Below are 54,888 nucleotides of genomic sequence, written 5' to 3'. Positions count from 1 at the left end.
CTCGCGGAAGATGACGGCCTCGGTGATGCCGTCGATCGCGGCCTGCCGCTCCATGGGCCGCCCCGTGACCCGCTCGAACGCCATCGCGGAGAGCTCGCGGCCCACGCCGCGCGTGTCGATCAGCGTGTGGTCGATGTCCCACAACACGATTCGGCTGGGCCCCATATGGCTCCTCCCGCAGGATTCCGGCACTCATGGCCGGACCTACCCCGCGCGCCGGTCTCGATTTACGCTGACGTCCCGGACCCATCGGCTGAGGCAGGCAGCATGAGCACCGCACAGCACGTCGGCACGCGCATCCGTGAGCTCCGCAAGATCCGGAAGATGACGGTCAGGCAGCTCGCGGCCAAGGCGGCGGTCAGTGCGAGCACGTTGCAGAAGTACGAGAGCGGTGATCGCAACCCTCCGGCCGGGGCCATCGCGCAGCTCGCCCAAGCCCTGCACGTCGGGCCCGACAAGATCACCGGGCAGCCGTACATGAACGGTGCGGAGTCCGAGGACCAGGTACAGGCCGTCATCCCGGAACTCCGGCGCATTCTCCTGACCTTCGACAATCCGGACGGCCTCGGTGCCGCGCCCAGACCGCTGCGTGTGCTGGCCGCCGAGATGGAGCACGTGGCGCGGCTGCGGCAGGACGGCCGCTACGTACCGATGGGGCCGCTGTTGCCGAGGCTCCTGTCCGAGCTCACGCATGTCGCGCTCGACTCGCGGGGCCGTGAGCAGCAGCAGGCGTTCTGGTGGCTGGCCCGCGGCTACCGCGCGACCAACAGTCTTGCCCACAAGCTCGGTTACCACGACCTCTCCCTGACCGCGATCGAGCGCGTCCGCTGGGCGGCCGACCGGTCCGGCGACAGTCTCATGCAAGTGACCGCCGCCTACCTCAAGGCCGGTGCGATGGTGCGCCTCGGCACCTTCGCGTCCGCCCGGCGGGTGCTGGAGGGACTGGCCGACGAGGTCGAGCGGCTCGGCTCCGAAGGGTCCATGTCCGACGCCCAGTTGGCGATCCAAGGAGCCGTTTACCTCAAGCTGGCCATCCTCGAAGCGCGCGACGGCCGCCCTGCTCGGGCGCAGCAACGACTGGCCGAGGCGCGGGCGTGCTCGGCGTTGCTGCGGAGCGACACCGAGCACTACGAGATGTCGTTCGGGCCGACGAACGTGCGGATCCACGAGGTGGCCATGCTCATCGACTCCGGCGACAACGGGCGGGCCCTCGCGAAGCTGCGGGAGTGGGGCGCCGAGCAGGGGCGCGACGAGTGGGGCCTGCCGGACGGCATCGCCGCGGAGCGGGTGTCGCATCACCACATCGACGTCGCGGCGGCGCGGGTCGCCGAAGGGGACCGCGCGGGGGCGCACCAGGATTTGCTGAAGGCTCGGCGGATCGCCCCGAACCATTCCCGGTTCCACCCGACGCTGCGGTCGACGGCCGCGACGTTGGTGCGGTTGGACCGGGGCCAGGACGATGCCGTCGCCGGGTTCGCCCGCTGGGCGGGCGTATGACCTCCGGTCAAGCGGAACAGCGGAAAATCATCCCCACTTTTTGTGGGTAACCACCCCCTTGCCCTCGGCACGATGACCTTGCCAAGGCCACCCACCACCGAACGGCGAGGAACCCCCATGCCCGACCTCATCGACGCCGGCCACATCAACCGCACCATCGACCGAGCCGTCACAACTGACGTACTGCCGACGCACGCAGAGCTCAACGCGCTCGAAGCGGAGCTTCGGCAGCACATCCGCGACCTGATGCCCGTCGTCGACGCGCAGACCACTGCCATGAGCCCCACGACCAAGGACTGGGCCATGCGACGCTTCACGCTCGCTTGCGCCCGCGCCGTGCTCCTCGACGGGCCCGGCGCCGGGCTGCGGTCCGCCGCCGAGCACGTGGACAGCCTCGCCCACGTCTGCCGGGCCCTGCTCGACCACCGTGGGTGAGCGCCCTTCCGGAGTGGCCTTCCGCGGGCGCCTACCGTTGGCTCGCGGCTTGCCTGCCCTCCACCGGAGAGGAAGCCTGGGTACGGGACGAGCCCGCGCTCGTCCTCACCGGCAGCCGCTTCGACGCCGTCCGGCTGCCCTTCGCCCAGGCCCATGCGCGGGCAGCCGTCGAGGTGTTCCGTGCGTACGGGATCCGGTCCGCCGTCATCGCGGACCCGCCGCACCACGCGTACTACGCCCTCGTCCCACCCGACGGCTCGGCGCCCCGCCACGTCCGCGTACCCGCTCCCCACCGAGCGGACCCGCCCGGCGCGTACTGGCTGCCGGCCCCACCGGACGGCGACGACGCGTTGTGCGACCCCGATAGCGTACGAAAGCTGACGGAAGTCAGTCGCTCGTGCCTGTGAGGGCCGTGGCGGGTGCCGTCTTCTCGCGGCGGTTCGCCGAGGTGCGGACCGCGGTCAGTTGGAGCAGCAGGCCGATCAGTGCCGCGCCCGCCGCCCACAGGGGGAGCGCCGAGCCGTCCCAGCCCAGAGAGAAGGCCACGCCGCCCAGGCCGGAGCCGACCGCGCTGCCCAGGTAGAGGGCGGATTCGTTGAGGGCGACGGCCACCGGGCCGCCCTTCTCCCCGCGGGCCTCCAACAGGTCGTTCTGCTGTGGCACTTGGAGGGCCCAGCCCACCGCGCCCCAGACGGCGATCGGGGCGAGTGCGACGAGCGGGTGGATCGACGCCGTGAAGCGGACGGCGAGCAGGGCCAGGACCAGCAGCGCCAGGATGCCGACGACGAGGGTGTAGGGGCAGCGGACCCGGTCCACGAGGGTGCCGATGAGGACGCTGCCCACCACGCCGCCGATGCCCCAGGCCCACAGGTACGGGGTGATGCCCTCCACCCCGCCCATGCTCTCGGACTCCATGACCGGCGCGAAATAGGTGTACAGGCCGAGGCTCGCGACCGCGGCGAAGAAGGAGACGCCGACGATGGAGGCGACCCTCGGGTCGGTGATGACCTGGGCGCGCTGCTTCAGCGACACCGACGCGGCGGCGGGCAGGGCCGGCAGCCACAGGGCCAGTCCGGCGAAGGAGACGAGGCCGATGGCGGTCACCAGCCACAGAGTGGTGCGCCAGCCGCTGTGGTCGGCGATGAAGACGCCGGCAGGCACGCCGAGGACCGTGCCCGAGCTCATGCCGCCCATGATCACGGCGAGGGCGCGGCCCCGCCGCTCCTTGTCCACCAGCGAGGCGGCGGCCGCCGCGGCGAGCGCCAGATAGAGACCGGCGCCGACGCCCGCGAAGGCGCGGGTGACGAGCAGCACCGGGAGCGAGCCGGCGAGCGCGCTGCCGGCGTTGGCGAGGGCGAAGACGGCGAGGGAGGCCAGGAGCCCGACGCGTACGCGGGACGCGGAGAGCAGGGTGGCGAAGACCGGGGACGCGATGGCGTAGGCCAGGGTGAACGTGGTGACCATCTGGCCCGTCGCGGAGACGGACGAGTCGAAGTCATCGGCGATCACCGGTAGCAGACCGGCCGTCACGTAGGCGTCGAGACCGAGCGCGAAGGCGCCGAGCCCGAGGAGGTAGACGAGTTTCACCGGGTCTCCAATGTACGGTGGTCGCGGTACATGGGTACATGATCAGTGAATGCGCCGTCATGGCAAGCCCGGGGAGGAAATCCAGCCGATCCGCGTGCGACCCGCCGTGCGATCCTTGAGAGGTGCGCCGCTACTTCCACCCAGAGCCCGGGAACATCCACCTGCCCGAGGTGCTGTTCGCATTGAGCGATGCCACCCGGCTCGGCATCGCCGTGGCTCTGTCGGACGGCGGCGAGCGCACAGCAGGGGAACTGGGCGGCGACATCGCCAAGTCGACGATGACCCACCACCTGAAGATCCTCAGGGAAGCGGGCGTGCTCCGCGTCCGCTCGGAGGGCACGCGCTGCTTCAACTCGCTGCGCTTGGAGGATCTGGAGACCCTCTACCCGGGCCTTCTCGGCCAGTTGCTCGGCACGGCTGTGAAGTGCGGCTATACGTCGGCGGATGCGCATCGGTGACGTCCGGCGGTTTTCCCACCCCGCCCCTTCCCGGCTGCATCCGATATGCGGCTTCGCCGCGTGAGGGGCTCCGCCCCAGACCCCGGACCGCGCTGGCGCGTGGTGTCCTCAAACTCCCCCAGCTACCGCTGGGAGGTGCCCCCACGGGCTGGATTTCGCGGACCGTAACCAGCGAATCCAGCCCGTCCGGCGTTTGAGGACGCGCCCGCAGGGCGCTCCCGCCGCAGGCGGCAACGCACCCGCACGATCAAGCCCGGCGCAACCCCCGCAGCACCAAGTCGCAGACCGCCTCGAACGCCGCGTCGATCCCAGGGCGGAACCACTCCGCCGCATACGCCGGGTCGTGGAAGCGGTTCGTCGCGTCCCAGATCGCGCGGGCCGTGGGCGCGGGGTCGACAGCGATGAACTCGCCGTCGCGCACGCCGCCTTCGACGATCCGCGCGAGCTGCTCGATCATCGTCTCGATGTGCCGGTCGACCACGGCGCTGTTCTCGCCTACGAGGACCATGTACGTGGCGAACAGCTCGGGGTCGTCGCCCGCCTTGTGCCGCTTCGCGGCGAAGAGCCCGGCGAGCCACTCGCGCAGGCGCGGCTCGGCGGGGCCCTCCGCGTCGGCGAAGGCGGACAGCGCGGTGTGCGACTGGTCGAGCCAGCGCTGGGTCACCGCCTCGCGGAGGGCGGCCTTGCTGCCGAAGTGGCGGTAGACGCTGCCGTGACTGACACCCAGGGCCCGCGCCACGTCGACCACGGTGGCCTTGGCCGGGCCGTAGCGGCGCAGCACGTCCTCGGTGGTTTCCAGGATGCGGGCGGGGGTCAGGGTCTCGGGCGGCATCGGGGCGTACGGCCTTTCCATGAGGGACGAGGGCGCGGGGAGCCCCCCGTAGTGACCGTACCTGCTCACTTCTCGCTGTCGAGGTGTGCCATCTGGTCCGTCGGGTAGCGGTCGCCCGCCGCCGCGCCGGCCGGGACGGCCCGCTCGATGGCGGCGAGGTCGGCCGCCTCCAGCTTGACGTCGAGTGCGCCCAGCGCCTCCGTGAGGCGGTCGCGGCGACGGGCGCCGACCAGGGGGACGATGTCCTCGCCGCGCGAGAGGACCCAGGCGATGGCGGTCTGGGCGACGGTCGCGCCCTTCGCCTCGGCGACCGCGCGGAGCGCGTCGACGAGGTCCAGGTTGTGCTGGAGGTTCTCGCCCTGGAAGCGCGGGCTCATGCCGCGGAAGTCGTTCGCGGCGAGCTGCCGGTCGCGGGTGAAGTGGCCGCTGATCAGGCCGCGCGAGAGCACGCCGTACGCGGTGACGCCGATGCCCAGCTCGCGCAGGGTGGGCAGGATGTCGTCCTCGATGCCGCGCGAGATCAGGGAGTACTCGATCTGGAGGTCGGAGATCGGGGCGACGGCGGCGGCCCGTCGGATGGTCTCGGAGTTCACTTCGGAGAGGCCGATGTGCCGGACGTGCCCGGCCTCGACCAGCTCCGCGATGGCGCCGACGGTCTCCTCGATCGGGACGTTCGGGTCGAGGCGGGCGAGGCGGTAGACGTCGATGTGGTCGGTGCCGAGGCGCTGGAGCGAGTAGGCGGCGAAGTTCTTCACGGCGTCGGGCCTGCCGTCGACTCCGGTGAAGCCGCCCTCGACGGTGCGCAGGGCGCCGAACTTGACGCTGGTGAGCGCCCGCTCGCGGGTGCCCGCGGGGGCGGTGCGCAGCGCCTCGTTGATGAGCAGTTCGTTGTGGCCCATGCCGTAGAAGTCGCCGGTGTCGATCAGGGTGACGCCCGCGTCGAGGGCGGCGTGGATCGTGGCGATCGACTCGGCGCGGTCGGCGTCGCCGTAGAGGGCGGACATGCCCATCGCGCCGAGACCGAGAGCGGATACCTGGGGGCCGGTGGTGCCGAGGGTGCGGTGCTGCACGGGGGACTCCTCTTACAGGGGTACGGGGGACATCAGAAGAGTGACACATGGACTGACAGATTTCAATATCTGTCAGTCCATGTGTCGGCTCCGCCCCTCGATCCCCGGCTTCGGAGACCCTCGGGGGCGATTTCAGGCCATCGTGCGCGGCAGTCGCAGGCTCAGCAGGACCGACACGGCCACCGCCACCAGTTGCACCGCCAACGTCACCGCCAGCGCGTCCCGCATCCCCATCGAGGGGGTCAGCGAGAGGAACAGCGACCCCAGCGTGGCCACCCCCAGCGCCATGAACGACTGCTGCGTGGTCACCATCACCCCGCCGCCGACCCCCGCCTGCGCCACCGGCACCTCGCTCAGCACGACCCGCAGCGTCAGCGGCAGCAGCAGCCCCTGGCCCAGCCCCTGCACGGCCAGCGCGGGCCCCGGGCCCCACGCGCCCAGGCCGTCCCAGCCCCAGTAGAAGGTCGCGGCCACGCCCAGCAGCCCCGCGGCCTGGATCAGCGTCCCGGCCGTCACCGCGCGCCGCCCGTACCGCGCCGCCAGCCGCGGACCGAGCAGCGAACCGGCGAAGAACGTCACGCACATCGGTACCAGCGCCAGCCCCGCGGCCATCGGACCCAGCCGCAGCCCCTCCTGGAGCGCCACCGCGAGGACGAACATGAAGCCGCCCCAGCCGAGCGAGAACGGCACGAGCAGCGCGAGACCGCTGTGCACCGAGCGGATCCGCAGCAGCGACGGCGGCACCAGCGGCGTCCGCCCGGCCCGCTCCTCACCCCGCTCGACCAGCAGGAACGACACCGCCGCCACCGGGAAGACGGCCAGCAGCGCCCACGACCACACCGGCCAGCCCGCCGCCCGGCCCTCCGTCAGCGGCAGCAGCAGCGACACCAGCGTCAGCGACAGCAGGACCGTGCCCCGCCCGTCCACCCGCGTCGGGTGCTCCGAGCGCGTCTCCGGCACCGTACGCACCGCCAGCAGCAGCGCGGCCACCGCGACCGGCGCGTTCACCAGGAAGATCGACCGCCAGCCGGTGCCCGCGATGTCGACGGAGACCAGCACACCGCCGAGCACCTGGCCGACCGCGCTGGCGATCCCGGCCGTGCCGCTGTACAGGCTCAGCGCCTTGGTACGGCGCGCGCCCCGCGTCGTCGCCTGGATCGTGGCCAGCACCTGGGGCAGCATCAGCGCGGACGCGGCGCCCTGCGCGACCCGGGCCGCGACCAGCGTCCAGGCGTCCGGGGCCAGCCCGCACGCCACGGAGGTCACCCCGAAGGCGGCCGTACCCCACAGGAACAGCCGCCGCCGGCCGACCATGTCGCCCAGCCGGCCGCCGAGCACGAGCAGGACGGCGTACGCGACGCCGTAGCCGCCCACCACCATCTCCAGCAGCGCCGGGCCCGCGTGCAGATCGTGGTCGATGGTGGGGAGGGCGACGTTGACGATGAAGAAGTCGACCATCGGCAGAGCGGCGCCGATGAGCACCGTGAAGAGTCCCAGGGGACGGAGGACAGGGCTCGGTTCGGTGGCGGCGACGGCCGCCGGGGCTATCGGGGGTATTCGGGTTTCGCTCACACAGGAGACGATGCCCACTCGCTCAGACAGGTACCAGAGTCTCCTTATCCTGGTACAAGAACTACCTGCCAACCGGCTGGAGATTCCGGCATCCTGGAGCCATGACCACGATGGTGCACGAGCGCGGACCCGCCGCCCCGGCGCGCACGGCGGACGACGTACGGCGCGGCGAGCTCGCCGCCTTCCTGCGCAGCCGCCGCGAGCGCATCACCCCCGAACAGGCGGGCCTCCCGCGCGGACCCCGCCGCCGCACCCCGGGCCTGCGCCGCGAGGAGGTCGCCCACCTCGCCGCCGTCGGCGTCACCTGGTACACCTGGCTGGAGCAGGCGCGCGACATCAAGGTCTCCGCGCAGGTGCTCGACGCCATCGCCCGCGCGCTCATGCTCGACCTGGGCGAGCGCAGCCACCTCTTCGCCCTCGCGAACTCGACCGATCCCCTGCCGGGCACGGAGTGCGCCGGGGTGCCGTCCTCGATCCGCCTGATGCTGGATCAGCTGGAGCCGTTCCCCGCCTGCGTGCAGAACGCGCGGTACGACATCCTCGCGTACAACCGCCCCTACGGGCAGCTGATGTGCGACCTCGACGCCCTCCCCCGCGAGGAGCGCAACTGCATGTGGCTCGCCTTCATGAACCCCGAGTGGCGCGCGAGCCTCGTCGACCGCGACGAGTCGGTCCGGGTCATGGCCGCCAAGTTCCGTGCGTCGATGGCCGAAAACCTCGCGGATCCGGCCTGGAAGTGCCTGCTCAAGCGGCTCCAGGACGAATCACCGGAGTTCCGCGAGATCTGGGACCGGCACGAGGTCCTCCGCTTCGCCGAACGGACGAAGGCGTTCCGTCAGTCGCGGGTGGGGTTGCTGCGCCTCGACTACACGAGCTTGTGGCTGGGGCCGAACGCGGGCGCGAAGCTTCTCGCTTATACGCCGGCGGATGAGGAGTCGCGGGGGCGGCTGGAGCGTTTGCGCGAGCTGTACGTGTAGGTCTGCGCGCGGTTGGGTGCGGGTCCGTTGCCGCCCGCAGGGCCGCACCCGAACTCGACCGGGGCCCGGGGCGGAGCCCCACCGCGGAGCCCCAGGTCAGAGCCCCTCGTCGGCGAGCCGCGCAGCGATCCGGTCCAGTACAGCGAGGTCATCCGGCGGCAGTGCCAGCAGTGCCGCCGGCGGCGTGCCCAGAATGCGATTCGCCCGCTCCGCCGCGGAGCGGCCCGTCTCCGTCACCGACACGATCTTCGACCGCCGGTCCGCCGGGTTCGCGGTGCGTTCCACCAGGCCGCGGCTCTCCAGGTCGTCCACGACCAGCGTCGCGTACGGGCGGTCGGTCAGCAGCTGGTCGGCCAGTTCCCGCAGGGTCACCGGTTCCCGGGCGATCCGGCGCAGCGCCTTGACGCGGAAGAAGCTCATGCCGAGCGCCTCGACGACGTCCTTGCGCCGTTCGTTGCCGCCGAGGACGATCTCCCGGAGGTTCGCCCAGGCGCGCTCGGCGGTCGCCGTGGTGGTGTCGTGCGTGCTCATGGTGGTGTCACCGGGATCCTGATCTCGTGGGGAGCGAGGCGGCGGCCGGTCGCGTGCTGCCCGGGCCGAGGCGGGCGGCGGCGCGTTCGGCGGTGCCGGTGGCCCAGCGGCCGGTGGTGATCGTACCGAGCAGCAGGACGGCCAGTCCGCACGCGGCGATGATCCACCAGCCCGTGAGCCGCAGCCCGGCGGCGACCGCCGCGCCGATCACGGCGACGCCGAGCGACTGGCCGACCTGGCGGCTGGTGGAGACGATCGCGGCGGCGACCCCGGCGCGGGAGCGCGGCATGCCGGAGACCGCGGTGTTGGTGATGGGGGCGTTGACCAGGCCGAAGCCGATGCCGAAGAGGACGTACGCCGTGAACAGCGCCGCGTCGGTCGACTGTGCGTCGAAGGCGGCGAACATCAGGCCGCTGGCCGTCATCGCCGTACCGCCCAGGACGAGCGGCAGCCGGGGCCCGCGCGCGCTGACCAGGCGTCCCGACAGCGGGCCGCAGACCAGGGTCATGGCGGCCATCGGCAGCATGAACAGCCCGGCGTGGAGGGCGGACAGACCGCGCCCGTTCTGGAGGTAGAGGGTGTTGAGGAAGAGGAAGCCGCCGAGCGCGGCGAAGGCGCTCACGCCGATCGCGGTGGCCCCGCTGAAGGGCACGCTGCGGAAGAAGCCCAGCTCGACGAGTGGTTCGTGCCGCCTCTTCTCGTACGTCAGCAGCCCGGCGAGCGAGCCGAGGGCGAGTGCGAAGCAGCCGAGGATCAGCGGTGAGGTCCAGCCCGCGGCGGAGCCCTCGATGATTCCGTAGGTCACCGAGCCGAGCAGCGCGATCACCAGCAGCTGGCCGACGGGGTCGGGCCTGCGGGGCTTCGGGGCGCGGGACTCGGGGACGAAGCGGGCGGTCATGACCAGGGCGAGCAGCCCGACCGGCAGGTTGATCCAGAAGATCGAGCGCCAGCCGACCGATTCGACGAGCGCGCCGCCGACGATGGGCCCGGCGGCCATGCTGATGCCGACGACACCGCCCCACACGCCGATCGCGCGGGCCCGTTCCCTCGGGTCGGTGAAGGTGTTGGTGATGATCGACATCGCGACCGGGTTGAGCATCGAGCCGCCGACCGCCTGGACCATCCGGAAGGCGATCAGCCAGCCGAGCCCGGGGGCCAGGCTGCACAGCAGGGATCCGGCGGTGAAGAGCGTCAGGCCGATCTGGAATATCCGTCTGCGGCCGATCCGGTCGGCGGTCGAGCCGCCCAGCATCAGCAGCGAGGCCAGCACGAGGGTGTAGGCGTCGATCGTCCACTGGAGGCCGGAGACCGAGGTGTGCAGCTCCTTCTGCATCGACGGCAGCGCCACGTTGAGGATCGTGTTGTCGAGACTGACGATCAGCAGACTCGTGCAGCAGATCGCCAGGACGAGCAGCCGTCGGCGGCGGGAGAGCTCTGGCATGCGGCAGCACCTCGGGTAGTTGTATTCGTCTAATGATTTAAAGAGTACAACTAAATGAGGTGGATGGGTACGCGACAATGGGTGGCATGACGAACGACGCCGCCACGCCCCTCCAGATCGGCCCGCACACCGTGTGGCCGCCGGTGGTGCTCGCCCCCATGGCGGGGATCACCAACGCGCCCTTCCGCACGCTGTGCCGGGAGTTCTCCGGCGGCAAGGGGCTCTTCGTCAGCGAGATGATCACCACCCGGGCCCTGGTCGAGCGGGACGCCAAGACCATGCGCCTGATCCACTTCGACGGCACCGAGAAGCCGCGCTCCATCCAGCTCTACGGGGTGGACCCGGAGACCGTCGGCAAGGCCGTCCGCATGATCGTGGACGAGGACCTCGCCGACCACGTCGACCTCAACTTCGGCTGCCCGGTCCCCAAGATCACCCGCAAGGGCGGCGGCTCGGCGCTCCCGTACAAGCGGAACCTGCTGCGCTCCATCCTGCGGGAGGCCGTCGGCAACGCCGGCTCGCTGCCCGTCACGATGAAGATGCGCAAGGGCATCGACGACGACCACATGACCTATCTCGACGCCGGGCGGATCGCCGTCGAGGAGGGCGTCACGGCCATCGCGCTGCACGGCCGCACGGCCGCCCAGCACTACGGCGGCACCGCCGACTGGGACGCCATCGCGCGGCTGAAGGAGACCGTCACCGAGATACCGGTCCTCGGGAACGGCGACATCTGGTCGGCGGAGGACGCCGTGCGCATGATGCGCGAGACCGGCTGCGACGGCGTCGTGGTCGGCCGCGGCTGCCTGGGCCGGCCCTGGCTCTTCGGCGACCTGGTGGCCGCCTTCGAGGGCGGCGGCGCGCCCGCGGCGCCGGTCTTCAAGGAGGTCGCCCGCGTCATGGTGCGCCACGCGGAGCTGCTGGGGGAGTGGCTGGAGAGCGAGGAGCGCGGCGTCATCGACTTCCGCAAGCACGTCGCCTGGTACACCAAGGGCTTCTCGGTCGGCTCCGACCTGCGCAAGAAGCTGGCCGTCTCCTCCTCCCTGGACGAGCTGTCCGCTCTTCTGAGCGAGGTCGACGGTGACCAGGCGTGGCCCATCGGCGCGGATGGGCCGCGCGGCCGTACGTCAGGGCGCAACCGGGTCGTTCTGCCGGACGGGTGGCTGGACGACCCGTACGACTGCGCGTCCGTGGGCGCGGACGCGGAGCTCGATACGTCGGGCGGCTGAGGGTCTCGCCGTTGCCGCCTGCGGCGGGGGCGGCCTTGGGGGTCCCCCCGTCCGGCGATTGAGGACAGCGCGCGAAGCGTGCTTCGGGGCCTGGGGCGGAGCCCCGGTTTCGGGGGGTCGGGTGGCGTGATTCTCGCCACCTCTGATCATGGTTGCGCTCAGATGAGCGGCTGGAAAGCGGCGGTACCTTTCTGAAGGGTGGCACTGGGTGCCACCCTTCTTGCGTTCATTACTTGACGACCCGCCTCTTGATCCATCGACGCTGCGTGACCTTGCGGATTCGGCTTGTCATCCTTGGTTCAAGTGTTGAATGAGCGGGATTCGGCCTCTTTCCCGGGCCTTGACTTTCGATCTGCTGGCAGACGGGTGGTTACGGCCCTATGACCGTGGAGTGGACCTCCTCAAAAGCCTTCGATCTGGGTACGCTCCCCGCCGTCAGCATCGTTTGAGCAGCCTTCCCCTCACCTGTGTACGGGGGGACCCCAGTGAGGAGTCGAGTCCCGTGCCGGAAACCCAAGATCGCCAGAAGTTCGTCTACGACTTCACCGAGGGCAACAAGGACCTCAAGGACCTGCTCGGCGGGAAGGGCGCCAACCTCGCCGAGATGACCAACCTCGGCCTGCCCGTCCCGCCCGGCTTCACCATCACCACCGAGGCGTGCAAGGTCTACCTCGCCAGCGGCCACGAGCCCGCGGCACTGCGTGACGAGGTATCCGCCCACCTCGAGGCCCTCGAGGCCGGGATGGGCAAGAAGCTCGGCCAGGCCGACGACCCGCTGCTGGTCTCCGTCCGCTCGGGCGCCAAGTTCTCCATGCCCGGCATGATGGACACCGTCCTCAACATCGGCCTCTCCGACGCCTCGGTCACCGGGCTCGCCGCCCAGGCCGGCGACGAGCGGTTCGCCTGGGACTCCTACCGCCGCCTCATCCAGATGTTCGGCAAGACCGTCCTGGGCGTCGACGGCGAGCTCTTCGAGGAGGCGCTCGACGAGGCCAAGCGGGCCAAGGGCGTCACCACCGACATCGACCTCGACGCCGCGGACCTCCGGCGGCTCGTGGCGGAGTTCAAGGACATCGTCTCCAAGGAGACCGGCCGGGACTTCCCGCAGGAGCCGCGCGAGCAGATGGACCTCGCCATAAGGGCCGTCTTCGAGTCGTGGAACACCGACCGCGCCAAGCTCTACCGCCGCCAGGAGCGCATCCCCGGCGACCTGGGCACCGCCGTCAACATCTGCTCGATGGTCTTCGGCAACCTCGGCCCCGACTCCGGCACCGGCGTCGCCTTCACCCGCGACCCCGCCAGCGGCCACCAGGGCGTCTACGGCGACTACCTCCAGAACGCCCAGGGCGAGGACGTCGTCGCGGGCATCCGCAACACCGTGCCGCTCGCCGACCTGGAGCGGATCGACAAGGCCTCGTACGACCAGCTGATCCAGATCATGGAGACGCTGGAGACGCACTACAAGGACCTCTGCGACATCGAGTTCACCATCGAGCGCGGCAAGCTCTGGATGCTCCAGACCCGCGTCGGCAAGCGCACCGCGGGCGCGGCCTTCCGCATCGCGACCCAGCTGGTGGACCAGGGCCTGATCGACGAGGCCGAGGCGCTCCAGCGGGTGACGGGCGCCCAGCTGGCGCAGCTGATGTTCCCCCGCTTCGACGAGAAGGCCAAGACCGACCTGCTGGGCCGGGGCATCGCCGCCTCCCCGGGCGCCGCGGTCGGCAAGGCCGTCTTCGACTCCTACACCGCCGTGAAGTGGTCCCGGTCCGGCGAGAAGGTCATCCTGATCCGCCGCGAGACCAACCCCGACGACCTCAACGGCATGATCGCCGCCGAGGGCATCCTCACCTCGCGCGGCGGCAAGACCTCGCACGCCGCCGTCGTCGCCCGCGGCATGGGCAAGACCTGTGTCTGCGGCGCCGAGGAGCTGGAGGTCGACACCAAGCGGCGCCGGATGACCGCGCCCGGCGGGGTGGTGATCGAGGAGGGCGACGTCGTCTCCATCGACGGCTCCACCGGCAAGGTCTACCTCGGAGAGGTCCCGGTCGTGCCGTCCCCGGTCGTCGAGTACTTCGAGGGCCGGATGCACGCGGGCGCCGACGACGCCGACGAGCTGGTCCAGGCCGTCCACCGGATGATGGCCTACGCCGACCGGATGCGCCGGCTGCGCGTACGGGCCAACGCCGACAACGCCGAGGACGCCGCCCGCGCCCGCCGCTTCGGCGCCCAGGGCATCGGCCTGTGCCGCACTGAGCACATGTTCCTCGGCGAGCGGCGCGAGATGGTCGAGCGGCTCATCCTCGCCGACACCGACGGCGAGCGCGAAGAGGCGCTCGGCGCCCTGCTGCCGCTCCAGAAGGCCGACTTCGTCGAGCTCTTCGAGGCCATGGACGGCCTGCCGGTCACCGTCCGCCTGCTCGACCCGCCGCTGCACGAGTTCCTCCCCGACATCACCGAGCTGTCGGTGCGCGTCGCGCTCGCCGAGGCCCGCGAGGACGCCAACGAGAACGACCTGCGCCTCCTGCAGGCCGTGCACAAGCTCCACGAGCAGAACCCGATGCTGGGCCTGCGCGGCGTCCGGCTCGGCCTGGTCATCCCCGGCCTGTTCGCCATGCAGGTGCGGGCCATCGCCGAGGCCGCGGCCGAGCGCAGGAACGCCAAGGGCGACCCGCGCGCCGAGATCATGATCCCGCTCGTCGGCACGGTCCAGGAGCTGGAGATCGTCCGCGAGGAGGCCGACCGGGTCATCGCCGAGGTCGAGGCCGCCACCGGCACCGAACTCCGGCTGACCATCGGCACGATGATCGAGCTGCCGCGCGCCGCGCTGACGGCCGATCAGATCGCCGAGGCCGCCGAGTTCTTCTCCTTCGGCACCAACGACCTCACCCAGACCGTGTGGGGCTTCTCCCGCGACGACGTCGAGGCGAGCTTCTTCACCGCCTACCTGGAGAAGGGCATCTTCGGCGTCAGCCCCTTCGAGACCATCGACAAGGACGGCGTCGGCTCGCTCGTCCGCTCCGCCGTCAAGGCCGGCCGGGCCACCCGCCCCGACCTCAAGCTCGGCGTCTGCGGTGAGCACGGCGGCGACCCGGAGTCGGTGCACTTCTTCCACGAGGTGGGCCTGGACTACGTCTCCTGCTCGCCGTTCCGCATCCCGGTGGCGCGTCTTGAGGCGGGCCGGGCCGCGGCGATCGGTACGGGCAGCGACAGCCGCTGATCGCGTAGCGGAGCCGCCGCCGGGGCCTTGACGTTCAGCCCCGTCGGCGGCTCTGTCGTATGGTCCGGATGGTTGCTGCCCGGTGGTCGGGTCGTGCCCACCCGTTCCGCCCTGCGGAACGCCTGCCCACAACCTGTGCGTACGCCCCCGAGCGGTAACCCGCACGTAACGCGGGCGTACCCCACCACCCGAACGCTCGCCGCATGGCGAAGGGGCGGCGCCCGTGCGGGAGCGCCGCCCCTCTTAACTCCCCCACCGGGAGTTGTTGCCGCCCGCATCGGCTCGGGCGGCAACTCGCATACTCAGCGGCCGCTTTTTCGCTCGCCACCCCCCACGGGAACGAGCGGGAGCAGCCCTGAGTGCGTGAATAGCATTTCGCTTCCGCGACGTTCCCCGCGAGTCCTTTCAACTGTGGCCAAAAGGACGTGGTAACAGCTCGTATCGGTGTGCATACTCAGTGAGCGGGGGGTGGTTGCGGATGTCTCATGTGGGGGTTTGGTGCTACGCGTCCATTTCACTGGACTCGATCTGGCCCGGTTGCGCCTGGCCGGAGACCCGGACGCACTCTGGGAAACCGTATTGAGTCTGCACCGGCTCCGGGACAAACAAGGCGAGTCGATCTTCGGAGATTGGCGGTCGGAAACCCGGGCCAGGTTGAATGGTGAAACTCGGCTTCTCGCCCCGCTGGTTCCCTCCCGCGGCTATTTTCCGGACTTCCTGACGCCCCCCGAAGGCGTACTGGGACTGGACTCGGGCATGCAGGCGCTGCGCGAGACGCCGCCCGACCGGGTGCACCGGGAGCTGGGCCGGCTCTCCACCGTCCGCACGCTCCCCGCTTGGATACGATCCATGGCGGAGGGCGACTCCCGGGCCTTCGCCAAGCTGACGGGCGCCCTGCACGCCTACCACGAGGCGGCCATAGCCCCCTACTGGAGCCACATACAGGCGCAGATAGAGGGGGACCGCGCGGTGCGCGGCCGGGCCCTGCTGGACGGCGGCGCCGACGCGCTGCTGTCCTCGCTGCCGCCGATGATGCGCTGGCGGGCCCCCGTGCTGGAGGCCGACTACCCGGTGGACCGCGACGTCCACCTCAACGGGCGGGGCCTGTTGCTGGTCCCCTCGTTCTTCTGCCGCCGGACGCCGGTCACCTATCAGAACCCCGACCTGACGCCCGTGCTCGTCTACCCCGTCCGGCACCTGTCGGAGTCCGGGCCGCCCGTGGACGCCCCGCCGCGGTCGCTGGGCAAGCTCGTCGGGCACACCCGCTCGGCCGTGCTCGGCTCCATCGGCGGCGGCTGCACCACCAGCGAACTCGCCCGCCGCGTCGGGGTGTCGGCGGCCTCCGCCAGCCAGCACGCCGGTGTGCTGCGCGAGGCGGGCCTGGTGCTGACCCTGCGCAACGGCAGTGCCGTGATGCACACCCTGACGCCGCTGGGCGCCGCCCTGCTGCGCGGCGGCCACCGTCCCCCGCCGCGCCGCCCTCAGCCGTCGATCCCCGAACGCTCCACCCCCGCGACCATGCTGCAGTCTCCCGGGGGATGACCCCCGGACCCCCAGCCGGGCCGGTCGACTCAGCCGTCGATCCCCGAACGCTCCACCCCCGCGACTATGCTGCAGTCTCCCGGGGGATGACCCCCGGACCCCCAGCCGGGCCGGTCGACTCAGCCGTCGATCCCCGAACGCTCCACCCCCGCGACTATGTAGCGCTGGAGCAGCAGGAAGACCAGCAGCAGCGGCACGATCGACACGGCCGCGGCGACGAACAGTTCGTGGATGTTGACCGTCTGCGCCGTGGTGAACGTCGACAGGGCGACCTGCACCGTCCACGCGTCGCGGTCCTGGCCGATGACCAGCGGCCACAGGAAGGCGTTCCAGGCGCCGATGAAGACGATCGTGCCCACCGCCGCGAACACCGGGCGCGCGTTGGGCACCACGACCCGCCAGTACGTCCGCCACGGGCCGAGACCGTCCACCTGGGCGGCGTCCTCCAGCTCCCGGGGGAAGCCCAGGAAGTACTGGCGGAAGACGAAGCAGGCGAAGGCGCTGAACAGCGTCGGCACGATCAGCCCGCGCAGCGTGGAGATCCAGCCGAGCGAGGAGACGAGCACGAAGGACGGCACGAAGGTGACCGCCGCCGGGACCATGAGGGTGCCCAGGACCGCGTAGAAGACGGCGTTCGCGTGGCGGTAGGGGATCCGGGCCAGGCCGTAGCCGGCCAGTGAGGCGAGCAGCAGGGTGCCGACCGTGGTCGCCACCGCGATCAGCGTGGAGTTCAGCAGCGCGTGCGCCATCGGCACGCTCGGGTCGTCGAACAGCTCCCGCAGGTTCGACCAGTGCAGCTCGCGCGGGAGGAACGTCCAGCCCGGCGCGGTGATGTCCGCCTCCGTGGCCAGCCCGTTCCGCAGGAGGAGGTAGAACGGGATCAGGAACAGCGCGGCCAGCGCGATCAGCAGTACCAGCCGCAGCGCCCGCCCGGCCCGTACGAGGGCGTCGTCCGTCTGCCTCACCCTTCCGCCTCCCGCCTGCCCAGGCCGAACCAGCGCGCCTGCGCCACCGTCACGACCGCGATGATCAGCGCCAGGACCACGGCCCCCGCGCTGCCCAGGCCGAGATTCTGCCCCTGCCCGAGGGCCGTGTAGTAGAGGTAGACCAGGGGCGGCCGGGCGTAGGGCGGATAACCGCGGGCGTCCGACAGGAGGTTATAGAACTCGTCGAACGCCTGGAAGGCGTTGATGACGAGCAGCAGCACCACCGCGACCGACGTGGCGCGCAGCGCCGGGAAGGTGATGTGCCGGAAGGTCTGCCAGCCGGGCCGGGCGCCGTCGACGGCGGCGGCCTCGTACAGCTGCGGCGGGATGCGCTGGAGCCCGGCCAGGAAGAGCACCATGTAGAAGCCCGTCTGGAGCCAGAGCCGCACGGTGACGAGGACCAGCCAGTACCAGGGCGGGTCGGTGGTCGACAGCCAGGCGACCTGGTCGGCGCCGAACCAGCCGAGGACGGTGTTGGCCAGCCCGAACCGCACCCCGTTGAAGATCGACAGCTTCCAGACCAGGGCCGCGACGACATACGAGCACGCGGTCGGCAGAAAGAAAACCGACCGGAAGAATGCGCGCGCGAAGCGCAGCCGGCCCACCGCCAGCGCGAGGCCGAGCGACAGGGCGTAGGTGGCCGGGACGATGAAGGCGGTGAAGACCGTGAAGGTCACCAGGGCGGAGCGGAAAGCGGGTTCACCCAGCACCGCCGTGTAGTTGTCGAGGCCGACGAAGTCCGTCGGCGAGACGGTGTTGTGGGCGTCGAAGAAGCTGAGCCAGACGCTCCAGGCGAGCGGCACATAGGTGAAGAGCGCGAGGCCGAGCGCGAACGGACCGACGAAAATCCAGAACCAGAAGGTCTGATTCCGCTCGCGTGGGGTGGAACGCCGGCGCGTGCTGCCGGGGGTGGCCATTCAGGACTTCTTCCGTACGCGCCGGAGTTCGTCCTCCGTCGTCCGCAGGGCCCCGCGCAACTCGCGCTCGGGGTCGGCGCCGTCCTTGATGATGCGGCTGAGGGCGTCCTGATAGGCGGTTCGGCTCGCCACCGTCCACAACAGGGGCTGCGCGTACCCGTGATCGGCCGTGAAGCGCACCACTTCGGCCGCCGCGCCTTCTTTCAGCCGGCCCGCCTTCGCGGCGAGCGACAGACGGGCCGGTATGTGAAATCCGTAGGAGAGCGCGAAGTCCTCCTGATAGTCGGTGCGGTCGACCCACAGCCACTTCACGTACGCCTTGGCCGCGTCCCGCCGCCTGCCGCGGGTGCTCACCGCCGAGCCGTACGCGCCGACCGGCACGGCCGGCTTGCCCGACGGGCCGTCCGCGGGGAAGGGCAGCACCCCGAAGTCGTCCCCCAGCGCCTTGCGCACCTGGGGCAGCGCCCACAGCCCGGACCACTGCATCGCGGTGAGCCCCTGCACCAGCGCGGAGGGGTCGGACCAGTCCGCGGGCGCGCCCAGCAGCAGCGACTTGTCGGCGTACATCCGGTGGATCTTGCCGAGGGCACGGGCCGCGGCCGGGTCGTCGAACCCGGCCTTCCCGTCGTCGGTGACCAGGGAGAGCCCCGCGGCGTACAGCGGCGTGCCGCCGAGGACGCCCGCGCCGCCGTCGTTGCCCAGGAACAGCCCCTTGGTGCGGGAGTCCGTGAGCCGTTTCGCCGCGTCGACCAGCTCGTCCAGGGTCCGCGGCGGCTTCACTCCCGCCTTGTCCAGCAGGCTCTTGCGGTAGTAGAGCAGCTGGGTGTCGACGACCTGCGGGACCGCCCACACCCGGCCGTCGTACGTCTTGGGCGTGAGGGCCGCCGGGTGGAAGTCGGCGCGCACGCCCTCGACCAGATCGGTGAGGTCGACGACCTGGCCGCCGCGGATCTGGTCCAGCGTCGGCCCGTCGGCCTCGAACACATCGGGCCCCGAGTCCGTCAGCAGCGCGGCCGCGACCTGCTGGTCGTAGGCGCCGGGCCGCCACTGGATCCGCACGTCGGCGTCCTTGTACGCCCCCGCGTACCGCCGCACCGCCTGCTCGGTGCCCGCCTCGCCGTACTGGTGGTACCACTGCGACAGAGCGGCCTTCGAACCCCCGCCGCCGCGCCCGGTGTCGGAACCGCACGCGGCGGCGAGCCCGCCTGTCAGCGCGAGCGCGCCGCCGCCCGTCAGGAGTCGTCTGCGGCTGATCGCCATTTCGCCCGTCCCCTCGCTGTGCCGGCCGTGACCGTACGGCTCAACGATCAACGATGGCGGGGGATTACGACAGAGGCGTTACCGCCGCGTGGCGCTCTTTCCGGCCACGGAGGGCGGCTCCGCGCCGAGGCGGAAGCGCAGGCGGCAGATCACCGCGTCGGTGTCGCGGCGGACGGCGTGGGCCACGACCGCGCCGCGCTGGTTCTGCAGCAGTCGCTGCCACACGTGTGCGGGCTCGACCTCCGGGATCAGCACCGTGACCCGGTTGTCGGGGTGCCGGTCGGACAGCTCGCGCACATAGGCGACGATCGGGCCGCCCAGGGCCCGGGTGGGGGCGGGCAGTTCGACCAGGTCGACGCCCGGGTCCCACAGCTCCCAGTCGCGGCGCAGCGACTCGGCGGCCCGCCGGCCCTCGGCGTCGGGCTGGGCCACGGTCACCGCCACCACCTCGTCGCCGAGCGACACGGCGGCGGTCAGGGCCTTGCTGGTCAGCCGGGACAGCGAGGACACCGGCACGACGACCAGGGAGTGGCAGCGGCGCGGCGCCTCCGGCACCCGGCCCAGCCCCAGCCGGTCGCCGATCCGCCCGTACGCGCGGTGGACCGCCTCGAAGGCCAGCACCATCAGCGGCAGCGCGAGGACGATCAGCCACGCGCCCTCCTCGAACTTCGTCGCGGTGACGACGACGGCCGAGACCCCGGTGAGCAGCGCGCCGAAGCCGTTGAGCAGCGCCTTGCCCCGCCACTTGGGAGAACGTTCCTGCCGCCAGTGCCGGACCATGCCGACCTGGCAGATCGTGAAGCCGACGAAGACGCCGATCGCGAAGAGCGGCACCAGGGTGTTGACGTCACCACCGGAGAAGCCCAGCAGCAGCGCGGACACGGCGGCCAGCGCCAGCACGCCGTGGCGGTGCACCTGGCGGTCGGCCTTGAGGCCGAAGACGTGCGGCAGGTAGTTGTCCCGGGCCAGCAGGCCCATCAGCACGGGCAGCCCGCCGAAGGAGGTGTTCGCCGCCAGCGCCAGCAGCACCACGGTCGCGAACTGCACCACGTAGAAGGCCCAGTTGTGGCCGAGCGAGGCGTCCGCGAGCTGGGCGAGGACGGTGACGCCCTCGACCGGCTGGAGGTGGAAGCGGCCGATGAGCACGGACAGGCCGATCAGCATCACGCCCAGCAGCGCGCCGAGCGCGACCTCCGTGCGCTGGGCCCGCTTGGCGCGCGGGGCGCGGAAGGACGGCACGGCGTTGGCGACGGCCTCGACGCCCGTCAGCGCGGAGCAGCCCGCGGCGAACGCCTTCAGCAGGAGCAGGGCGCCGACCGAGGTGGCGTTGTCGGCGAGCGCGGACGCGTGCCCCGTGGCGGCCTCGGTGCTCGCGGGCGCGGACCGGAACAGGCCCGCCACGACCACCGCGAGGATCGAGCCGATGAACACCGCGGTCGGCACCATGAACCACTTGGCCGACTCCACGATGCCGCGCAGGTTCACGCCGGTGACCAGGGCCAGCACGGCCAGGCAGATCCACAGCCGGTCGCCGTAGAGGGAGGGGAAGGCGGAGGTGAGGGCCGCGACGCCGGCGGTCACGGAGACCGCCACGTTCAGCACGTAGTCCAGCACCAGGGAGGCGGCGGTGACCAGGCTGGTGCGCCGCCCCAGGTGCCGCTTGGCGACCGCGTACGAGCCGCCGCCGTCCGGGAAGGCCGCGATGACCTGCCGGTACGAGGCGACGAGCACGGCCAGCAGCGCCGCGATCGCGAGCGTGACCGGGAGCGTGAACCCGAGACCGTACGCCCCCGCAGCCGCCAGCACCAGCACGATCGACTCCGGCCCGTAGGCGACGGACGCCATCGCGTCGAGCGACAGGGCGGCCAGGCCCTGGGTGGCGGTCAGCCGGTGCCGGTCCTCCTCGGACGGGCGCGCGGCCCCGGTATCGGGCGGTTCCTCGTCGGCCCCGGCGCGCTCGTCCGTATTGGCCACCATGGACATCTTTTGTCGTACCTCCGTGACGTGGGACGGCCAGAGTGCGCCCGGCTCCGACCGGCCGCGCACGGTCTTGGCGGTCTCTTGGCGCTGTTCGGCGGGATCTTCACGCTTTCTTGACGAGCCGGGCGGAAGGGGTGTCAGCGACCCGTCAGGGTTCGGCCGCCCGGCGTCAGCGTGGCGTCAACACCTGACGACCCGTCGGCCCGGCGGTCCTAGCGTCACCACCATGGGACGGCGACAGCCCTTGCGGGTACAAAGTGGTGGACACGCCCTGCGGCTCCGCGGCGGCCGCGAGCGGCAAGGACCCCGGGCGGTGTCCCCGCCGGGCGGCGCGGTCCTCGCCCACGACCGCAACTGGCGGCGCGAGGCGCGGGCCGCGTGGTACTCGGGCGTGGCGCTCACCGGCGCCCTCACCCTCATCGACCTCGCCCGCGGCGCCCTCGACGTGCTCCGCGGCGGCTGCTGGGTGGCGCTCGGCGCCCTCCTCCTCGCGGTGCTCATGCCGCAGCGGGTCACCGCGGGGGAGGGCTGGCTGGCCACGCGCGGGCTGCTGCGCGAGCGGCGCGTACGGACCGACCTGCTCACCCAGGTCCGGCGCTCCGACGGCATCACCCCCCGGCTGATCCTGCGCGACGCGGGCGGCGCCCGTGTCGAACTGGACCCCGAGGTCCTCGTCGCCAACCCCCTCCTGTGGCACCACCTCGACACGGGCGCCCGCCGCGCCCGCACCGTCGGGCTGCTCCGTGAGGGGGCGACCCCCTTGGCGTGCGTGGCACGGCGCGTGGACGAGGAGGTGGCACGCGAGCTGCTCCGGGAGGCGGGCCTGGAGTGAGCGTCACGCCCGAGGGCGTGACCACGCGTACGTGACGCCCGTCAGCCGCTCCGACGTCGCCCAGAGCCCCGCACCGGCCCGGGAATCCCGCGTCCAGGGCGCCCGCAGGGATTTCTTCGGGACGCCCGGACCGAAGAAGTCGTCCTGTCCCACCTCCGGCGCCGTCGCCGCGTAGAGCGTGGGCACCGCGCCGGCGTCCGCGCTCTGCGCCACCGCACGGTTGAGCAGCTCGAACAGCCGCTCGAGCCAGGCCCGCTCCTCCATCAGCGCCCCCTTGGTCTGGAGGTTCGTCGCCGCGTAGCCGGGGTGCGCGGCCGCGGCCAGCACCGGCGAGCCCTCCGCCGCCAGCCGCCGGGACAGCTCGTGCACGAAGAGCAGGTTGGCGCTCTTGGAGCGGCCGTACGCGGTCCAACGGCGGTAGCGGTGCTCCATGTTCGGGTCGCGGGGGTCGACCGTGCCCAGGAAGTGCAGCCAACTGGAGACGCTGACGACCCGCGCGCCCCGCCCGGCCGCCCGCAGCCTGGGCAGGAGCAGTCCGGTCAGCGCGAAGTGGCCCAGGTGGTTCGTGCCGAACTGCATCTCGAAGCCGTCGACCGTCTTGCGCTCCGGGAGGGCCATCACCCCGGCGTTGTTGATCAGCAGATCGAGCCTGCGGTCCGGGAACTCCGCGGCGAAGGCCCGCACCGACGCCAGGTCCGCGAGGTCCAGCGGGGCGAACAGGACGTCCGCCCCGGGCGCCTCCGCCCGGATCCGCTCCTCGGCCGTCTTGCCGCGCGTCGCGTCCCGGCAGGCCAGCACCACCCTCGCCCCCCGGCGGGCGAGCTCCCGGGCGGTGACGTAGCCGATGCCGCTGTTGGCGCCGGTCACCACGGCCGTGCGGCCGCTCTGGTCGGGGATGTCGCTCGCGCTCCAGCCGTCCACGTCCACCGTTCCTCCGCTGGGGAGCCTCTGGGGAGCCCCCAGCGTAGGCGACGGCGGTGCGCTGGGCCCCGTCATTCGGCCGGGCGGCGTACGGCGGACCGCCCGGTGGGCCGTCGGCGGCCGTTGGTACGGTCGCGCCATGATCGCAACCCGGGAACCGTCCAGAGCCCCTGTCACCGCCGATGACGTGGAGGAGGCCGTACGGCTGGCCCTCGTCGCCCTGCGCACGGCTCCCGACACCGCCTGGGACGCCCCGGCGGGCACCCTGGAGTGGGACTGCTGGGAGACGGTCGAGCACCTCACCGACGACCTCTTCGCCTACGCCGCCCAACTGGCGCCCCCGACGCCCCCCTTGGACCGCTATGTGCCGTGGCGGTTCGCCGCGGCGCGGCCGGGCGGCCCGGGCAACGCGGTCTTCGCGGACCGCACGGCAGGGGTGGCCGGGCTGCTGGAGACGCTGGAGTCGGGCGCCGGGCTGCTGGCGGCGGTCGTGCGCACGAGGGGGCCGGAGGTCCGCGCCTACCACTCCTGGGGCGTCGCGGACCCGGAGGGCTTCGCCGCGATGGGGGTCGTGGAGACGCTGGTCCATGTGCACGACCTGGCGGAGGGGCTCGGCGTCGCGTGGCAGCCGCCGGCGGGCATGTGCGGGCGGGTGCTCGGCCGGCTCTTCCCCGAGGCGCCGGCGTCTCACGACCCTTGGCGCACGCTGCTGTGGGCGACGGGCCGGGCGGATCTCCCGGACCTTCCCCGATCCGGGGCCTGGCGCTGGCACGGCGCTCCTCTGTCGGCTTGAGGGCTCGGGGCGCCTGCGGCGGGCTTTTTCCCCAGCCCCGCCCCTTCCCGAACTGGGGCTCGTGCCCCAGACCCCCGGCCGCGGGTCCATTGCCGCCTGCGGCGGGGGCGCCCTGCGGGCGCGTCCTCAATCGCCGGACGGGCTGATTTCAGCCCGTCCGGCGATTGAGGACAGCGCGCGAAGCGTGCTTCGGGGTCTGGGGCACGAGCCCCCCACGCGGCGGAGCCGCAAATCGACACAGCCGGGAAGGGGCGGGATAGGGGAACAAAGCCCGCCGCAGGCGAACCAGCCCCCCGGTAAGCGACCACAGGCCGTCACCGACCCGGCACCGTAACCGAGTTGCCCGCCCCGTAGCATCCGCACCGTGACCCCTGACATGTCGCTGACGACGCTGCTTCTGCTCTGTCTCGCCGCAGCCGCAGCCGGCTGGGTCGACGCGGTGGTCGGCGGCGGCGGTCTCATCCAGCTGCCCGCCCTGCTCGTCGGGCTGCCCCAGGTCGCCCCCGCCCACGTCCTCGGCACCAACAAGGCCGTCGCCATCTGCGGCACGACCGCCGCCGCCGTCGCCTACGCGCGCCGTGCCGCGCTGGACCTCCGTACGGCCCTGCGGATCGGCCTCGCCGCCCTCGGCGGCTCGCTGGCGGGCGCCTTCTTCGCGTCCGGCATCAACAGCGCCGTGCTGCGCCCCCTGATCATGGCCATCCTCCTGGCGGTGCTCGCCTTCGTGCTGCTGCGCCCCACCTTCGGGGTGGCGGCGCAGGCGTCGAAGGCGCCGGTGACGCGCCGCAGGGTGCTGACCGCGATCCTGGTGGCGGGTCTGGGCATCGGCTTCTACGACGGGCTCATAGGCCCGGGCACCGGCACGTTCCTGGTCCTCGCGCTGGTCGGGATGCTCCATATGGACCTGGTGACCGCCTCCGGCACGGCGAAGATCGTCAATGTCTGCACCAATGTGGGCGCGCTGGTGACGTTCTCGCTCCAGGGGTCGGTGATCTGGCAACTGGCCGCCCCCATGGCCCTCTTCAACCTCGCCGGCGGCGCGGTGGGCGCCCGGATGGCGCTGAAGCGGGGGAGCGGGTTCGTGCGGGTGGTGCTGGTCGTCGTCGTGGTGTCCCTCGTCTGCAAGCTGGGCTACGACCAGTGGGGCGGGTGACGGCGGGGGTGCGCGGCACGCCGGGAGGTACCTCCGAACGGGGCTCACAGGTCGCTCGTACGCTGGCCTTATGCCCGATCGTGTGTCATTCGGCTGTACGAAAATAAGTCTGGCGCGGGCCGGAAAACGGCGGATGCGGTTAGCCTGTCGACTACCTTCCTGACGTGGTGGGGGTGCACGTGCGTTTCTCCCGGTGGCGCCGGGCCCGGTGGGTCCGGGCCGTGCTCGCGGGGCTCTATGTCGTCACGCTGGCGGCGGCGGTGCCCAAGGGCGCCGGCGGGCACGCCAGGGACGGCAGCTGGTCCAGCGAGGAGGCCCGGCGGTTCTGGGGGCCCGCACGGATGTCGGCGTCGTCGGAGAGCGGCTCCGACCGCGACTCCGGCCGGGACACCGACTCCGCGGCCCAGCAGATCAGCGGCAGCGCCCGGCACTTCGACGGGGTGCCCGCGGTCGGCGTGCTGTTCTACGTCGGCGAGGACATGAAGGACCACCACTGCACGGCGAGCGTGGTGCACAGCCCCAAGGGCAACCTCATCATCACCGCCGGGCACTGCTCGTTCGGCGACGAAGCCGCCTTCGTGCCGGACTACCGCACGGGCGCGGCCAAGCAGCCGTACGGCGTCTGGGCGGTGGACCGCACCTTCGTCGACCCGCGGCGCACCGACAGCGGTGAAGGCTCCGACCTGGACTTCGCGTTCGCCACGGTCAAGCCCGACAGCATCGGCCGCCAGCTGGAGCGGGTCACCGGCGCCAACCGGCTCGTCCGTACGCCCGGTTACACCAACCGCGTCACCGTCATCGGCTACCCCGACGCCGACGACGACCCCGCAGACCAGGCGATCCGCTGCACGGCCATGACGAGCCGCCTGGACGACCGCAGACAGCTGAAGATGCGGTGCGACGGCTTCTTCTCCGGCACGTCGGGCAGCCCCTGGCTGGTGCACTTCGACGAGAAGACGAAGACCGGGGACCTGGTGGGGGTGCTCGGCGGGCTCAACGGCGGCGGTCCCGACGGGGACGCGAGCTCGCAGATCTCGTACAGCCCGGTCAACGACGACGAGATCTTCAAGCTCTACCTCGACGCCATAAACAACCGCGAGCCCAGCCGCGGTTAGCGGCCGGTCAACGGCCCTCGGAGGCCAACGCGCGCGCCGGCCCCGGCTCCCGCGGTCCCAGGAAGCGCGGACCGGGACGCACCAGCGCCTCCAGCGCCGCCTTGCCCGAGGCGAAGACCTCGCGGGCCCCGCCCGCGTACCAGGTCACGTCGTGCGCGTCGGCCGTCGCGCCGACGCCGTACGCGTCGATGCCCGCCGCCCCGCACAGCGCCAGCGCCCGCCGGATGTGGAAGCCCTGGCTGATCAGCACGGCCTTGCGCACCCCGAAGATCCGCACCGCGCGCGTGCACGAGTCCCAGGTGTCGAAGCCCGCGAAGTCGCTGACGACGCGGCTGTCCGGCACGCCCCGCTCCGTCAGATAGCCGCGCATCGCGTCCGGCTCGTCGTACTCCGTGCGGCTGTTGTCACCGGTGACCAGCACCACCCGGACCTTGCCCGCGCGGTACAGCTCGACCGCCGCGTCGAGGCGGTGCGCCAGATACGGGGACGGCTCGCCGTCCCGCAGCCCCGCGCCGAAGACCATGGCCACCGGCGCATCCGGCACGCTGCCGGCGTCCCGCACCCGGGGCGTCGCCGAGGCGTACACCCAGGTGACCGGGGCCAGCGCGAGCAGGCAGCCCGCCACCACCGCCCACAGCGCACGGCGCCGCCCCGCCGTCGTGCGCGGCAGCCGCAGCCGGCCCCTCAGCCCCATGTCGAGCACCTTTCCGTCGACATGGATCAACGCCACCGGGGCCCGGCCGGTTCCCGCCGGTGGCCGGGCACGGCCGGAACGCCCGCCGCCGGACCTCGCTCCATCGCTGCTGTCACACCCGGCGGTTACCGTCGGGGGTATGAACGGCTCAGCACGGATGGCGAAGGAACAGCCCGGCATCGCCGGATACGAAGCGTCGGACCTGGAGCGCTGGGCGCCCGAGCCCGACAAACGCCCGGGGCGCACCGCCTTCCAGCGCGACCGGGCGCGCGTCCTGCACTCCGCCGCGCTGCGCCGCCTCGCCGGGAAGACCCAGGTCGTCACCCCCGGGGTCAGCGGCCAGGCCTGGGACGCCAGCCCGCGCACGCGCCTCACGCACTCCCTGGAGTGCGCCCAGGTGGGCCGGGAGCTGGGCGCCGCGCTCGGCTGCGACCCCGACCTGGTGGAGGTCGCCTGCCTGGCCCACGACCTCGGCCACCCGCCGTTCGGGCACAACGGCGAGCAGGCGCTCAACGAATTCGCCGAGCCCTGCGGGGGCTTCGAGGGCAACGCCCAGTCGCTGCGCCTGCTCACCCGCCTCGAACCCAAGCGCTTCGTCCCCCGCGACGGGGAGCTGTGCAGCGTCGGCCTCAACCTCACCCGGGCCGCCCTCGACGCGGCCACCAAATACCCCTGGCCGCGCGGCGGGCACCCCACGGACGCGGGCTCCCGCAAATTCGGGGTGTATCCGGACGACGTCCCCGTCTTCACCTGGCTGCGGCAGGGCGCCCCCGAGGGCAGAGCGAGCTTCGAGGCCCAGATCATGGACTGGTCCGACGACGTGGCGTATTCCGTCCACGACGTGGAGGACGGCCTGCACGCGGGCCACCTCGACCCGAACGTGCTCCTCGCCGGGCCCGAGCGGCACGAGGTCTTCGCCGTCGCCGCCGGCCGCTACGCCCCGGGCGCCGCGCCCGAGGAGCTCGCGGAGGCCCTCGACCGGCTGCTCGAACAGGAGTGGTGGCCGCACGGCTACGACGGCTCAGCCGTCGCCCAGGCCCGCCTCAAGGACGCCACCAGCCAGCTCATCGGCCGGTTCTGCCTCGCCGCCGAGAGCGCCACCCGCGCCGCGTGGGGGCACCGCCCGGGCGCGCTGACCCGCTACCGCGCGGAGCTCGTCGTCCCCCGGGAGACCCGGTTGGAGTGCGCCGTCCTCAAGGCCGTCGCCGACCGCTTCGTGATACAGCGCCCGGACCAGGAGAAGCTCCGCGCCGACCAGCGCGTCGTCATCGCCGAGCTCGCGGAGGCGCTCGTCGCCCGCGCGCCCGACGGTCTCGACCCGCAGTTCCGCACGCTGTTCGCCGCGGCCCACGACGACGCCGGGCGGCTGCGCGCCGTCGTCGACCAGATCGCCGCCCTCACCGACGCCTCCGCGCGCACCCTGCGCGCCCGGCTCACTGTGGCGGGGACTGTGGCAAAAGGGTGACCGAATGTCCACAGAATCCGAGCACTTCCCCCGCACCATGCGGGTACTGACCCGTCCGGGGTAGTCCCTCTTCCGGCGGCACACTCCGTGCGGGACCCTCTGCACGGGCGTTTTCGACCGGGGGCGGTAGCGCAGACGCACTGCGTGGCAGCGAGGAGGCAGCAAGTGGTCGACGCACACCAGACGTTCGTCATCGTCGGAGGGGGCCTGGCCGGGGCGAAGGCGGCCGAGACCCTCCGCTCGGAGGGCTTCACCGGCCGGGTGATCCTCATCTGCGACGAACGTGACCACCCCTATGAGCGGCCCCCGCTCTCCAAGGGGTATCTCACGGGCCAGGACGACCGCGACAGCGTCTTCGTCCACGAGCCCGCCTGGTACGCCCAGGCCGACATCGAACTCCACCTCGGCCAGCCCGCCGTCCACCTCGACCGCGAGAACAGGTCCGTGCGCCTCGGCGACGGCACCCGCATCCACTACGACCGGCTGCTGCTGGCCACCGGCGCCGAGCCCCGCCGCCTGGACATTCCCGGCACCGGTCTCGCCGGCGTCCACCACCTGCGCCGCCTCGCCCACGCCGAGCGGCTGCGCGGCGTCCTCGCCTCCCTCGGCCGCGACAACGGCCACCTCGTCATCGCCGGAGCGGGCTGGATCGGCCTGGAGGTCGCCGCCGCCGCCCGGGGCTACGGTGCCGAGGTGACCGTCGTCGAGTCCGAGCCCACGCCGCTGCACACCGTCCTCGGCCCCGAGCTCGGCCAGCTCTTCACCGACCTGCACAGCGAGCACGGCGTCCGCTTCCACTTCGGCGCCCGGCTCACCGAGATCGCCGGGCAAGACGGCATGGTGCTCGCCGCCCGCACCGACGACGGCGAGGAGCACCCCGCCCACGACGTCCTCGCGGCCATCGGCGCCGCCCCGCGCACCGCCCTCGCCGAGGCCGCGGGGCTCGCCCTCGTCGACCGCGCCGACGGCGGGGGCATCGCCGTCGACGCCTCGCTGCGCACCTCCGACCCCCACATCTTCGCCGCCGGTGACGTCGCCGCCGCCGAGCACCCGTGGCTGGGCACCCGGCTCCGCGTCGAGCACTGGGCCAACGCCCTCAACAGCGGCCCCGCCGCCGCCCGCGCCATGCTCGGGCAGGAGGTCTCGTACGACCGGGTGCCCTATTTCTTCTCCGACCAGTACGACGTCGGCCTGGAGTACTCCGGCTACGCGCCGCCCGGCTCGTACGACCAGGTCGTCTGCCGCGGAGACGTCGGCAAGCGCGAGTTCATCGCCTTCTGGCTGTCCGAGGGGCGCCTGCTGGCGGGCATGAACGTCAATGTGTGGGATGTCACCGGGACGATCCAGTCCCTCATCCGCTCCGGCACCCGCCTCGACGCCGACGCCCTGGCCGACCCCGGTGTGCCGCTGGATTCGCTGATCACCACGTGAGGACCGTCGGCCCTGGGCGGGAGCGCCGGTGCCCGGCCGTAGAATTCACGTGTGGCAGGACGGATCAACGATGACGACGTGAAGGCGGTTCGGGACGCGGTCCCGATCGACTCCGTCGTGTCCGAATACCTCCAGCTCCGCAACGCCGGCGGCGGCAATCTCAAGGGTCTGTGCCCCTTCCACGACGAGAAGTCCCCGTCCTTCCAGGTCAGCCCCGCCAAGGGGCTCTTCTACTGCTTCGGCTGCCAGGAGGGCGGGGACACCGTCGACTTCGTCATGAAGATCGACCACCTCTCCTTCGCCGAGACCATCGAGCGGCTCGCCGGCCTGGCGGGCATCACCCTGCGCTACGAGGAGGGCGGCTACACCCCGGGCCGCCAGCAGGGCGAGCGCATCCGCCTCGTCGAGGCCCACAAGCACGCCGCGAAGTTCTACGCCGACCAGCTCGACGGCCCCGAGGCCGAGATCGGCCGGGCCTTCCTCGCCGGGCGCGGCTTCGACCAGGCCGCCGCCCAGCACTTCGGCGTCGGCTACAGCCCGGCCGGCTGGGACCACCTCACCCGCTTCCTGCGCGGCAAGGGCTTCAGCGACAAGGAGCTGATCCTCTCCGGCCTCGCCCAGGACAGCCGCAACGGCCGGCCCATCGACCGGTTCCGCGGCCGCCTGATGTGGCCCATCCGCGACATCACCGGCGAGGTCATCGGCTTCGGCGCCCGCAAGCTCCGCGACGACGACAACGGCCCGAAGTACCTCAACACCCCCGAGACCCCCCTCTACCGCAAGTCGCACGTCCTCTACGGCATCGACCTCGCCAAGAAGGACATCGCCAAGACCAGCCGCGCCGTCGTCGTCGAGGGCTACACCGACGTCATGGCCTGCCACCTCGCCGGGGTCACCACCGCCATCGCCACCTGCGGCACCGCCTTCGCGGCCGACCACGTCAAGATCCTCCGCAGGCTGCTGATGGACAACTCCCGCTCGAAGGTCATCTTCACCTTCGACGGCGACGCCGCGGGCCAGCGCGCCGCCCTGCGCGCCTTCGAGGACGACCAGAAGTTCGCCGCGGGCACCAACATCGCCGTCAGCCCCGGCGGCATGGACCCCTGCGAGCTGCGCCTGGACCGGGGCGACGAGGCCGTGCGCCAGCTCGTCGACGACAGCACCCCGCTCTTCGAGTTCGCGATCCGCTCCGTGGTCAAGCGGCACGAGGTCGACACCCCCGAGGGCCAGGCCGCCGCCCTGGAGGAGGCCGCGCCGATCGTCGCGGGCATCAAGGACAGCTCCATCCGCCACCAGTACGCGGTCCGCCTCGCCGGGCTGCTGGGCATCCTCGACACCCAGTTCGTCGTCATGCGCGTGGGCCAGCTCGCCCGCTGGGCCCGCGAGCGCGGCAACCGCCCCGACCAGGGGCGCACGCACCGCGGCGGCCCCACGGCCGCCGCACCCCAGCCGCCGGCCCCCCGGGGCGCACGCGGCCCCGCCCTCAACCTCCGCAGCCCCGCCCAGCTCACCGAGCGCGAGCTGCTCAAGCTCGCCCTCCAGCGGCCCGAGCTCGTCGCCCCCGCCTTCGACGCCTACGGCGAGGACGAGTTCACCGCCGCGCCGTACGTGGCCGTCCGCTGCGCCATCGAGCAGGCGGGCGGCGTCACCGACGCCCCCGCCGACTACCTCACCCGCGTCCGCGACGCGGCACCCGACGACACCGTCCGCTCGCTGGTCACCGAGCTGGCCGTCGAGGCGATCCGCCACAAGAGCGTGGACGAGATCTACGCCGGGATGCAGCTGGTCCAGGTCCGCCTGCGGGCCGTGGAGCGGCGCGTCAAGGAGGTCCAGGGCAGCCTCGTCCGCCTGGGCGCACAGGCCGCGCCGGACCATCTGGCCGCCGTGCAGAACGAGTTGTGGGTGCTGGAGCAGTACGGCAGGGCGCTGAAGGACCGCGGCGCCGCTGCGCTGTAGCGCTCCCGGGCTTCGCCCCCGGGCGGTGCCCGACACCCGCCGGTAACCCCCGGTCACGGAGTGGACTCAGAAAGTGCCCGCAAGCCCCTCGTGGCGGACCTGTGTCGTACCCCACACTGGTGGGCGGTGCCTGGTCCGGTCGCAGGGACCCGGAAACCTCCGCGAAGTCGCCCTTGAACCACGGGACGGACGGCGGCCCGGCCGCTGCCGCCCCTCCGTCGCATGCCACCCCCCGAACCGGCAGCGATCACCTTGGAGGTCGCCCCCGTGCAGACCCGGACCCCGACCCGGCCCCAGACACCGACCCTGCCTCCGGCGGAGCCGGCCCCGGCCGTGCCCCAGCAGGCCGAGCCGCCCGGCTGTGAGAGCCTCTCCGACGAGGCGTCCCCCGCACCCGGCCCGGAACCGGGACCGCCACCGGACGCGCGCGGCACCGCGCGCACCGGGACGTCCCGCGGTGACGAGGCCGCCGACGAAGCACCGCACACCGACACCTCCCGCGCCGACACCGGCGGCCCCTCCTCCGACCTCTTCCGCCAGTACCTCCGCGAGATCGGCCGGATCCCGCTCCTGTCCGCGGCCGAGGAGGTGGACCTGGCCCGCTGCGTCGAAGCCGGTCTCTTCGCCGAGGAGAAACTGGGCAGCACCCCCGACCTCGACTCCCAACTCGCCCTGGACCTCGACCGCTTGGTGGTCCTCGGCCGGATGGCCAAGCGCCGTCTGATCGAGGCCAACCTGCGGCTCGTCGTCTCCGTGGCCAAGCGCTACATCGGCCGCGGCCTCACCATGCTCGACCTGGTGCAGGAGGGAAACCTGGGCCTGATCAGGGCAGTTGAGAAATTCGACTACGCCCGGGGCTACAAGTTCTCGACGTACGCGACCTGGTGGATCCGGCAGGCCATGTCCCGGGCGCTCGCGGACCAGGCGCGCACGATCCGCGTCCCCGTCCACGTCGTCGAGCTGATCAACCGCGTCGTCCGCGTCCAGCGCCGCATGCTCCAGGAGCGCGGCTACGAACCCACCGCCGAGGAGGTCGCGGCCCAGCTCGACCTCACCCAGGAGCGGGTCAGCGAGGTGCTGCGCCTCGCCCAGGAGCCCGTGTCGCTGCACGCGCCCGTCGGCGAGGAGGACGACGTGGCCCTCGGCGACCTCATAGAGGACGGCGACGCGGCCTCACCCGTGGAATCGGCCGCCTTCCTGCTGCTGCGCGAGCACCTGGAAGCCGTCCTGTCGACCCTCGGCGAGCGCGAGCGCAAGGTCGTGCAACTGCGGTACGGGCTGGCCGACGGCCGCCCCCGCACCCTGGAGGAGATCGGCCGGATCTTCGGCGTCACCCGCGAACGCATCCGCCAGATCGAGTCCAAGACCCTCAACAAGCTCCGCGACCACGCCTTCGCGGACCAGCTCCGCGGCTATCTGGACTGAGCCGCCCGAGGCCGCGAGGTCCGGGCGACGGATCCCCTACTGGAACGCCCCGGGGTGGGACTGCTCGCGCACGGTCACGTACTGCTGCCGCACCGCCTGCCCCACCGGCACCTCCTCGCCCGTGGCCTCGAACACCTGGCTGGCCGCCGCGGGCCACAGCGGAGGCTGCTGCGGCGACAGCGTGCCGTGCTGGACACCCAGCGCCCAGGCCGCCTGCCGGGCCGCGCCCAGCGCCGCGTAGTCCGCGGGCTGCGGGACGACGACCTGCGCGCCGAACAGCGCCGGCGCGATCGCCTGCACGGCGGGCAGCTCGGCCGCGGCGCCCAGCAGGAACACCCGCCGCACCTGCACCCCGCGCGTCCGCAGCACGTCGAGGGCGTCCGTGAGCCCGCAGAGCATCCCCTCGAACGCGGCCCGCGCCAGGTGCTCCGGCTTCATGCTCTCCCGGCGCAGCCCGGTCAGGCTTCCCGCGGTGTGCGGCAGGTGCGGGGTGCGCTCGCCCTCCAGATAGGGGAGCAGCACCAGCCCGTACGACCCGGGCGAGGACCGCAGCGCCAGCTCGGACAGGCCCGCCAGGTCGGTGCCCAGCAGTTCGGCGGTGCCGCGCAGCACCCGGACCGCGTTGAGGGTGTGCACCACCGGCAGGTGCATGCCCGTCGCGTCCGCGAAGGAGGTGATGGTGCCCGTGGGGTCGATGAGGGCCTCGTGGTGCACGGCGAAGACCGAGCCCGAGGCGCCCAGGGAGATCACCGCGTCGCCGGGGCCGACGCCGAGCCCGAAGGCGGCGGCCATCGTCTCGCCCGTGCCCGCCGAGATCAGCAGCCCCTCGGGGGTGTGCCCGGCGGGTTGCGCGGGGGCGAGCACGTCCGGCAGCGTCACCGGGTGGCCCAGCGCCAGCTCCGCGAGGTCCGGCCGCCAGGACCCGGTCGCCGCCGACCAGCAGCCCGTGCCGGAGGCGTCCCCGCGGTCCGTCGTCCGCCGCTGCGGCCGGCCCAGCAGCTGCCAGACCAGCCAGTCGTGCGGCTGGAGCACTGCGGCAGTCCGCGTCGCCGACTCCGGTTCGTTGCGCGCCAGCCAGCGCAGCTTCGCCAGCACCTGACCGGGCTGCGGCACCGAACCGACGGCCTGCGCCCACGCGGCGCGGCCGCCGAGCGCGTCCGTCAGATCGGCCGCCGAGGCCTGCATCCGCTTGTCGTTGCCGAGCAGCGCGGGCCGGACGAGTACACCGCCCGCGTCCAGCGCGATCAGTCCCTGCTGCTGCGCGGAGACGCCGATCGCCTGCACGCCCTCCAGCAGCCCGCCGGCGGCGGCGTCGCCGAGCGACATCAGCCACGCCTGTGGATCACCCTCGGGGGACGAGGGGTGCGGTGCGTACCCCTGACGGAGCACGGCACCCGTCTCCGCGTCGCAGACGACGATCCGTGTGCTCTCGGTGGAACTGTCCAAACCGGCGACTATGCCCATGCGGTGATGATGCCAAACGGTCGTGCTCCGGCCGTCATCCGGTCAGGTGTTGCTGGTGCCCCAGTCGTCCTCGCCGCCCTGGCCGCGCTCGCGCAGCGAGCGGACCCGGTCGCTGATGGACCCCGGCAGCCGCTCGCCCACCCTGTCGAACGCCTTGGCGGCCATGGCCCGGCCGTTCTGCGCGGCGGACTCCGCCGTATTGCGGACCGCGGGGTTCTGGGCCACCCGCTGTGCCCCCTTGCGCAGCTGTTCATACCGCTCGCGGCCGGCCCGTGCGCCGAGCACGTACCCGACGGCAGCCCCGATCATGAACGTCAGCCGGTAGCGCATCGCGCTCCACCCTTCCCTCGGATCCCTCGCGCCCCACGCGCTCCGCGGGGGCCGCCGGGCTGTGCTCCGCGCCTACCCGCCGGGTGCGAAGGTCACTCCCGAGGTACCGATTGGCGGAGCACCCCCCTGCTTGCGCTAATGTATGTGTCGCAGCGAGCGCACGCCGCCCGGAAGACCGGACGGCAGAGCATTCGAGGCACACGCAGCAATCCCCTGTAGCTCAATTGGCAGAGCAGCCGACTGTTAATCGGCAGGTTACTGGTTCGAGTCCAGTCGGGGGAGCGCGATCCCCTGTAGCTCAATTGGCAGAGCAGCCGACTGTTAATCGGCAGGTTACTGGTTCGAGTCCAGTCGGGGGAGCCAACAGATCAGGACCCCATCCGGGGTCCTTTTTTGCGTCCGGTGGGAACCAACCCGGCGTGATCGAAGTCCTCATGGTCAGGTCGGTCACGCAATAAGGCCCCACCAGGGCAGCAGATCGTATGAGCGGCTATGCTGCGGCAGACGGCGCGCACAGATGTGCGCGACGCGCCGTGAACGGGGCGGTAGCTCAGCCGGTTAGAGCAGCGGACTCATAATCCGTCGGCCGTGGGTTCGAGTCCCACCCGCCCCACTTTGCGGCTCAGGTGCAGAAACGTTCTGACCTGCGTGTTTGTGCTAAGAAGGGCCACCACGAGATCGTGGTGGCCCTTCTATTTGCCCTGGTCAGGGCTGTGCGGGGACGAAGCGGGGACGAAGGGCTAGGCAGCTGCCAGAACGTGCTCTGCGGGGACGGGCTGCGGGGACGAAACCGGTGCCGGAGCCTCCTTCGGGGAGCCTTCCTGAGCTGTGGGCTTCGTGGCCTTCGCGGCACGGGGCACGACGGCGACGGTGGCTTCGGCTTCCGCGCGCATGAGCTGCGGAACGACGCTCGTGTACGTGTCCGACGTGATCTGTCGCGAGGAGTGCCCCAGGCGCTCCTGGACCACCTTGATGTCGGCGCCGCCGATGAGAGCCAGGGTGGCCGAGCCGTGGCGCAGATCGTGCAGGCGGACGGGCGGCAGCTCGTAGACCTCGACCAGGCGCTTGAAGCGGCGGCTGAGCCAATCCGGATGGAACCCTTCGCCGTTCTCCTGGGTGAAGACGAACCCGGTCTCGGCCCAGGCGCCTGCGGCCTCCATGGCGGCCCGCTCGCGCTCCTGCTCGGCTCGCCACTCGCGAAGGACCTCCACGGCCTCCTCGCTGAGCCGGATGGAGCGGACACTGTCGGCCTTCGGCGTCTCCGCGTATATGCGGTACGCCACTTCGACGATCTGTGCCGAGACGCGCAGCCAGCCGTTGTCCAGGTCGATCTCGGACCAGGTGAGAGCGCATGCCTCGCCGCGGCGAAGGCCGAGGAAGACGAAGATGTGCCAGAGCGGGTAGAGCCGGTCGGGGACCATGAGGTCGAGGAAGCGCCCGGTCTGCTCCGGGGTCCAGACCATGACCGGGGAGGGCCGCTCGCCGGTCTGGAGCCACCGCTGTACGCGCTCGTCGGTCCACACCAGGGCCTTGGGGCGCTTTGCCGGCGGTAGCTCGACGAGGGCCGCCCAGTTGCGGGTGACGAGCTGGCGCTTGACCGCATGCCCGAGTGCGGAGGACAGGGTGCGGTTGATCGAGTGCAGGGTGGCCGCGCTGGTGATCTTCCGCAGGCCCTTGCGGGCGGCCTTCAGGGCGGCGTTGGCGTCCAGGAAGGCGCGTCGGGCCTTCTGGCGTACCTCGGAGCCCGGGCGGGTGTTGCGCATGCAGGTCTGCCAGGACTGCTTCTTGGCCGCGCATTCGAGCTTGGCTTCTTCGACGCGGGCGTGGTGGAGGAGGCGTTCGGCGTTCTCCTTCTGGATGGCGTCGTACATCTGGTCGATGTGATGGGTGCGCAGATCCCGGAGGCGGTATCGGCCCAGGTGCGGGATCAGGTAGAGGTCTATGTGCTCCTGATAGCCCTTGGAGGTGGTGCGGGCGAGGCTCCTCTTGCTCTTGAGCCAGCGGGCCAGGAAGTCGCCGACGGTCTCGTTGGAGAGCACGTCGACGCCTTGGTCGGCGTCCTTGACGATCTTGTCCGCTGCCTTCTCGGCGTCACCCTTGGTGCGGTGGCCGCCTCGGCGTACGCGGCGGCGTTCGCCGCTGGCATCGGGTTCGAGTTCTAGGAAGAAGTACCAGGAGCCGTGGTTCTTCTTTGTCAGGTCAGGGCAGCTTGCCCCGAGTTCTCTGAGACGGGGTTTCCCGTCGTCCTTGAGGATCGGGTTGCCGTCGGCGTTGAGCTTGGGCGCTCTGCAGGTGCACCGCCGGTAGTAGCTGATCTCGGGCATGGACTCCCCACGTGTTCCAGGTGTGCCGGGTCCTGCCTGATCTTTCGGTATCGAGCGTGATTTTCCGCCTGTGGCCGTATTCTTTCGGTCAGGTGGCGCGGGGAGATTGGTTTGACCACCTATGGGTACATCTGCCGCTTCTGTTGTTGAGGCCGCGCACGAGGGCGCTGCGATGTCGTGGGAAGAGCTTCGGGCGCTGCCGCCGTTGGTGAGCGTGGTGACCGCCGCGCGGGCCCTGGGCATCGGGCGGACCACGGCGTACCGGCTGATCAAGGAGGGCACGTTTCCGGTGCGGACCCTGCCGCTGGGCGGTTCGACGAAGGTGTCGACGGCTTCGCTGTGGGATGTCCTTGGGGCCTGAGCTGTTGCTGGCCCGGGGTGTGATGGGGCGATGGTTCGCCGTTCCCCCACACGCGCGGGGTTGTGCGGGGAGGCCGGGTAGCCCGGAGGGGCGATCTCTCCGGGCTACCCGACTTCTCAGCCGCCGTCAGGAGCGGTCGCTTGCCCGGGCCCGGGCCTTGGCGAAGTCGGTGATGGCGCTGACGACGGCGGCTGTATCGGCCTCGAAGTCGGTGGAGTCGCTGCCGAAGAGCTCCTTGAAGTTCCAGGTGTCTTCGATGTCCGGGTAGTAGCAGGCGAGCCATCCGCGGTGCGCGGTGGGCTGGTGTCGGATATCGCAGTCATGGTCACTCACCCAGATCTGGGCGGCGTTCCCGAGGGAGACGGTGACGACGTGGCAGCCGGAGCCGGGCCAGGCTTCGGTGTCGACTTCGTGACCTGCTTGCTTGAGGGCGTCGATCAGCTGCTGTCCGGCGGTGGTGGTGTCGGTCACGGGTTCTCCTCGGTAAGGGCGTGGGAGCGGTGGGGTGGGTGGGGCGGCGGATTCAGCCGAGGCCATGGCGACCGGTGCAGGCGCCCCGGGCCGGCGAGCAGTTCTCGGCGTGGAAGGTGTTGGCGGTCGCGCCGCATGCCCGGCACGGCTGTGTGGTCGGGGTGAGGGCGCGGTGCGGCTGGAGGTCGCCCAGCCACAGGGTGCGAAGGGCCCGCTCGTACAGGTGGTTGTGCGTGACGCTGTGCAGGCTGAGCGTGCGGTGGATCAGTTCGCGGATGTAGACCGTGGACAGCTGGGCGCTGGCCCAGTGGAGGGCGAGCCCACGGTCCGGGTGGAGGTACGCCCATTTCGTGCGCATGCGCGTGGACATCTTCACCGGCAGGTCGGGGGCCGCTGTTTGCCGGGTGATGGACGGGGTGTGTGCGTCCAGCCACTCCTGGCCGGTACGCGCGTAGAAGGCGACGAGCTCTTCGCGGGCTGCCTCAACGCTGCGGGCCGTGGTGCTGCGCATGTGGAGCCACGGCCCTCTCCCGCTCCACCGGTGCTGCACGACGGCCCGGTCCTGCTCCGCGTCGGCGACTATGCGCAGCCGGTGTCCGTGGCCGAGGACAGTGAACCCGGTGCCGCCGATCAGCTCCTTGACGTGGCTGTCGGGGGCAGTCTCCTTGAAGTGTTTCAGCTGGCGGTAGATCCATTCCCGGCGTCGGTGTACGAGGCCGATGGCCTGCGCGTCGGAGGTGCCGTGGGGGCCGCGGACCACGACCTCTCCGGTGTGGCTGATGGTGATGCCGAAGGTGGCGCGGTTGGTGGTGCGCAGGGTGAAGGTGAAGCTGTTCGCGGCTATGCGGCGCTCTGTTGCAGGAGCGGTCATCTGGGATCCTTGAAGCAGGCATGGAGGGCGGGGCCGCTGGGAGCAGCGGCCCCGCCGGCTCAGGGGTGGTCAGTGCCGGGCGCAGACGAGGAGTCGCGGTTCCCCGTTGGTGGCGAGGTCGAGATCGGAGCGGGTCACCTCGCCGCACAGGACGCAGGGCAGGTGGAAGGTTCGTGGCATGCGCAGCGGCCGGACGTCTTCCGTCTCGCGTATGCACAAGGGCAGGTCGGAGCCGTCGACGCGGAGGAGCAGAAACCCGTTGAAGTGGCTGTCGGCTCGTGCGCTGAGCACGGTGAGTGGGGTCGGGTCCTCGGGGAAGGCGAAGGTGTCGCCCACCTGGAGCTTGCTGGCGGCTAGAGGGTCGGGCAGGGGGTTGGTGATGACGAAGGGCGTCGTTGCCGGTTCGCTGTGCTGCACGGTTTCTCCGGATGCGGTACGGCGTGGGTGAGGTGGTCGGGTTCGGAGGCCGTGAGGTCAGCTGTTGCTCGTGCTGGAGGAGCTGCGGCGTTCGATTTCGTCGAGGAGTTCGTCGATGACGGCATCGGCCCATTCCCAGTCGCGGAACTCCGAGGCGGCTGTGTTGCGGATCTCCGCGATCCGACGGGGCGTCATGCCTTCGGGGTGCTGCGGTGCGGGACGCTCGGACTCGGACGGGGAACTGGGCGACGGTGTGTCCTGGAGGGCCAGGTCGAGGAGAAGGGTGAGGTCGTCGCGGGCCACGGTGACGGTCGGCACGTCGCCGTCACCGTCGGCGTCGAGGCGGGCCTGGATCTGGGCGAGACGCTGGGCACGATGCTCGGATTCGAGCAGCCATCGGTCGTACTGGGCGCGGGTGGCGTACCAGTAGTTGCCGCCGTACGAGGTGCCGCTTCGGAGCTGCGGGTTGTAGCGGTGGCCGAGGATGCGGCGCCATTCGGTGCTGGGTAGCAGCACCAGCTCTCCGTCGGCGCGCATGGCGCTCAACGTCGCGTGGAACTCGCTGGAGTCCGGGGAGATGGGGATGTCGCGCACCGTCCGGTAGGTGGCCGGGTCCGCTCCAGCGGCCCAGTGGAGGCGCAGCAAGAGGTCGTACTGCCGAAGAGGGTGGTTGATGGCTTCGAGGATTTTCCGGATGGCGGTGCGGCTGTAGTCGATGGTCATGAGCGGGGCTTTCACCAGTTGGAGTGGGGCGGCGGATGGGTGCTGCCCCACGGCGGCAATGGGTCAGTTGGTACTGCGGGGGCAGATGCCGCGTATGTGGGCGGCGGCGTCGTCCGGGAGTTCGGTGAGGTCGCCGTAGTGGCGGTAGCCGGTGAAGACGACTGCGCCCATCACGTCGTGGAATTCGGTCGACAGATCTTCCAGCGCGATGCCGGCGTGGAAGTTGGGCAGAGAGCGGGCGCGGTTCTTGCCGCCGATGACAGCGAGGCAGCCCTTGGGGTGGTGGATGTAGGTGATGACTTCGGGGGCGTCGAGCAGGGAGCGGGCGAGGATTTTGGCCTGCTGTCCCGGGTAGCCGGTGATGTCAAGTTCGGTAAGGGTGCCGTCGACGGCGATGCGCAGGACGGTGGTTGCGGGCATGGCGAAGCTGGCCTTTCGGTAGAGAAGGGGGTGTGGTGACGTGGCGGCGACCGATCAGGTCATGCATCAGCCGGAGTTACAGCCGACATCGATGGGAAGTTCGTCCTGGGCTCGGGTGATGGCCTCGCACAGGGGGCGGGCCGTGCGGGTGAGGACGACTGCACGCCGCCGTGGCTGACGGCCCTCACGCTGCCGCCACCACCTGGTCGAAGAGGCGCTGGGCCTTGCGCACTGCGCCGATCACAGCGGCTCGGCCGAAGAGCTGGTCGCGGTGCTCGATGACGGCGCGTGCTTCAGCCATGGCCTCCTCGACGGCGTCAGGGCGGGTGAGGGTGTCGGCACAGGCGACAGTTACACGGGGGCCGAGACCCCAGATGATCGCGTTGACGGCCGTACAGGCGGCGGCGATCGGGTCGATGTCGACGCCCGACCAGCGCATGGATGCCGGGTCGCCGCCGCGTTCGCGCAGGCCTTGCGCGGCTGCGCGCAGGAGGCCGCCGCTGCCGCACGCCGGGTCGTGGATGTGGTCTCCCGGCTTCGGGTCCTTCGTGATGAAGCCGGCTTCTGCCATGACGACGTGGCCGATCATCTCGCCCACGTGCCAGGGGGTGTGGTACTCGCCCAGCCCCTTCTGCGCGCCGGCAGAGCGGGTGAGAGCCATGACGGGTGACAGCACGTCGGTCGCGGCGCGGAAGTAGGGGTCGCCGTGGCCGGTCAGGTCGAAGATCCCGTTCCGTAGCGCAGCCTGGGTGACGACACGGGTGACGTACAAGCGGTGCTTGTCGTGCTCGTCGTCGTTGACCCATTCGTGGAGGATGCGGGCGCGGTCGATGAGGTCGGGCCGCTGTATCCAGTGACCGGCCCATATCTCGCGGTACATCTTGATCAGTTGGTCGTCGTCCTGGTTGAGGATCTGCCGGGCGAGGTCCGGGCCCTTGGGGTCTTTGGGGCGGATGAGGGCGAGGGCGGCGACGATGCCGATGGGTACCTCGATAGCGGTGCCGCCGTGCTGTGTGTGCCAGGCGGAGGAGACGGCCTCGGCGAGGCGCAGAGCCGTCTCGTGGGGGTTCTTCGGCAGGCGGGGGCGCAGCGCGCGGACCGAAGCGGTGGGTGTGGGCGCGGCAGCGGGCTTGGCGGCCGGGGCCGGGGGCGCGGCGGCGGGCTTGCGGTTGGCGAACGTGGCGGGGATCTTCGCCGCCTTGGGGCGGGGCGGCTCGTCGGGGGTGTCGATGCTGGCGAACAGATCGAGCTGAGTCATTCTCGCATCACTCTCCGTGGTGGGTGGTGGGCATGCTTCGCCCCGCCCCGTGGGCCGCGGGACAGGTAGGGGATCAGGCGCGGATGGGGCTGCCTGTGTGAGGTCTTGGTCCGCCGTGTTGCGGCGGCCGGGGCTGGCGCGGGGGTAGGGGCGCAGTCGACTGCTGCGCCCCTACCCCCGTACCCGCATGATCACGGGCCAGGTGTGGCCGGTGGGTATGACGGGCTAGAAGCCCATACCGAGGGCGTCGGCGGTCTGCCCGTCGAGGGGCGCGCCGTCGGGGCCGTCCAGGGTGAACCAGACTGCGCCGTCAATCTGGTTGACCGCGACGATGTCGAAGGTGTGGATCTCGGTGGGGCCGACGCGGAGGGCTGCCTTCAGTCTGCGGCCGGTGATGCGGACGGTCAGGGGCTGGCTGGCGGTGTCGGTGGCGTCAGTCATGGCGGGTGCTCTTTTCGATCAGGGTTTGCAGGTGAGGGGCTCCCCTCTCCGTTACCAATATTCTAGTACCTTTATGGGGGGTGTCAACTCTGCGTAATCGTCAACACCCCCCGTGGTCATAAGCCTTGGGTCGTTGCGAACGTCGGCGGCCTCGGCCGAGGATTAAGTCCGGCGGCGCCTCTCGCCGTACCCGAAGAGCGCCCTGGGGCGCGGACTCACTCCAGCTGAGGCGCCCGGAAGACCGCGTGGCTGGAGCCGACGTCGAGCGCCGTCCAGCCGGCGGACCCCAGGGCCACCTGGTAGCGGTGCAGCAGGTCAGAGATGTGGTTCCGGCGCACCTGGGACTCGTCGAACGTGCAGTCGTCGATCAGTCCCCGCCCGTCGGCGAAGGCGGCCTCGACCAGGACCTGGTCCTCTTCCTTGCCCGCGGACACCTTGAACCCCATGCGGTGATCGACCGGCTCCCACAAGCCCCGGTGCAGCAGCTCCGCGCGGGCCTGGACCACCACCCCCGGTACGCCTTCCTGGCCGGGCGGAACGGCTATCCACGCGCCACGGTTGTCCGGGCCGTCGGTCATGACCGACCAGCCGGCGGCCGTGAGCACCCCCGGTATCAGGGCGTGCTGCTCGGCCATGGCCAGCCCGATGAAGTCGATGTCGATGCTGCCCCACCGGTGCGTCGACTCCCCGCCGACCGCGAAGCCGTGCTGCTCCACCGCGTACATGTCCGGCCCCAGTTGCACACCCCACTGTGCAGGGGTGAGCCCGGCATCAAGGAGCGCGCGCAGCGCGGCACGAGTGATCGGTCCGAGGCTGCCCTGGCGGGGGAAGTAGCCCACCGTCGGGCTGGGGGACTTCGGGGCCCACTCGATCCTGCGCGGCGCCCAGGCCGGGCCGCCTCGGTAGATCACGAGCGGGCCGCACTTCTCCACGGGCTGGCCGTGGGCAAGGACCGTCGCCACCTCCAGCAGGGCATCGCGTCGGGGCCACACCCGCAAAGGGGGCTCAGGCTCGTTGTAGTTGGACCACTCGGACTGGACGAAGTGCTGGCCGTCGCCGAGGAGTAGAGCAGCCATGGGCAGCTGCTTGCGAACACGCAGCGTCGCGACTTCGGTGGCCACGCGCAGCGCGGCATCCTCGGGCTTGGGCGTGTTTGGGGGAAGTGATGTCATCGAAGGTTCTCCAAGGAGAGGGGCGGCCGTCTTCTGGCCGGCGGGGTTACAGGACTGCGGCGATCCGCTGGGCGAGCCAGCTGCCGACGGCCGGGGGCACGGCGTTCCCGACGAGGCGGGTCTGTTCGGTCGCGTTGCCCTGGAGGTAGTGGCTGTCCGGGAAGGTCTGGGCGCGGGCCCGCTCCCGCACGCTGAGCATGCGCACCCGGCAGTCGCCGAGCGAGTCCCCGGGGATCACCAGCATGTGGTGGGTGCCCGCGGCCGTGACAGTGCCGATCGGCTGATCCAGGGACTGGGCGACGCAGTGGTTGCGCAGGATCGCGATGAACGGCTCGCCGCCGAAACGGGCCCGGCCGAGGTCGACCTTGCGGACGGTCTCCGGGGCGTACGGGCGGAACGTTTTGCCAGGCTTGCCCGCGCTGATCCTGCGGGCCGGAAGGCTCCAGTCGATGCTGTCCCGGATCGGGCGGAGGACCGGCTTGACCTCACGGTGCCCGCAACGTCGGTTCGGGCACACGTAGATGTACGAGGTGCCATAGGTACCGACGCGGCGTCGACTTTGCGTCTCCCACCGCTGGACGCCGCGCACGGGGCCGCAGTGCGAGCAGGTGGACAGCGGGCGGGGGCGAAGGTCCGGGGCCGGGAGGCCCTTGCGGACGAAGGCGAACAGCAGGCGGTTGCGGTGCTGCGGGGCCTGGCCGAGGTCTCCGGCGTCCAGGTGTGCGGCGTCGGCGGAGGCGAGGAACGGCATGTACGTGAGGTCGCCGAACCCCCTAACCCAAGCGTCGAACAGCAGCCATCGGGTACGGAAGCCTGGTACGTTCTCGCCAGCGATCACGTCGTATGGGTGGCCGGCGACCATTGCGACCTCGGCGGCGCGCAGGAGGTCCCAGGCTGTGGCCCGGGTACGGGACCAGGCTGCGGGCGTCGACTTCTCGTCCTCCTCCGGGTCCTCGTCAGTCTCACTGTCGTCGACGGCATCGTCCAAGGACAACTGGGACTTCGGGGTCGCACGCCCGCCACTGGGACTACTTTCGGTACATATCGGCGAGCCCACGAGCACTCGGGCGCGAGGCAGGCGCCGCATGTCCAGACCGTTGATGTTCTCCAGGCGGGTCCGGATACCGGGGAAGTTCGCCTTTGCCGTCGCGATGGCTGGCGGGGCGTGGTTGGCGGCGAACCGAGGCCCGAAGCCCGCGTTGGCGAAGCCGACCATGTCGCCGCATCCGCCGCTGAACAGGTGGTTGGAAGGGATCAGAGTGTCTGTCGCGGTGGTCATCGGAGGCTTTCGTCTGAAACAAGAACGGGGCGGAGGCGGGTGTGCTGCAGGGCGCGCTGGTCGGCGGGCATGAGGCAGATGCGGCACATCAGGCGAGAGGCCGAGGGCGGCTCGGCCTTCCACTGCACGGCGCGCCCGCACAGGGCCCATGCGGACATGACGTGCTCGGGCTCGCGGTGTTCGGTCCATAGGGAGTCGGGTTTGCCGGGCCACCGGGAGTGCCGCCAGTCCTCGGCGAGGATGTGCACGATGGGCCCGGAGTACTCGGAGCGCCCGTATCCGAACGGTGCGTCGGGGGCGGCCGGGGAGTCCTCCGGCCGCTCGTCGGGGTGAGGGGAGGTGCGCATCGTTCCGGTCAGCCGTTATCGATCCACAGCACGCCGTACGGCGTGAACCGCCACTCGCTCATCGCCGCCTTCGCGATGTCGGCGAACACGTCGTTCCAGCAGACGACGCCGTCGGACGTGTAGAGGCGCAGGTCCAGGCCGACCGGGGAGCCGTCAAGGTCTGTGAGGATCTCTTCGCGGGTGCGGCCGTGGCCGATGACGCGGGCGCGGTAGGACTGGTGGACGTCTCGGAGCTCGCTGCGCCAGGCGTCGTCGCGCGGTGTGTCCCCGAGGTCCAGGAGATGCCGGGTGTACTGGTCGCGTATGGCGCCGCATTCGTTGAGCGCGACCCAGGCGGTGGCCCGCTCGCGGCAGTACACGTCCCTCTCGTACCGGACGCTCAGGCAGCGCACCGCTTCCCGGGGCAGCGAGGAGAGCTCCGGCGTGCTGCTGCTGAGCAGCATGCGTGCCCGCAGTTCAGCGTCGGACCAGCGGAAGGTCACGAGGGACAGGGGGAACGAGTACGTCCAGATGCGGTTGCCGTACTGGAGGGTGACGCGCCAGTGGGAGTCGAGCACGGAGTGGATGGAGTCGAACACGAGGTGGGGCCTTCCGGTGGCGCCCCGCCGCCGAGACGGCGGGGCGAGAGGATGCTTCAGGGGCGCGCGGTTTCGATTTCGCTGGCCTCCCAGCGGGAGAAGAGGCGCGGGTTGGCGTGGCGCAGCGCGCTGATGTAGAGGGCGGCGCGGGCAGCGGCGTCGGCTCGTTCCCGGCTCGTGTACGGGACCTCGACGCGCTGGCCGTTGACGAGGCGCGGGCTCGTGGAGTCGTTCGCGGCGACCTTCAAGAACCACACGAGGTTGATGTAGAGGTGGCCGGCGGACTGCTGGCCGATCGGGTCGGCCTCCATGTGCTCGATGCGGTCGGAGTCGGCGTAGTAGTCGGCCAGGGGCTCGGCGGCGTCGTCGGGCATCGAGACCCACACGCGCTGGCCGTGGCGCTCGTGCGGTTCGACCTTCTCGACGCGCTGGCCCAGAGCCAGGGCTGTGCCGTGGGTAGTCGACCTGTACAGGGCGCTGACGCGGTCGAGCGGCTTGTACGAGGGCATGGTGAAGCTCCGTTCGGTGAAAGGGATAAGGGAGGGGGCCGTGGCCGGGCCGGGGCGGCGTGGGGCGGGGCCCGGCCCGGCGGTGACCGGACCGGGCCGGGCCCCGGAGGGGGCGGCTAGTTCGCGCCGCCCATGTTCCAGTGGATGCCGCGCCGTTCGTCGGCCTCGGCCTTCCGCATCGACTTCATGCGGGTGTCGCGCTCTTCGGGCGACTCCTGCCAGACCTTGGCGTCCGCGATGTTGACGTGCTTGAAGGCGCGCGCCGTGATCTCGGCTGCGGCTTCCGCGCCCTGCGCCTGCTCGCCGTTGTTGAGGAACGTCGTCTGCGAGTGACGGCCGTCCTTTTCGTACCAACAGCGCGGGTCACAGGTGCAGTCGTAGCTGTAACTGATCTTCCAGCGGCGGCGGTTGAGATCCTGGTCGCGATTCATCAGGAGGTCCTTTCTTCGGTGAGGGCTTTCCCTCAACTCATAACAATATTCTAGTACCTTTCAGGGGGGCGTCAACTCCGTCATCGCAGGTCAGAAGGGTGTTTCGGTCAATCCCGAAGTGACGCGGACCGCCGACTGTAGGCGCGCCGAACCGCGGCTCCCTGCCCGCGCCGACCGCACGGAGGCGCGGCCCTCGTCAGCGGAGACACCCCTGCTGACCCGCGGCCTGGGCGCGGATGATCGCTGCGATGTCACCTGGAAGCTCGCCCCAGGCGTCGCCCCGGCAGAGCAGGCCGACGAAAATGGCACCGCCGTAGACCCGGTGGGTGGGGCTGCCCCCGAGTGCGGCCAACGCTCGCGTGGCGACCGGGTTGAACGACAGAAGCCCCGTATTCCTCCCGGGCACACAGAAGGCCCGGTCGCCGGCAGGCATAGGGGAGCGGACCATCGTGCCTGTGATCTTGTAGAAGAGCCGCTGCTGGCCAACGTAGGTGTGCGGCATGGGTAGATCCTCCACGGCGCCATCCACCGAGACAAGCAGGCCAGCCCTGCGGCGGACGCGCAGCGGCGCCTGCGTGGCGAGCTTCGGGCTCGCGGACCTCGCCGGTGTAGCCGGGGAGAGACGGTCGGATGTGTACCAGCCGCCGAACACCTTCTGCAACGTCCGGTTCTTGCTGGCCAGGCGGTACCAGATGCCGCTGCGCGGCACTCTGTCGATCGCGTTAATCCGGAACCGCGCGGGTATGCCGTCGCCGTCGGCAACGGGCTGGCCGTTGGCCTGCTGCAAGTAGACGCGACTGCCGAGGGGGTACTTCGGTGAACCCATGGGTCCTCCCTGTGTGTTGGAGTGAATGTTGTTCGTGTGGCGCCCGAAGGTGGCGGGCCGCGCGGTGTTCTCGGGGTGCCCGCAGGGTCAGGCCGCCGCGGCAAGGGAAAGGCTTTCGTCAGGACGGCCGCCGGCATCGCGGTCGGCTTCGAGGATCCGTGCGGCCTGCGCCAGGACGCGGGCTTCGCGGCGGCGGCCGAGGTGCCCGAGGGCGCACGCCTCGAACATCAGCAGCCAGTGGCACCTCGGGACCCTGTCGATGAACTCCTCGAAGGACCGGTTCTGCTGGGCGTGGGGGCGGTGGCGCCACGCGCGGTGGACGATGTGCAGGACAGAGGCGGCGGTCTGCCGGATCTGCTGCGGGGTGAGGTCGAGGTCGTCGACGATGTCGGTTACCTCCGGGATTGACAGGTGGCGGGTGGGCACGGGGGTCCTCATGCTGAGAGGCGGCTTCCCGGCCCGCCCCGATGGGGCGGACCACGGGCGCGGTGGTTAGTGGATGGTGACGCGCTGGCGGCCGGTGGTCAGCACGCGGGGGCGGCGCGGTTGGCGGCGCTTGTGCTGTCCGTGGCCGGGGCGGCGGCAGCCCTCCAGGCACAGCTTGGCCGCCATGTCGACGGCGATTTCTTCCAAGTCCCGGAAATCCTGGGGGCCGAGGTGGCGTTGCCACATCTCCATTGCCTGTACGTCGTTCCCGTCCTTGCCGTGGCGGACGGCGTATGCGCGCCAGATGATCTGCTCGACCTCGCCGTGCATGAGGATTGCATGTTCGGCGATGCGCTCGGGGATTTCATACGCCATTGCCATCCAAGAGATGTCGCCTTCAGTCATTTTGCAGATCATGGGGGATCTCCTTTGCGCTTTCGGTGGGAGGTGCGCTGCCGTCACTGGGGGCGGGGATGGTGTACTTTGCCGCCCCCTGCGGGGTGTTCAGCTCTTTTGCTGCTCTTGCGTCCTTCATTCGCTGACGGAAGGCGGCCTTATGCTTCTCCAGGGTCTGGAGGGTCATGGGATTGAGTTCGTGTACCTCCGTAGTTGCTCCCCCGTTTGCGGCGACTTTCCGTCGCCAGTCGGCAATGTGCTCGCACGGGGTTCCGGCGGGGAACTGGTTCACCGCAAAAAAGCCGCCATCCCGGAGCCAGTGAAGGAAACTGGTCGACTGTTTGGTGATCTGCTCGTCCATTGATGCCTCCGTGGTGCTGTGATTTTGGGTGGCGGTATGAGCTGGCACCCCACCCCTCATGGCAATATTTTAGTACCTTTTGGGTGGGGGGTCAAAGCGTTCCAGCAGGTCAGGTGGTCGTTAAGAGTCAGGCGGCGGCGAGTTGATCCGCGCGCTCAGGCCGCTTTCGGATGTTCGCGCGCCCCGCCTGCCGCGAACTCGCGCGCATCTGTGAGTCCCGGCACTTTCCGCACAGCGGCTCGCTCAATTCCTCATGCCGGCGGCGACCCGTCACCTCTCCGCAAACTCCGGCCAGCGACGGAAGCTTGGGCACATCAGGGGCCGAATCGGCTTTCGCGACCAGTCTGCCGTTGATCCACAAGCGCCCTGCGCACACGCCATCAAAATTCTCCCTCGGCCGCACGCGCTCGAAGCATTCCTTCACGTAGGGGCAGGCGTCCGCGCACTTCTGCATCAGCGGTGCGCAGGAGTCCAGAAGCTTTTCCTTCGAGCCTCGCAAAAGGGATTCGTCAGGCACATAGTCGGCGATACCGGCACACGGGGCGTTGTCGGTCCACAAGGCGGATGCGGTCGAGGTGATCACGATGCTGGCTTTCTCAGTTCAGGCGGTTAAAAGAGCGAGGGATGCGGGATGGCGGCGGGGACGATCGCGTCGCGGGCGCATGCGGCGGCGAGCTGAAGTTCGCTGACCCTCCTGGACCACGGGCGGCAGAAGACCTCCGACCACACCTCCGGTGTGCGGAACGGCGCGAACGACGGAACGTACGCGCGGCTGTGCTCCCGCACGGCCGTGGCGGTCGCGCAAAGTCGCGCGTAGCGCACAGGTGTCGCACGGTCGGCCAGGTAGACGGATACCTCGCCCCATGACACTTCGAGGGTGCGCGGCCGCGGGGCGGCGCTGACCTCGTACCTGAAGCCGCCCGGGGTCGGTGTCCACCGGGCGGCGGCCCCCGCGTCCGGCTCGTCGGCCAGCCTCCGGAAGGACAACAGGCCGTCGTGCTGAGCGAACAGCTCCGCGCCCCAGCTCGCGAGCGCCTTCACGCCTTCGCGGTCAAGTGCATCGAGCAGGGCGGCAGGGTCGTCAAAGAGGCCGCGCACCGCCATCATGAAGTCGTCGTCCCTCACAGTGCCGCCGCCTCGCACTCTTCGCACCAGTCGCGGCAGAGCACCGTGGCCCCGGCCTCCTGGCCCAGGCCGCACGTGCGGCAGTTGGCCCACCCGCGGGCCGTGAGGGCGACCTGGAGGCTGCTGCAGCCCGTGCAGCGCACGCCGTGCGCGAGGGTCGATGCCGGGTCCGGAGCGCCGGACGGGAGCTTCGGGCGGCTCTCGGCGAGGAGCGCCGACGCCCCGTTGCTGCCCGCGAGCTCGCGGAGGCGAACCCCTGGTTCTGCCGACCGGCGGGGACAGGTCTTGAGATGGGTGACGGCGGCGGCGACCACCGCCTCGAACCCCTCTCCGGCTCCGGTGTCGTGGCCGGCTGCCGCGCCGTCGTGCACGATGCAGCGCCACGGTGTCCCCGGCTCGTCTTCCGCCGTGTGGGCGAGGTGCCACCCGGCCAGCTTGTCGCGGTCCCACGGCAGGGCATCCTCACTCGCGACCGTCAGGAGCGAGCCGTCCGGCGTGAACGCGCAGACCGCGAGGCCACCGCGCGTCTCGACGTAGGCGGGGAACCCGGCCTCCTCGAGGGCGTCGATCACGTCTCCGTAGACCTCGACGGCCTGGTGTTCGTCCGGCCCGTACTCGGCGCGGATCGCGGCAACAGCATCAGCGGCATTCAGTGTCACATCAACCTCTTTTATAGACAGTTACATATTTAAGTCAAGTTGAGGCGGTGCTTGCCGGAGGCGTATCCCGCAAGGGTGGTGGCACTCCGGGTGTGCAGAGGTGTGGCTTTGGAGGGGGCACCCCCTCCCCCTGTGGCAATATTTTAGTCTCTTGTGTGAGGTTGGGCAAATCGAGCCAGGTAAGACGTGTACATATTTACTGCCGGGGCGGCGAAGGTGCTTTGCCGTTGCCGCCCCTAGGTACTTCCAGCCGCTGCTGTTTCACCAGCGCCCTCATGCGCACCCACGTCTCCCGCGTGCTCTCCGACATGGCCCCGTCGCGTTGCACCTCGGCCAGGAGCCGCGCATCCGCCTCCTGCTCCCGGGCCCTGCGCCGCTCCTTCTCCGCCTGCTTGTCCTGCCAGGCCCGCGCCCGCGGGCTCGTCCCGCATGCACGACAGGACCGGCCTGGGCTATCCCGATGCGTGCGGCACGTGCCGACTTCAGCAGCAGAGACGCCAGCATCGGCAGGCGGTTCGCCCCCCTCACCGTTCGACGGCTTCGGCTCGGGATCGGCGGAAGCGGGCTCCCCTGCTGCGTCAGCAGCGGGGGTAGGGGGGATCTTGGTCTGGGTCTTAGTAATCACGCCTGATCCACCGACGACCGGTTCGCCGACGCCTGGTTCACCGACGCCTGATATTCCGTCTTCGGTGACCTCGTTCTCCTTTTCCTCTTCTATCTGACGGGCCGCCTTGCGGGCGAGCCGACGAGTCTCCTTCTCGCGGTACTCCTCGGCCACCCATTCCTGAGCCGTATCGAAAACCTCGGTGTAACAGCGCAATGTGCCATCTCCCCGCCGGTCGTCCACCACCCGGTAGTAGCCGGTGACCTTCAGCTCCTGGACGGCCTTCCGGACGGCATCCCGACCTTCCTTCCCCGCGCGGGCGATGGCGTCGGTGCGGGCCTCCCAGTCGTCCGGCTTAGCGATGAGGAAGGCCAAGATCCCCCGCGCCCGGAAGGACAAGCGGGAGTCCTCCAGCGTCGCGGTCGGCAGGACAGCGAAGCCAGAGGAAAGCTGGCGGCGCAGAATGGTCACGGGGGTGTGTCTCCAAGGGCAGTGCGCGGAACAGGGAGATGACCCCGCATGGTCTATGCGGGGTCGAGAAGTTGGGGGCGTCAGGCGACCTTGGGTGCGCGCGTGACGCTGATGGTGCGCGGGGTCTTCTGGCCCGCGGCATTGCGCAGCGGAACGGCGACTCCGGCCAGCCGAGCCGTCTGCACCATCGCGTCCACGTTCGGGACCATGGGCACCGGCAAGTCGGCGTTCTCGAACTTGTCGATGAGCGCCTGGACGTCGGTCTCCTCGACCGCGTTGCCGCCCTTCCAGGCGAGCATGTTCGCCCCGTACACGCCCTCCTGTGAGGCGGCGAGCATCGCGCGCAGTACCCCCTGCCGCTTCTTTGCCGCACTGGCCCGCTCCCGGGCGTTCACGTACTCCTCAAGGGCGGTTTCGCGGTCCTTGTCGTCGTGCACGAGGATCGTCTGCACGGGCACGCCGGGGGCGGCCCCGGCCCAGCACTTCGAGACCCACGGGCAGTAGTCGCACAGCGTCTTCGTCTCCAGCCCCGGCCCGTCGTGGTCACGGGTGAGCTCTTCCGGGGAGTCGGCCTCCATGACCCGGTCCACCCACCAGCGGGCCTCGTCCGCCAGCCACGGGTCGAAGTCGATCTCGTCGACGTGCTCTTCGCCGGTGTCCCGGCATATGAACCGAAACCGGATGCGCTTCACGTCGATGGGGCCGATGCGGTGCAGGTACCTCTGCCCGGCGATGTCGGCGAACCCCACAGTCCTCAGCAGATCCGCGTACAGCAGGACTTGGCGCATCTCGGCGTCCGTCGGCCCGTAGCGCAGCACCCGGTCCCACACGCGCATCGACTTCGTCTTCACGTCCTCGACGGTCAAGACCTGGGCAGGTTCCACGGGCCGGTGCCGCTTCGGCAGCCGGGCGGCGGTCGCCTCGTCGAGCTGCACGACGTCGATGTGGCCGCGGATCTGGCCGTCGCGCACCGCGCGCTCGACCAGCCAGCCGAACTCGGTGCGCGCGGACTCCAGCAGCCCGGCGTGGATGTAGGTGCCGAGGATCGCGGCCCGGGTGTCGGGGGTATCGGTGCGCGGCACCTGGTGGACGACGTAGCCGGCACGGCGCTGGCACACGGTGTCGGAGGCGCCCAGCTGGGTCTGGCGCGAGCGGGGCCGCCGCTCGTCGACGGCCGTGGCGGCAGTCCAGATCGATCCGGGGGCGCCCGGGGTAAGAGTTGTTGCGGTCACGGAAAGAGCTCCAAGAGGTACCGCCGGGCCCGCCCGCGCAGACGGGCCCGGCGAAGGTGCAGTGGGTCAGGTGCCGGACATCCAGTTCGGGTCGTCGTCGAACGGGTCCGATTCGCTCGCCTGCTCCTGCTCCTGCTCCTGCCGCGCGGCCGCAGCGGCCCGGAGCTTGGCCGCCTCGCTCGACGGGTCCACGATGGGGTCGCCCATCTTGGGCGGGTTCTGCAGTTCGGCCGCCGCGCGCTCGATCGCCGAGCGGATCACGTTGATCTCGTCCCGGGACAGGTTCTTTGCGGCCCCGACCTTCGGCCACAGCTTCTTCAGGCCCTCGACGCCGCCCTTCTCGGCGGTCTCCTCGACCTTCCGGAGCCACGGCTGGGTGAGGTCGCCGGCCAGCTCGGGTGCCTGGCGGGGCTGCGTGTGAGGGGTGCAGCCCAGCCGGTCGAACACCAGGTGCTCGATGGAGAAGTTCGCCATGGGCAGCGACTTGCCCTCGCGCGGAAGCTGGAAGTGCAACGACCGGGCGCCGATGACGTGGGCGCGGTTGTCGCCGCGCAGCATCCGCACCCACACGGTCGCGTCGAATGCGAGGTGCTTGTGACCCTCGACGCGCCAGGTCTTCGTCTTCGGGATGGGGTCACCGTTGCCGTCCACAGCGTTCACTTCCTTGCCGCGGGCCAGCAACAGCACGATCGCGGGCATGGTGCGCACCAGGTACATGACCCGGTTCCATCGCTCGCCCGCGTCGTTCCACAGGAGCATGCCGGGCTTGACCTCGGCGTCCGGGTCGGCGCGCAGCGCATTCTGCCCCGACTTGCTGCGGCGTCCGCGTTCCTGCGTCCAGTTCACGAGCATCCGCCACAGCAGCGACACGGAGTCGATGACCAGCACGACCGGCGGCTCCTCGGCGGCAGCGGCCCGCTTGGCCTCGGCGTGCACGGCCTCCAGCTGCCCGAGGATTTCGCGGTAGGTCCCGTCGTGCTCGATGATCACGTAGTTCGCGCCGGGGACGTTCACGTACTCGTCGGCGGTGTCCTCGCCGAGCTCCAGCCAATACGCCTGGCCGGTCTTCTCGCAGCCGGTGAATGCTGCGGCGACGTACGACTTGCCCGCCTTCTCTTCTCCTTCGAGGAGGATCTTCGGCCAGGGGATGATCCCTGTTGGTTTGCGGGTGCGCAGCTTCGGCGTGGTCGTCTGACTCACAACACTCTCCAAGAGGTATCGATAGACGGGTACCTATTTCAAGGCCGATGTAGGCGCCTGGTCTCGAACACGGCCACCCATTCCGGGTGGCGTTCGAGCAGGAGGCGTACGTAGCGCGAGCGGAAGTCGTTGTTGAGCCGCCATGGCTCCCGTCCCGCTGTCGCGCGCCCGTACTGCCAACGCAGCACCTCGAAGAGCATCCCGATTCCCACGCGCCTGCTGCCGTGGTGGATGCAGTCGGCCGTCAGGGCCTCCAGCTGGTCACATATCCACGGGTTGAGCTCGTGGAACGCCTCGAATCGCTCCTGGATGCTGACCTCGCTCCCCACGGGGTCGGGGTGGCGCAGTGGCGTGATGGGCAGCTCAAGCTGCAACGGGTCCATCATCGTCTCCCCTCCTCAAGAAACAGGTACATATTTTTACCTATGAGGGCGAGCGGCCGTCGACCGCCCTTCTCGTAGCAATATTCTAGTATCTATATTGGTGGGGTCAAGTCAGCTCCCGACAGGGCCTCAGTCGGTCTTCGCCACGTTCCTGCCGCGCGCCAGAACCGCCGAACCCGGCCCGTCGTACGTACCCGACCGCAGAGCCTCGGCCACGTCCTCGCGCATCGACCACACCCCCGTACGCGACGCGGCGGCTGCCGTCGGGGCATACGCGAGAACCGTGTCCACGAACCAGAGCGGCGAGCCGGACACGTAGTAGTCCGGCTTCGCCACCAAAGGCGAATTCGCCTTCACGTACCCCGCGACCCGAGAGTGCACGGTGCCGTACAGCTCCGCGTACTCGTGCGTGCCCATCAACGCCGGCAGCTCGGCCTTCGTCTCCGGCGTCCAGGTTGCGCCCTGCTCCTCCACCAGCTCGGCCAGCGCCGCC

At 70.9% G+C, this 54,888-nt stretch carries 58 protein-coding genes and 3 tRNA genes (2 of these 61 running past the window's edge); 20 read left to right on the top strand and 41 right to left on the bottom strand.

Annotated elements, in window-relative coordinates:
* On the bottom strand, nucleotides 1–165 hold the beginning of the coding sequence (locus DXZ73_RS16200; protein ID WP_116211705.1) for an HAD family hydrolase. It extends 522 nt beyond the left edge of the window; the window shows 165 of its 687 coding nt (coding positions 1–165); it begins with the start codon at nucleotides 163–165; its stop codon lies beyond the left edge, outside the window.
* A 102-nt stretch (nucleotides 166–267) separates the two neighbouring features.
* On the opposite strand from DXZ73_RS16200, the gene DXZ73_RS16195 reads away from it, so the two are divergent.
* The 3 genes from DXZ73_RS16195 (at nucleotide 268) to DXZ73_RS16185 (ending at nucleotide 2,339) form a co-directional block, all read left to right on the top strand.
* Entirely contained in the window at nucleotides 268–1,497 is a 1,230-nt protein-coding gene (locus DXZ73_RS16195) for a helix-turn-helix domain-containing protein (protein ID WP_116211704.1), read from the top strand.
* A 117-nt stretch (nucleotides 1,498–1,614) separates the two neighbouring features.
* On the top strand, nucleotides 1,615–1,932 hold the full coding sequence (locus DXZ73_RS16190) for a DUF6415 family natural product biosynthesis protein (RefSeq protein ID WP_116211703.1): 318 nt from the start codon (nucleotides 1,615–1,617) through the stop codon (nucleotides 1,930–1,932).
* Nucleotides 1,929–2,339 (top strand): hypothetical protein, encoded by a 411-nt coding sequence (locus tag DXZ73_RS16185; RefSeq protein WP_116211702.1) that lies wholly within the window; start codon nucleotides 1,929–1,931, stop codon nucleotides 2,337–2,339. Before DXZ73_RS16190 ends, DXZ73_RS16185 begins: the two co-directional genes overlap by 4 nt.
* Here the strand turns inward: DXZ73_RS16185 and DXZ73_RS16180 are convergent.
* Nucleotides 2,320–3,519, bottom strand: a complete 1,200-nt coding sequence (locus DXZ73_RS16180) for an MFS transporter (RefSeq protein WP_205519175.1) — start codon at nucleotides 3,517–3,519, stop codon at nucleotides 2,320–2,322. The genes DXZ73_RS16185 and DXZ73_RS16180 overlap by 20 nt on opposite strands.
* Before the next feature lie 122 nt (nucleotides 3,520–3,641).
* Between DXZ73_RS16180 and DXZ73_RS16175 the strand changes: the two genes are divergently transcribed.
* Nucleotides 3,642–3,977 carry an ArsR/SmtB family transcription factor gene (locus DXZ73_RS16175; protein ID WP_116211700.1) on the top strand — a complete coding sequence of 112 codons (336 nt, stop codon included), beginning with the start codon at nucleotides 3,642–3,644 and terminating at the stop codon, nucleotides 3,975–3,977.
* 247 nt (nucleotides 3,978–4,224) lie between these two features.
* Here DXZ73_RS16175 and DXZ73_RS16170 read toward each other — a convergent pair whose 3' ends face one another.
* From DXZ73_RS16170 to DXZ73_RS16160, 3 genes are all read right to left on the bottom strand, one after another.
* Entirely contained in the window at nucleotides 4,225–4,809 is a 585-nt protein-coding gene (locus DXZ73_RS16170) for a TetR family transcriptional regulator (RefSeq protein WP_116211699.1), read from the bottom strand.
* Nucleotides 4,810–4,874: 65 nt separating this feature from the next.
* On the bottom strand, nucleotides 4,875–5,879 hold the full coding sequence (locus DXZ73_RS16165) for an aldo/keto reductase (RefSeq protein WP_116211698.1): 1,005 nt from the start codon (nucleotides 5,877–5,879) through the stop codon (nucleotides 4,875–4,877).
* A 132-nt stretch (nucleotides 5,880–6,011) separates the two neighbouring features.
* Complete coding sequence (locus DXZ73_RS16160) at nucleotides 6,012–7,451, bottom strand: MFS transporter (RefSeq protein ID WP_240351370.1); 1,440 nt, start codon at nucleotides 7,449–7,451, stop codon at nucleotides 6,012–6,014.
* Between the two features lie 101 nt (nucleotides 7,452–7,552).
* Between DXZ73_RS16160 and DXZ73_RS16155 the strand changes: the two genes are divergently transcribed.
* Entirely contained in the window at nucleotides 7,553–8,428 is an 876-nt protein-coding gene (locus DXZ73_RS16155; protein ID WP_116211697.1) for a helix-turn-helix transcriptional regulator, read from the top strand.
* 96 nt (nucleotides 8,429–8,524) lie between these two features.
* Here the strand turns inward: DXZ73_RS16155 and DXZ73_RS16150 are convergent, their stop codons facing one another.
* Together DXZ73_RS16150 and DXZ73_RS16145 are read right to left on the bottom strand one after the other, a co-directional pair.
* Nucleotides 8,525–8,959 (bottom strand): MarR family winged helix-turn-helix transcriptional regulator, encoded by a 435-nt coding sequence (locus tag DXZ73_RS16150; protein WP_116211696.1) that lies wholly within the window; start codon nucleotides 8,957–8,959, stop codon nucleotides 8,525–8,527.
* A 7-nt stretch (nucleotides 8,960–8,966) separates the two neighbouring features.
* Nucleotides 8,967–10,400, bottom strand: coding sequence for an MFS transporter (locus DXZ73_RS16145; RefSeq protein WP_116211695.1), 1,434 nt, complete (start codon nucleotides 10,398–10,400; stop codon nucleotides 8,967–8,969).
* An 86-nt stretch (nucleotides 10,401–10,486) separates the two neighbouring features.
* On the opposite strand from DXZ73_RS16145, the gene dusB reads away from it, so the two are divergent.
* From dusB to DXZ73_RS16130, 3 genes are all read left to right on the top strand, one after another.
* Nucleotides 10,487–11,629, top strand: a complete 1,143-nt coding sequence (dusB, locus tag DXZ73_RS16140; RefSeq protein ID WP_116215652.1) for a tRNA dihydrouridine synthase DusB — start codon at nucleotides 10,487–10,489, stop codon at nucleotides 11,627–11,629.
* Between the two features lie 502 nt (nucleotides 11,630–12,131).
* Nucleotides 12,132–14,846 carry a pyruvate, phosphate dikinase gene (ppdK, locus tag DXZ73_RS16135; protein WP_116211694.1) on the top strand — a complete coding sequence of 905 codons (2,715 nt, stop codon included), beginning with the start codon at nucleotides 12,132–12,134 and terminating at the stop codon, nucleotides 14,844–14,846.
* A 498-nt stretch (nucleotides 14,847–15,344) separates the two neighbouring features.
* A complete protein-coding gene (locus DXZ73_RS16130; RefSeq protein WP_116215651.1) occupies nucleotides 15,345–16,388 on the top strand; it encodes an ArsR/SmtB family transcription factor in 1,044 nt (347 codons plus the stop codon).
* A 119-nt stretch (nucleotides 16,389–16,507) separates the two neighbouring features.
* Here the strand turns inward: DXZ73_RS16130 and DXZ73_RS16125 are convergent, their stop codons facing one another.
* The 4 genes from DXZ73_RS16125 to DXZ73_RS16110 form a co-directional block, all read right to left on the bottom strand.
* Complete coding sequence (locus DXZ73_RS16125; RefSeq protein WP_116211693.1) at nucleotides 16,508–17,353, bottom strand: carbohydrate ABC transporter permease; 846 nt, start codon at nucleotides 17,351–17,353, stop codon at nucleotides 16,508–16,510.
* Nucleotides 17,350–18,291 (bottom strand): carbohydrate ABC transporter permease, encoded by a 942-nt coding sequence (locus DXZ73_RS16120; protein ID WP_116211692.1) that lies wholly within the window; start codon nucleotides 18,289–18,291, stop codon nucleotides 17,350–17,352. The genes DXZ73_RS16125 and DXZ73_RS16120 overlap by 4 nt, the downstream gene beginning before the upstream one ends.
* Complete coding sequence (locus tag DXZ73_RS16115; protein WP_116211691.1) at nucleotides 18,292–19,551, bottom strand: ABC transporter substrate-binding protein; 1,260 nt, start codon at nucleotides 19,549–19,551, stop codon at nucleotides 18,292–18,294.
* Between the two features lie 78 nt (nucleotides 19,552–19,629).
* Nucleotides 19,630–21,534: an APC family permease gene (locus tag DXZ73_RS16110; protein WP_116211690.1), complete on the bottom strand. Its 1,905-nt coding sequence runs from the start codon at nucleotides 21,532–21,534 to the stop codon at nucleotides 19,630–19,632.
* A gap of 223 nt (nucleotides 21,535–21,757) precedes the next feature.
* On the opposite strand from DXZ73_RS16110, the gene DXZ73_RS16105 reads away from it, so the two are divergent.
* The gene (locus DXZ73_RS16105; RefSeq protein ID WP_240351369.1) at nucleotides 21,758–22,363 is read left to right on the top strand and encodes a hypothetical protein; all 606 of its coding nucleotides are present in this window, start codon (nucleotides 21,758–21,760) and stop codon (nucleotides 22,361–22,363) included.
* Nucleotides 22,364–22,366: 3 nt separating this feature from the next.
* On the opposite strand, the gene DXZ73_RS16100 is transcribed toward DXZ73_RS16105, so the two are convergent.
* Entirely contained in the window at nucleotides 22,367–23,284 is a 918-nt protein-coding gene (locus DXZ73_RS16100) for an oxidoreductase (protein WP_240351368.1), read from the bottom strand.
* Between the two features lie 139 nt (nucleotides 23,285–23,423).
* On the opposite strand from DXZ73_RS16100, the gene DXZ73_RS16095 reads away from it, so the two are divergent.
* The 3 genes from DXZ73_RS16095 to DXZ73_RS16085 all read left to right on the top strand — a co-directional run bounded on the left by DXZ73_RS16095 (nucleotide 23,424) and on the right by DXZ73_RS16085 (nucleotide 26,345).
* A complete protein-coding gene (locus DXZ73_RS16095) occupies nucleotides 23,424–24,077 on the top strand; it encodes a hypothetical protein (protein ID WP_116211688.1) in 654 nt (217 codons plus the stop codon).
* 364 nt (nucleotides 24,078–24,441) lie between these two features.
* Nucleotides 24,442–25,230: a sulfite exporter TauE/SafE family protein gene (locus tag DXZ73_RS16090; protein WP_205519174.1), complete on the top strand. Its 789-nt coding sequence runs from the start codon at nucleotides 24,442–24,444 to the stop codon at nucleotides 25,228–25,230.
* A gap of 164 nt (nucleotides 25,231–25,394) precedes the next feature.
* Complete coding sequence (locus DXZ73_RS16085; protein ID WP_240351367.1) at nucleotides 25,395–26,345, top strand: trypsin-like serine peptidase; 951 nt, start codon at nucleotides 25,395–25,397, stop codon at nucleotides 26,343–26,345.
* 7 nt (nucleotides 26,346–26,352) lie between these two features.
* Here the strand turns inward: DXZ73_RS16085 and DXZ73_RS16080 are convergent, their stop codons facing one another.
* Entirely contained in the window at nucleotides 26,353–27,039 is a 687-nt protein-coding gene (locus DXZ73_RS16080) for a SanA/YdcF family protein (RefSeq protein ID WP_116215648.1), read from the bottom strand.
* Nucleotides 27,040–27,178: 139 nt separating this feature from the next.
* Between DXZ73_RS16080 and DXZ73_RS16075 the strand changes: the two genes are divergently transcribed.
* The 4 genes from DXZ73_RS16075 to DXZ73_RS16060 all read left to right on the top strand — a co-directional run bounded on the left by DXZ73_RS16075 (nucleotide 27,179) and on the right by DXZ73_RS16060 (nucleotide 33,316).
* Nucleotides 27,179–28,504 carry a deoxyguanosinetriphosphate triphosphohydrolase gene (locus DXZ73_RS16075; protein WP_116211686.1) on the top strand — a complete coding sequence of 442 codons (1,326 nt, stop codon included), beginning with the start codon at nucleotides 27,179–27,181 and terminating at the stop codon, nucleotides 28,502–28,504.
* 165 nt (nucleotides 28,505–28,669) lie between these two features.
* A complete protein-coding gene (locus DXZ73_RS16070) occupies nucleotides 28,670–29,935 on the top strand; it encodes an NAD(P)/FAD-dependent oxidoreductase (protein WP_116211685.1) in 1,266 nt (421 codons plus the stop codon).
* 51 nt (nucleotides 29,936–29,986) lie between these two features.
* Nucleotides 29,987–31,891, top strand: coding sequence for a DNA primase (gene dnaG / locus DXZ73_RS16065; protein ID WP_116211684.1), 1,905 nt, complete (start codon nucleotides 29,987–29,989; stop codon nucleotides 31,889–31,891).
* A 222-nt stretch (nucleotides 31,892–32,113) separates the two neighbouring features.
* Complete coding sequence (locus DXZ73_RS16060) at nucleotides 32,114–33,316, top strand: RNA polymerase sigma factor (RefSeq protein WP_116211683.1); 1,203 nt, start codon at nucleotides 32,114–32,116, stop codon at nucleotides 33,314–33,316.
* Between the two features lie 36 nt (nucleotides 33,317–33,352).
* Here the strand turns inward: DXZ73_RS16060 and DXZ73_RS16055 are convergent, their stop codons facing one another.
* Both DXZ73_RS16055 and DXZ73_RS16050 read right to left on the bottom strand, forming a co-directional pair.
* Nucleotides 33,353–34,780 carry an FGGY family carbohydrate kinase gene (locus DXZ73_RS16055; RefSeq protein WP_116211682.1) on the bottom strand — a complete coding sequence of 476 codons (1,428 nt, stop codon included), beginning with the start codon at nucleotides 34,778–34,780 and terminating at the stop codon, nucleotides 33,353–33,355.
* A gap of 42 nt (nucleotides 34,781–34,822) precedes the next feature.
* Nucleotides 34,823–35,110 (bottom strand): YtxH domain-containing protein, encoded by a 288-nt coding sequence (locus DXZ73_RS16050; RefSeq protein ID WP_116211681.1) that lies wholly within the window; start codon nucleotides 35,108–35,110, stop codon nucleotides 34,823–34,825.
* 209 nt (nucleotides 35,111–35,319) lie between these two features.
* Here DXZ73_RS16050 and DXZ73_RS16045 point away from each other — a divergent pair.
* The 3 genes from DXZ73_RS16045 (at nucleotide 35,320) to DXZ73_RS16035 (ending at nucleotide 35,723) form a co-directional block, all read left to right on the top strand.
* Nucleotides 35,320–35,392 (top strand) — tRNA-Asn (locus DXZ73_RS16045).
* 5 nt (nucleotides 35,393–35,397) lie between these two features.
* A tRNA-Asn gene (locus DXZ73_RS16040) sits at nucleotides 35,398–35,473 on the top strand.
* A 176-nt stretch (nucleotides 35,474–35,649) separates the two neighbouring features.
* Nucleotides 35,650–35,723, top strand: a tRNA-Ile gene (locus DXZ73_RS16035).
* A gap of 127 nt (nucleotides 35,724–35,850) precedes the next feature.
* On the opposite strand, the gene DXZ73_RS16030 is transcribed toward DXZ73_RS16035, so the two are convergent.
* A complete protein-coding gene (locus tag DXZ73_RS16030) occupies nucleotides 35,851–37,434 on the bottom strand; it encodes a tyrosine-type recombinase/integrase (protein ID WP_162890218.1) in 1,584 nt (527 codons plus the stop codon).
* Between the two features lie 172 nt (nucleotides 37,435–37,606).
* Here DXZ73_RS16030 and DXZ73_RS16025 point away from each other — a divergent pair, with 172 nt between their 5' ends.
* Complete coding sequence (locus DXZ73_RS16025) at nucleotides 37,607–37,795, top strand: helix-turn-helix transcriptional regulator (RefSeq protein ID WP_116215647.1); 189 nt, start codon at nucleotides 37,607–37,609, stop codon at nucleotides 37,793–37,795.
* Between the two features lie 126 nt (nucleotides 37,796–37,921).
* Here the strand turns inward: DXZ73_RS16025 and DXZ73_RS16020 are convergent, their stop codons facing one another.
* The 25 genes from DXZ73_RS16020 to DXZ73_RS15915 form a co-directional block, all read right to left on the bottom strand.
* Nucleotides 37,922–38,266, bottom strand: a complete 345-nt coding sequence (locus tag DXZ73_RS16020) for a hypothetical protein (RefSeq protein ID WP_116211679.1) — start codon at nucleotides 38,264–38,266, stop codon at nucleotides 37,922–37,924.
* Nucleotides 38,267–38,318: 52 nt separating this feature from the next.
* Nucleotides 38,319–39,137: a YgjP-like metallopeptidase domain-containing protein gene (locus tag DXZ73_RS16015; RefSeq protein WP_116211678.1), complete on the bottom strand. Its 819-nt coding sequence runs from the start codon at nucleotides 39,135–39,137 to the stop codon at nucleotides 38,319–38,321.
* A 69-nt stretch (nucleotides 39,138–39,206) separates the two neighbouring features.
* Nucleotides 39,207–39,554 (bottom strand): hypothetical protein, encoded by a 348-nt coding sequence (locus tag DXZ73_RS16010; protein WP_116211677.1) that lies wholly within the window; start codon nucleotides 39,552–39,554, stop codon nucleotides 39,207–39,209.
* Between the two features lie 57 nt (nucleotides 39,555–39,611).
* Nucleotides 39,612–40,277: a hypothetical protein gene (locus DXZ73_RS16005; RefSeq protein ID WP_116211676.1), complete on the bottom strand. Its 666-nt coding sequence runs from the start codon at nucleotides 40,275–40,277 to the stop codon at nucleotides 39,612–39,614.
* Between the two features lie 63 nt (nucleotides 40,278–40,340).
* Entirely contained in the window at nucleotides 40,341–40,697 is a 357-nt protein-coding gene (locus DXZ73_RS16000) for a hypothetical protein (RefSeq protein ID WP_116211675.1), read from the bottom strand.
* A gap of 184 nt (nucleotides 40,698–40,881) precedes the next feature.
* Nucleotides 40,882–41,955 (bottom strand): N-6 DNA methylase, encoded by a 1,074-nt coding sequence (locus DXZ73_RS15995; protein WP_116211674.1) that lies wholly within the window; start codon nucleotides 41,953–41,955, stop codon nucleotides 40,882–40,884.
* Between the two features lie 225 nt (nucleotides 41,956–42,180).
* Nucleotides 42,181–42,396 (bottom strand): hypothetical protein, encoded by a 216-nt coding sequence (locus tag DXZ73_RS15990; RefSeq protein ID WP_116211673.1) that lies wholly within the window; start codon nucleotides 42,394–42,396, stop codon nucleotides 42,181–42,183.
* 215 nt (nucleotides 42,397–42,611) lie between these two features.
* Nucleotides 42,612–43,472 (bottom strand): hypothetical protein, encoded by an 861-nt coding sequence (locus DXZ73_RS15985; protein WP_162890217.1) that lies wholly within the window; start codon nucleotides 43,470–43,472, stop codon nucleotides 42,612–42,614.
* A 142-nt stretch (nucleotides 43,473–43,614) separates the two neighbouring features.
* Complete coding sequence (locus tag DXZ73_RS15980) at nucleotides 43,615–44,847, bottom strand: DNA cytosine methyltransferase (RefSeq protein ID WP_162890216.1); 1,233 nt, start codon at nucleotides 44,845–44,847, stop codon at nucleotides 43,615–43,617.
* Complete coding sequence (locus tag DXZ73_RS38165) at nucleotides 44,844–45,194, bottom strand: hypothetical protein (protein ID WP_162890215.1); 351 nt, start codon at nucleotides 45,192–45,194, stop codon at nucleotides 44,844–44,846. Before DXZ73_RS38165 ends, DXZ73_RS15980 begins: the two co-directional genes overlap by 4 nt.
* An 8-nt stretch (nucleotides 45,195–45,202) precedes the next feature.
* Nucleotides 45,203–45,772 carry a hypothetical protein gene (locus DXZ73_RS15975; protein WP_116211670.1) on the bottom strand — a complete coding sequence of 190 codons (570 nt, stop codon included), beginning with the start codon at nucleotides 45,770–45,772 and terminating at the stop codon, nucleotides 45,203–45,205.
* Nucleotides 45,773–45,828: 56 nt separating this feature from the next.
* Nucleotides 45,829–46,281, bottom strand: a complete 453-nt coding sequence (locus DXZ73_RS15970; protein WP_116211669.1) for a hypothetical protein — start codon at nucleotides 46,279–46,281, stop codon at nucleotides 45,829–45,831.
* Between the two features lie 116 nt (nucleotides 46,282–46,397).
* Nucleotides 46,398–46,712: a hypothetical protein gene (locus DXZ73_RS15965; protein ID WP_116211668.1), complete on the bottom strand. Its 315-nt coding sequence runs from the start codon at nucleotides 46,710–46,712 to the stop codon at nucleotides 46,398–46,400.
* Between the two features lie 196 nt (nucleotides 46,713–46,908).
* Nucleotides 46,909–47,538 carry a hypothetical protein gene (locus DXZ73_RS15960; protein WP_116211667.1) on the bottom strand — a complete coding sequence of 210 codons (630 nt, stop codon included), beginning with the start codon at nucleotides 47,536–47,538 and terminating at the stop codon, nucleotides 46,909–46,911.
* An 87-nt stretch (nucleotides 47,539–47,625) separates the two neighbouring features.
* Entirely contained in the window at nucleotides 47,626–47,976 is a 351-nt protein-coding gene (locus DXZ73_RS15955; protein ID WP_162890214.1) for a hypothetical protein, read from the bottom strand.
* 54 nt (nucleotides 47,977–48,030) lie between these two features.
* Nucleotides 48,031–48,381, bottom strand: coding sequence for a hypothetical protein (locus DXZ73_RS15950; RefSeq protein WP_116211665.1), 351 nt, complete (start codon nucleotides 48,379–48,381; stop codon nucleotides 48,031–48,033).
* The gene (locus DXZ73_RS38160; protein ID WP_162890213.1) at nucleotides 48,362–48,721 is read right to left on the bottom strand and encodes a hypothetical protein; all 360 of its coding nucleotides are present in this window, start codon (nucleotides 48,719–48,721) and stop codon (nucleotides 48,362–48,364) included. Before DXZ73_RS38160 ends, DXZ73_RS15950 begins: the two co-directional genes overlap by 20 nt.
* Before the next feature lie 127 nt (nucleotides 48,722–48,848).
* Nucleotides 48,849–49,304: a hypothetical protein gene (locus DXZ73_RS38155; RefSeq protein WP_162890212.1), complete on the bottom strand. Its 456-nt coding sequence runs from the start codon at nucleotides 49,302–49,304 to the stop codon at nucleotides 48,849–48,851.
* A 26-nt stretch (nucleotides 49,305–49,330) separates the two neighbouring features.
* Nucleotides 49,331–49,846, bottom strand: a complete 516-nt coding sequence (locus DXZ73_RS15945; RefSeq protein WP_116211664.1) for a hypothetical protein — start codon at nucleotides 49,844–49,846, stop codon at nucleotides 49,331–49,333.
* Nucleotides 49,843–50,505: a hypothetical protein gene (locus DXZ73_RS15940; protein WP_116211663.1), complete on the bottom strand. Its 663-nt coding sequence runs from the start codon at nucleotides 50,503–50,505 to the stop codon at nucleotides 49,843–49,845. The genes DXZ73_RS15945 and DXZ73_RS15940 overlap by 4 nt, the downstream gene beginning before the upstream one ends.
* A gap of 196 nt (nucleotides 50,506–50,701) precedes the next feature.
* Complete coding sequence (locus tag DXZ73_RS15935; protein ID WP_116211662.1) at nucleotides 50,702–51,580, bottom strand: hypothetical protein; 879 nt, start codon at nucleotides 51,578–51,580, stop codon at nucleotides 50,702–50,704.
* 80 nt (nucleotides 51,581–51,660) lie between these two features.
* Nucleotides 51,661–52,812 (bottom strand): hypothetical protein, encoded by a 1,152-nt coding sequence (locus tag DXZ73_RS15930; RefSeq protein WP_116211661.1) that lies wholly within the window; start codon nucleotides 52,810–52,812, stop codon nucleotides 51,661–51,663.
* A 66-nt stretch (nucleotides 52,813–52,878) separates the two neighbouring features.
* Nucleotides 52,879–54,012 carry an AAA family ATPase gene (locus DXZ73_RS15925; protein ID WP_116211660.1) on the bottom strand — a complete coding sequence of 378 codons (1,134 nt, stop codon included), beginning with the start codon at nucleotides 54,010–54,012 and terminating at the stop codon, nucleotides 52,879–52,881.
* 38 nt (nucleotides 54,013–54,050) lie between these two features.
* Nucleotides 54,051–54,398 carry a hypothetical protein gene (locus tag DXZ73_RS15920; RefSeq protein WP_116211659.1) on the bottom strand — a complete coding sequence of 116 codons (348 nt, stop codon included), beginning with the start codon at nucleotides 54,396–54,398 and terminating at the stop codon, nucleotides 54,051–54,053.
* 126 nt (nucleotides 54,399–54,524) lie between these two features.
* Nucleotides 54,525–54,888: the 3' portion of a hypothetical protein gene (locus DXZ73_RS15915; protein WP_116211658.1), read on the bottom strand. The gene runs 209 nt beyond the window's last position; the window shows 364 of its 573 coding nt (coding positions 210–573); the start codon falls outside the window, past its right edge; its stop codon occupies nucleotides 54,525–54,527.

The organism is Streptoverticillium olivoreticuli subsp. olivoreticuli (assembly GCF_003391135.1).
Lineage (GTDB): Bacteria > Actinomycetota > Actinomycetes > Streptomycetales > Streptomycetaceae > Streptomyces > Streptomyces blastmyceticus.
This window is presented reverse-complemented; position numbering and strand designations above follow the sequence as displayed.

Excerpts from the sequence above, each read along its gene's own strand:
- DXZ73_RS38165 (WP_162890215.1), bottom strand. The coding sequence starts at position 45,194 with ATGCGCACCTCCCCTCACCCCGACGAGCGGCCGGAGGACTCCCCGGCC.
- DXZ73_RS16000 (WP_116211675.1), bottom strand. The coding sequence starts at position 40,697 with ATGCCCGCAACCACCGTCCTGCGCATCGCCGTCGACGGCACCCTTACC.
- DXZ73_RS38160 (WP_162890213.1), bottom strand. The coding sequence starts at position 48,721 with ATGGACGAGCAGATCACCAAACAGTCGACCAGTTTCCTTCACTGGCTC.
- DXZ73_RS15950 (WP_116211665.1), bottom strand. The coding sequence starts at position 48,381 with ATGATCTGCAAAATGACTGAAGGCGACATCTCTTGGATGGCAATGGCG.
- DXZ73_RS16115 (WP_116211691.1), bottom strand. The coding sequence starts at position 19,551 with ATGGCGATCAGCCGCAGACGACTCCTGACGGGCGGCGGCGCGCTCGCG.
- DXZ73_RS15960 (WP_116211667.1), bottom strand. The coding sequence starts at position 47,538 with ATGGGTTCACCGAAGTACCCCCTCGGCAGTCGCGTCTACTTGCAGCAG.
- DXZ73_RS16015 (WP_116211678.1), bottom strand. The coding sequence starts at position 39,137 with ATGACCGCTCCTGCAACAGAGCGCCGCATAGCCGCGAACAGCTTCACC.
- DXZ73_RS16025 (WP_116215647.1), top strand. The coding sequence starts at position 37,607 with ATGTCGTGGGAAGAGCTTCGGGCGCTGCCGCCGTTGGTGAGCGTGGTG.
- DXZ73_RS16145 (WP_116211695.1), bottom strand. The coding sequence starts at position 10,400 with ATGCCAGAGCTCTCCCGCCGCCGACGGCTGCTCGTCCTGGCGATCTGC.
- DXZ73_RS16110 (WP_116211690.1), bottom strand. The coding sequence starts at position 21,534 with ATGTCCATGGTGGCCAATACGGACGAGCGCGCCGGGGCCGACGAGGAA.
- DXZ73_RS16155 (WP_116211697.1), top strand. The coding sequence starts at position 7,553 with ATGACCACGATGGTGCACGAGCGCGGACCCGCCGCCCCGGCGCGCACG.
- DXZ73_RS16190 (WP_116211703.1), top strand. The coding sequence starts at position 1,615 with ATGCCCGACCTCATCGACGCCGGCCACATCAACCGCACCATCGACCGA.
- DXZ73_RS15985 (WP_162890217.1), bottom strand. The coding sequence starts at position 43,472 with ATGGCTGCTCTACTCCTCGGCGACGGCCAGCACTTCGTCCAGTCCGAG.
- DXZ73_RS15920 (WP_116211659.1), bottom strand. The coding sequence starts at position 54,398 with ATGATGGACCCGTTGCAGCTTGAGCTGCCCATCACGCCACTGCGCCAC.
- DXZ73_RS16120 (WP_116211692.1), bottom strand. The coding sequence starts at position 18,291 with ATGGCCACCCCCGGCAGCACGCGCCGGCGTTCCACCCCACGCGAGCGG.
- DXZ73_RS16170 (WP_116211699.1), bottom strand. The coding sequence starts at position 4,809 with ATGCCGCCCGAGACCCTGACCCCCGCCCGCATCCTGGAAACCACCGAG.
- DXZ73_RS15995 (WP_116211674.1), bottom strand. The coding sequence starts at position 41,955 with ATGACTCAGCTCGATCTGTTCGCCAGCATCGACACCCCCGACGAGCCG.
- DXZ73_RS15980 (WP_162890216.1), bottom strand. The coding sequence starts at position 44,847 with ATGACCACCGCGACAGACACTCTGATCCCTTCCAACCACCTGTTCAGC.
- DXZ73_RS16050 (WP_116211681.1), bottom strand. The coding sequence starts at position 35,110 with ATGCGCTACCGGCTGACGTTCATGATCGGGGCTGCCGTCGGGTACGTG.
- DXZ73_RS15965 (WP_116211668.1), bottom strand. The coding sequence starts at position 46,712 with ATGAATCGCGACCAGGATCTCAACCGCCGCCGCTGGAAGATCAGTTAC.
- dusB (WP_116215652.1), top strand. The coding sequence starts at position 10,487 with ATGACGAACGACGCCGCCACGCCCCTCCAGATCGGCCCGCACACCGTG.
- DXZ73_RS16195 (WP_116211704.1), top strand. The coding sequence starts at position 268 with ATGAGCACCGCACAGCACGTCGGCACGCGCATCCGTGAGCTCCGCAAG.
- DXZ73_RS15990 (WP_116211673.1), bottom strand. The coding sequence starts at position 42,396 with ATGACTGACGCCACCGACACCGCCAGCCAGCCCCTGACCGTCCGCATC.
- DXZ73_RS15955 (WP_162890214.1), bottom strand. The coding sequence starts at position 47,976 with ATGAGGACCCCCGTGCCCACCCGCCACCTGTCAATCCCGGAGGTAACC.
- DXZ73_RS16055 (WP_116211682.1), bottom strand. The coding sequence starts at position 34,780 with ATGGGCATAGTCGCCGGTTTGGACAGTTCCACCGAGAGCACACGGATC.
- DXZ73_RS15970 (WP_116211669.1), bottom strand. The coding sequence starts at position 46,281 with ATGCCCTCGTACAAGCCGCTCGACCGCGTCAGCGCCCTGTACAGGTCG.
- DXZ73_RS16080 (WP_116215648.1), bottom strand. The coding sequence starts at position 27,039 with ATGGGGCTGAGGGGCCGGCTGCGGCTGCCGCGCACGACGGCGGGGCGG.
- DXZ73_RS16105 (WP_240351369.1), top strand. The coding sequence starts at position 21,758 with ATGGGACGGCGACAGCCCTTGCGGGTACAAAGTGGTGGACACGCCCTG.
- DXZ73_RS16095 (WP_116211688.1), top strand. The coding sequence starts at position 23,424 with ATGATCGCAACCCGGGAACCGTCCAGAGCCCCTGTCACCGCCGATGAC.
- DXZ73_RS16150 (WP_116211696.1), bottom strand. The coding sequence starts at position 8,959 with ATGAGCACGCACGACACCACCACGGCGACCGCCGAGCGCGCCTGGGCG.
- DXZ73_RS16030 (WP_162890218.1), bottom strand. The coding sequence starts at position 37,434 with ATGCCCGAGATCAGCTACTACCGGCGGTGCACCTGCAGAGCGCCCAAG.
- DXZ73_RS16005 (WP_116211676.1), bottom strand. The coding sequence starts at position 40,277 with ATGACCATCGACTACAGCCGCACCGCCATCCGGAAAATCCTCGAAGCC.
- DXZ73_RS16075 (WP_116211686.1), top strand. The coding sequence starts at position 27,179 with ATGAACGGCTCAGCACGGATGGCGAAGGAACAGCCCGGCATCGCCGGA.
- DXZ73_RS16060 (WP_116211683.1), top strand. The coding sequence starts at position 32,114 with ATGCCACCCCCCGAACCGGCAGCGATCACCTTGGAGGTCGCCCCCGTG.